This is a genomic window from Vibrio sp. 947 (genome assembly GCF_033339115.1).
Classification (GTDB): Bacteria; Pseudomonadota; Gammaproteobacteria; order Enterobacterales; family Vibrionaceae; genus Vibrio; species Vibrio alginolyticus.
On sequence record NZ_JAWOTX010000009.1, the window covers coordinates 1 to 57,671 of the forward strand.

The following is a 57,671-nucleotide window of genomic DNA, read 5'->3' on the forward strand; positions in this document are numbered from 1 at the left end:
CTTTAAAATACAAAACGCCCGATGAAGTACATCGAGCGTTTTAGTTAAAAAGTGTCAACCCATATCAGGACGGGTCAGAATGATTTTCTAGCAACCGGTGTATGCACTCTAGTTGTTATTTTCATCGTCATCCTCATCTGCTCGCGCTGCGTATTTTACTCCAACCACACACAAGCCAAACATCACAAATGGGATAACGGCAGCAGTGTATTCCGTCCAAACCATATGAGAGAAAGATTTCGCCAATATCAAGTGTGCAAACACCAACAAAAATGCGCTAAAAATAGCAACACCCATCAACCTAAGTTCATGCTTTACCAACTGCTTTTTCATTACGGCTCCTAACCTAAATGGTTGTCTGCCCATGATTGAAACACAGCTTCGGTATCGTCCACTGATACAGTTTGAGCAAAAAACAGGTAAACAGTTGGCTAATGAAGTAATTCTCCGACCGTCTTCACGGCTTGTTCTAATTCATCATTTACAAGTAACGATGTATTAAGCCTCAGGTAGTTCTCATAATTTGGAGCGATAGAAAACAACTGACCAAATGCTACAGTGATGTTCGCTTCCAATAACTTCTGATAAATCGCTTTTCCGCACTTTGTTTTCGGCAGTTCTATCCAAAGAAAATAGCCGCCTTCCGGTTGCGTGTAACGAATCGATTGGGGAAAGTACTTATCAACCAGTTCAATAAACGCCAATTGCCGCTGCTCAAGATTCTTTCGCAGTTTTCTAAGATGGCTATCATAACTATCGTTTTGCAAGTAATGCGCGATACCCTGCTGGATTGGTGCACTGCCTGACAACGTCGAGATAAGTTGCAGCTTTTGAAGTTGCTCATTGAAGCGTTTGTTTACCACCCAGCCCAGCCTATAGCCAGGGCAAAGGCTTTTTGAAAATGATCCACAATGCAACACGCGCTCTTGTGTATCAAAAGCTTTAAGTGAGCTTGGCTTTTTTTCAGAAAAATAAAGCTCTGAATACACATCATCTTCGATCAAGTACACATCGTATTTTTCAGCCAGTTCGACGATACGTTGCTTCTGCCCGTCACTTAATAAGGTTCCTGTTGGATTGTGAAAGTTAGTCATTAACCAACATGCGCGAACATCATTGCCGGCAAAAGTCGCTTCAATTTGATCCACTGAATGTCCAGTTAACGGATCCACCGTTATTTCTATCGCCTTTAGACCTAAACGTTCAATCGCTTGAAGTGCGCCATAAAACGTCGGTGATTCAACTACAACAGTATCTCCAGGCTGGGTCACGGCCTGAAGGCTCAAATTCAATGCTTCTAATGCGCCAGAAGTAACGACAATATCATCATGGGTAAACACCATACCTTGTTGGATGTACCGTTGAGCAATCAAACGGCGTAGAGACTCACAGCCCGGCGGCAAGTTATCCAATAACGTCTCTGCCCCCATCTTCCTGCCTGAGCTGGCTAGGTTGCGGTTTAGCGCTTCTAATGGGAACAATGCTGGGTCTGGAAACGCGGAGCCAAACTTCACCGCATTCGATGAGGCCTGATTTTTGAGGTAGTCGTAAAGTTCATCGTTGATGCTAGAGCGATAAACGGAAGTGGCTGGAGAACTCGGTTCGAAGCGGTCCAACTCCGCAGTCACAAAGTATCCAGACTGAGGTTTCGCTGCGACCCAACCTTGTGCTTCGAGCAGCTGATAAGCTTGTAATACCGTACCTGCGCTGACAGAATGGTTTCGGCTTGTTACACGCACTGATGGCAGCTTTTCCCCTGCTCTCCATGTATTTTGCTGAATCTGCGTTTTGAACAGCTCAGCCAGTTGACGGTATCGGTTCATGTTTCCCTCATTTCACTTACAGCCGCACCATAGCATACTTCGCGCCAGCATTCTGATATGGGAGTATTCAATTTAGCAACGTAATTTATCAAGCTTATCAATAGATATTTCAGCCACGAAGTGAGCGTTTATATCCCATACTTTGACTGTTACACACATATTGCCTCACATCTTTGCAATACCTAAAAGCAAGGTTTTACGTTGGACTGAGTGCGTTAAACTCACTTCGAGCTACGGTCTTTAAATCAGGAGGAAGCGATGAAAGTTTTTACAATGGACGATCTCTCGTATCGCGGAAAACATAAAGGTGTACATAGTTGGGACCATCCTGGCAGTACCACCCCTTATTATTGGCATCCTGATTGGCTGCATATCGCTGAAGATGCTTTGGGTGAACACAAAAAGGCTGACCTTGAAGTCCCTGATGGAGAAACAGCGACAGAAGAGCATGCAAAAGCGGCGATTCTCAAACACTTGAATGACAAGTAGTTTAGGCTCTATCACCGTTCAAGAATAGCATTAGGTAGGCGAATCCATCGTTGTATGCTTTAAACACAAATAAAGCTAAAACCTGCTAAATAGTAAATTCTTCTGAATGAGAAGTACGCACCTTCTATAGCGTTCAAAGGGCAAAATAAGTCGATTGTTATCACATTAATTTTCATTACATCTGTTACATTTAAATAGTAATGGTGATGCACACCTCAACTCATGGATTATGAGAGAAAACAATAATGGCGAAATACAACGAAGAAGATATTAAATACAAAGGTGAATCCAACGGCGTACATTCTTGGAGCTCTCCTTCCGGCCAACCTTATTACTGGCATCCAGATTGGTTACACGTTGCAGAAGATGCGACGGGTACGCATCCGAAGCAAAAACTTGAAGTTGAAAAGACAGAAGTACCAACCGAAAAGCACGCGTTAAAAGCGATCTTAAAGCATATGAATGACTGGGCGACTGAAAAGCTTTCTTCTAACCCTGACATCGAAACCAATGCGGTTGAGTCGGAAATCAATCTGAAGAAATAACCCCAACCGATATCCATACTTCTAACAGTAAACGCTCCACCTTTGGTGGGGCGTTTTTGTCTCAACAAATCCTCACTAGACAACTATAAACGCGTTAACGCAAAGCACTGAATTGAAACGATTGGGATGTGTGCAAAACTTCTCCAACCATGGCATAAATGCCCTTCAAACTCTGTGCCTACCAAACGTTTTCATGGCAAAAACTTTAGTTATGTTAGAATTCTGTTTCAAATCGCAACTTTTTTAGGTTTTCTTTTCAGTAACGGTTGTAACCAATATTGCTGAAAGGTATAAATGTTAGCACACCCCTTCGATTAACATGGATGAAGATTATGTTTGAAAAAGTAGTTGCCGCTCCGGCTGACCCTATTCTTGGCCTTACTGAAGAGTTTAAAAAAGATGCTCGCGCAGACAAAATTAACCTTGGCGTAGGTATTTACAAAAACGAGCAAGGCGAAACTCCCGTTCTTGCGACAGTAAAGAAAGCTGAAGCAGCACTTGTTGAAACTGAAAAAACCAAATCTTACCTAACCATCGAAGGCACAGCAGAGTACGGCATTGCAGTGCAAAAACTGCTTTTCGGCTCTGATGCAGAAATTGTAAACGAAAAACGCGCTAAAACAGCGCAAGCTCCGGGTGGTACTGGTGCACTACGTGTTGCCGGCGAGTTCATTAAACGTCAACTAGGCGATGTAAAGATCTGGATCAGCAACCCAACTTGGGCGAACCACAACGGCGTATTTACTGCTGCTGGTATCGAAACGGCACAATACAGCTACTACAATGCTGAAACAAAAGACAAAGACTTCGATGCGATGCTAAATGATCTGCAATCTGCGTCTGAAGGCGACATCGTGCTTCTACACGGCTGCTGTCACAACCCTACAGGGATCGATCCTACGGCTGAAGAATGGGAAACATTGGCGAAACTTATCGCAGAGAAGAAATTGCTTCCTCTGTTCGACTTCGCCTACCAAGGCTTTGCTAAAGGTGTGGAAGAAGATGCTGCAGGTCTTCGTACTTTTGCTAAATACAACAAAGAAATCCTAGTCGCGAGCTCTTTCTCGAAAAACTTTGGCCTATACAATGAACGCGTAGGTGCCTTCACGTTAGTAGCAGAGTCAGAAGAAGTCGCAACAACCGCATTTTCTCAAGTTAAAGCCATTATTCGCTCTATCTACTCTAACCCACCTGCACACGGCAGCGCTGTCGTGACTCACATTCTTGGCAACGCCGAAATGCGTGCGGAATGGGAAGCTGAAGTAGCAGAAATGCGTGACCGCATTCAAGAAATGCGTGAACTATTTGTAGCGACACTAAAAGCAGAGGGTGTGGACGCAGACTTTAGTTTCATCGAACGTCAAAATGGTATGTTCTCTTTCTCTGGTCTTTCTAAAGAGCAAGTTAACCGCCTTAAAGAAGAGTTCGGTATTTACATTGTCGGTTCTGGCCGAATCAGTGTTGCTGGTATGACGAAGTCAAATATGGGCCCTCTGTGTAAAGGCATTGCAGCGGTTTTATAATCGACTGTCGCATACTTTATTAAAAGGAAAGGTCAGCATAAGCTGACCTTTTTTGTTTTAACTTAACGCCAAAAACGAACCCGTCCGATCTAGTAGACAAACTTCAAACTCAGCCCTACTTCATTGACGTAATCTGAGCTTTCACCGCTGTAATCAGTATCTCTAAACTGATAAAAAAGACCAGTGCCGATGACTTTATGCCATTGGTAGTTAAGACCGATCTTAAAATTGTTCTCATCAACGATATCACTACGGTTCAACTCCACTTCAGCTGTCGCAATAAGCTTTTCACTGAGCAAGTAATTCACCCCAACAGTTACAGCTTGAATCAATTCGCTATCGGAAGACAACGTATTATCCGTTTTGTCGTCCGTCGCTTTCGCTTTGATTGCGCCTATTCCATATAGCCCGTAGATATCGAATTGCTCTGTAACTCCATAACGGTAACCACCACCAAACAAAAGGCGGTCAATGCGAAGAGTAAAATCATCCGGATGGAAAAACTGCGCTGAGTAATCAACATTAAACAACCAGTTCTCAGTAAACAAATAGTTACCACCGAGTCCAACTGTGGTCGCATTAGAGTTATCTAACCATTCTTCGTTTGTCGTTCCGGCACCAACATCCAAATGAATGTGTTCGTACCCAAATTTTTCTGCTTGGTGCATGACCGCTGCGCTTGATATCGCCGGCAAAGCAGCTAAAGAAACAAGCAATAAATTTCTCACCATTCGACTTCCTTTCATGAGAATTATCTAAACACTGTATTCCATCGCCTGAGCTACTTGGCTCAAGAAGAATAGCTTAATCTAAAGACGTGATAACGATCTGAAACAGCCAAAGAGCTAATCAGTCATCACGAAGAAAACATATCGACGACGTCTTTTTCAATTGAGGTGACCATATAGTAGTAAAAATGAAGCTCCCTTATCGTGCGATATGTCAGAATCTTATGACTGAGCACGAAAATCGCGGTTCAGATAAGACTCTGTTTTAAAACTAAGTTAAGATTACTTTATTATTTGCGAACTAAAAGGCGCCTTCGATGGATGCAGAACTTCTCGAGATTTACAACTTTCTCGCCAAGTATCCCCCGTTCAATGAACTCCCTGAAGAAACACTAAACAAGGTGACAGAGAGTGTCGAAATCTCGTACTACCGAGAAGATACCCCCATCATCCATTTTGGAGACTATATCCAAGATTTATACGTGGTGCGAAGCGGTGTTGTTGAAGTTTATCGACGCAAAGGTGAGCTGTATAACCGCCTTGACGAAGGTGACCTATTTGGCCAGATGGGCATGCTCACCAATAACAAAGTCCGCTTTCCGGTAAAAGCCATTGAGGATACCCTGCTCTACTGTATTCCTGGTGACATTTTCCAAGAAATTTACGATAACTTTGATTCCTTTGCGGATTTTGTTGAAGTTGAAAATAGCGCTCGTTTACGCCAAGCCATTTCAGAAAACAAAGACGCCAATGACCTGACGACGTCGAAAGTGAAAACCTTGCTGACTGGCGATGCTCATACGATTGATCGTGGTCAGACAATCCAGCAAGCCGCGCAGCAAATGGCGAATGACAACGTATCGGCTTTACTTATCGTCGACCCAGATTTCGTTCGTGACGAAGACGATCCACAGTCCCCAGTACTTGGTATCATTACTGACCGTGACTTGTGTACCCGTGTGTTAGCTGAAGGTTTGTCCCCACAGGACGATGTGTCCAGTGTGATGACCACGGAGGTCATGTCTCTTGACCACAACGCTTACATCTATGAAGCAATGTTAACGATGCTGCGTTACAACGTACATCACCTACCAGTGGTAAAAAACCAATTACCAATCGGTATTATCGAAACAACCGACATTGTTCGTTATGAATCTCAGAATTCGTTGTTGTTGGTGAGTAGTATTTTCCAACAACAGACTATCGAAGATTTAGCCGTTGTTGCCGAAGAAGTGAAAAGCAGCTTCGTGCGTCTGGTCAATGAAGATGCCAACTCTCACATGGTGGGTAGCGCGATGTCGGTCATTGGCCGAAGCTTCAAACAGCGTCTGCTAGAAATGGCAGAAGAAGAGCTTGGCCCACCGCCAATTCCTTATTGTTTCCTTGCACTTGGCTCAATGGGGCGAGATGAGCAACTGTTGGTGACTGACCAAGATAACGCCATCATTCTAGATGAGACCTATCAAGAAGAGAAACATGGTAAATACTTCGAAGCCCTAGCAAAATACGTCAGCGATGGGTTAGATGCCTGTGGCTACAAATATTGCACAGGTGATATTATGGCAACCAACCCACTATGGCGCATGACTCGTTCAGAGTGGGAAGAGTGTTTTGCTGACTGGATTGATAACCCGAACCCGAAAGCACTACTCAACGCCTCCATCTTTTTCGACTTGGATGGTGTCTATGGCCGCTTAAAATGGGCAGAACAGTTAACTAGCTTTATTGTTCGTCGCGCTCGAAAGAACAACCGCTTCTTAGCGTGTTTGGCTCGTAACGCACTAAACAGAACACCACCTCTAGGCTTCTTTAAAGACTTCGTGATGGAAAAAGATGGCAGACACAACAACTCCATCAACCTCAAACGTCGCGGTACTGCTCCTCTGGTCGACTTAATTCGTGTTCACTCTCTGGCAGTTGGCTCACGTGCACAGAACTCGTTTGAGCGTCTCGACGACATCATTGACGCTGGCATTTTGCCAAAAGGTCGAGCACAAGACTTAAAAGACGCGTTAGAGTTTATTTCCATGGTGCGTATTCGTCACCAAGCGACGGATGTGGAACTAGGCATTGATCCTGATAACAATATCGAACCAGAAAACCTCTCTGAGTTTGAACGTCGCAACCTAAAGGATGCATTCCAGATCCTAAGCAATGGTCAAAATTTCCTTAAGTTCCGCTACCAAGCGAACAAGAGCTTTAAGTGAGGTTTAGCATGATTAAAAAGCTCTTTCAGAAGCCAACCATTCAGTGGCCAACGAAGTTTGAACAAAAGCTGGAGATGGCGAAGGATGAGAATTTAATTGCGTTTTATAGCAACAAGCCGCCTGCTCCAGAAACACCGTTATCTGAGGTGGAGTTCGTGGCGTTAGATTTCGAAACGACGGGTTTGAATCCTGAAAAACATGACATCATTACTATTGGTTTAGTGCCGTTTAACCTGAAGCGAATTTTCCTACGTAACTCGCGTCATTGGAAGGTACGTCCACAGCGTGCACTCGATGAAGACTCAGTCATTATACACGGTATTACTCACAGCGAATTGATCGATGCGCCTGACTTAGGCGATATCTTAAGCGAGCTGCTACCATGCTTAAGCGGGAAAATCATTGTTGTTCATTACCGTCGTATCGAGAGAGAGTTTCTGGATAAAGCGCTCAAAAGCCGTTTAGGGGAAGGTATTGAGTTTCCTGTTTTAGATACGCTGCACCTTGAAGAAACGATTCAACAGAAACGTTCAGGCTCTCTCTGGGAGCGTTTAAAAGGGAAAAAACCAGAATCGGTTCGGCTAGCGCAATCTCGACGCCGTTATGGGCTGCCAGACTATACGCCTCACCATGCATTAACCGATGCAATTGCTACCGCAGAGCTACTGCAAGCGCAAATCGCCCATCATTACAGTGAAGAGCAACCCATCAGTGAGTTCTGGCTGTAATATACTTCACGCTTAATAGCGATCAAAAAAGGAGCCAGATGGCTCCTTTTTTACTTAGGTTGAGACAAGATTACAGCTTAAAGCGTTGAATCTCTTGTTCAAGTTCGTGTGATAGCTCAGACAGGTGAGCAGCTTGTTCTGCTGCTTGATGAGCTTCGACTGACAGCTCGTTAGACACGTCACGAATACCTTCAGTGTTACGAGTGATCTCAGTGGTTACCGATGCTTGCTCTTCTGCTGCTGAAGCAATCTGCGTTGCCATATCACTGATACGCTCAACAGCAGTGTGGATTTGCGTCAAGCTCGCTGCAGCCGCATTGGCATCATCAACACTGGTATCAGCTAGACGACGACTGTCACCCATAATACCGACCGCTTTGGCTGTTGTGCCTTGTAGCATCTCGATAGTTTCTTGAATCTCTTGCGTTGAAGCATGAGTACGTTGGCTCAATACGCGGACTTCATCTGCAACCACAGCAAAACCACGACCTTGCTCACCTGCACGTGCCGCTTCGATCGCCGCGTTCAGTGCAAGTAGGTTCGTTTGCTCTGCAATGCCTTGAATCGTTGATAGAATCGTATTGATGCTATTTCCGTGTGCTTCTAGCTCTTGAATCACATCAGTAGCAACTTGAACTTCTTGCGCTAAGTTCTGAATAGAGCCTTGCGTTTGAGTTACTTGGCTAGAACCATGTGAACAAGCTTGAACCGCTTCTTCTGAGTTACTTGCCGTGCTATCAGCATTACCTGCAATTTCTTGTGTCGCTGCTGCCATTTCGTTCACAGCCGTCGCCACCATGTTGATTTCATCTTGCTGGTAAGAGATACGCTGACTACGCTCCTCAGCTTGCTGTGCTGTCGTGCGTGCTTGCTCTGAAAGCGCAGAAGATACGTGGCTAAGCTTAGTAACCATTGTGTGCATGTTGCCAACAAAACGGTTGAAGTTTTCCGCCAGTTTACCTACTTCATCATCACTGCGTGGTTCTAGGCGTTGCGTTAAGTCACCTTCGCCAGATGCAATTTCTTCCAGTGCATTTGATACGCGGTTCAAGTCACGGAACAAGAAACCAACTAGCCAAGAAACTGCAAGAATAACCACAATCGTGATCGCCACAGCAGTGAACAATAGATCTCGTAGCAATACCGCATGACCTGCTTCTTCTGTTGCGCGATCCATTTCAATCGCAAACATCCAATGCGTACCAGGAACTTTATTGAAGTAGTAAAGCTTCTCTTTTCCTTTGATTACCGTATCTTCGATACGACCTTCATCGGCGGCGCGCTCAATTGCCTCTTCTGAAAAATCTTTTAGAACACTGGTGATAGGCTTAAGCGTCAAGCTTTTATCTGGATGCGCTAAGAAGGTGCCTTCATTCATGTCGATTAGCATCGCATGCGCGTTTTCACCTGCATCTAAGTTAATCACATCGCTGATAAGCTGATCGATCAGTACGTCCGCACCAACAACACCAACAAACTGACCATTTTTCATTACTGGCTCAGCAATGGTCACAAGTAGTGCATTCGTGATTGCGTCTTGATATGCGGCTGTGATGATTTGCTTACCCGCGGCATCAGCATCCTTGTACCAAGGACGTGTGCGAGGGTCATAATCAGCACGGTTACGCTCCGGATGAGAGCGGTACATATCACCGTTTGGTGTACCAAGGAAGATGTCATCGAAGCCACCAGCCTTGCGAGCTTGTTGTAGGAAAGGAACAACGTCTTGCTCGGTCGAGTAGTCGTTGAACGCAGTGGCAATATCTTTACGGATATTGACCCAATCAGAAATTCCCTCTGACGCAGTAGTACTAAGACTTTGCGCACGTGAATAGACACCTGAACGAGTCTGATCAAATAATTGACCAGCCGACAACCAAGTAAGTGCTGTTGCCATCACAACAACAGCAGAAAGGCTTGCGCCTATAAGCTTTTGTTTTAATGATAATTTCATATTTATAGTTTTTTGAGTTGGGAGAACAGTTAAGGTGCATGAATATTACACACTTTTTTACGACTATTCACTAATTTTTAAAAAACAAAATAGCACATTAACTCTTTGTAAAATATGAACTTTCATGTGTCATTTTTTTGTCTCGAGCGTCATAAAAACCGCGCAAAAAAAGCCAGCAAATTGCTGGCCTTTTGATTCATTGTTAGTCAGACGGTTTTATAAAATGCCGAATTACTGACGCTCTGTTCTCATACCCATCAATAAGCTCACACACATTGCAAGCAGAATGAAGGTAAATGGCAGTGCTGTAGAAATGGCACCGGCCTGAAGAGCTTGAACCGCCTCGGAGCCACCAATCCATAGCAGAGCAACCGCAATTGCACCTTCCATGAATGCCCAGAAGACACGTTGAAGTACAGGTGCATCGACTTTACCACCTGCCGTGATACTGTCGATAACAAGTGAACCAGAGTCAGAAGACGTAATGAAGAACACAAGTACCAGCACAACAGCGATGATAGAAAGCATGCTACCAAATGGAAGAACATCAAACATTTGGAACATAGCAAGTGATACGTCAGTCAAGCCATTTGTGCCCAGCTCACCTACTTTATCAACAACTTGCTCGATCGCCAGGCCACCAAATACAGACATCCAAACAACGGTAACCGCCGTTGGAACCAGCAAAACTGCTGTGATGAACTCGCGAACGGTACGGCCACGAGAAACACGCGCGATGAACATGCCTACGAATGGCGACCATGAAATCCACCAAGCCCAGTAGAACACTGTCCAGCCTTGGAACCAAGCTTCGTCCGTACGACCAAACGGGTTACTTAGTGGGATGATATTCTCTACATATGCCATAAGTGTGGTTGGAATCGAGCCTAGGCTCGCCGCCCAACCGATAAGACCAACAAGGAGAAGTAGCAAAAACGCCACAACCATGTTGATGTTACTAATGACTTTAACACCACCATCGATGCCGCGTACGACTGAAACAACAGCAAGTAAAGTCACCACGGTAATAACGACGATTTGCAGACCTAGGCCTGGCTCAACACCAAATACGTGATGAATACCACTTGCTGCTTGCTGCGCACCTAGACCTAGGGATGTAGCAAGACCAAATAAAGTCGCAAGCACAGCCAGAATGTCCACAATGTGGCCAGCCCAACCCCATGCACGATCACCCAGAAGTGGGTAGAAGATCGAACGCATAGATAGCGGTAAACCTTTGTTGTAGGCAAAGAATGCTAAAGAAAGTGCTACAACACCGTAAATTGCCCATGGGTGAAGGCCCCAGTGGAACATCGTTGCACCCAGTGCCAATCTCGCGGCTTCTGGTGTATTTGCCTCAACACCAAGTGGCGTTTCATACCAACCGGTGAAGTAAGCGACAGGTTCTGCAACACTCCAGAACATTAAACCGATACCCATACCAGCTGCAAATAGCATTGCAAGCCATGACATAAACGAGTAATCGGCAACAGCGTCTTTACCACCTAGTCGGATCTTACCCATTGGTGAGACGATAAGCGCCAAACAGAAAATAACGAAAATGTTACCTGCAATAATGAACAACCAATCGAATGAACCAATAATTTTCCACTTCAGCCCATCAAGTGCCGTCTTTGCGGTATGTGCATCTAGAACTAATGCAGCGACAAGAAACAGCGCAATTAAACCTGCACTAATACCAAAAACTGGGTTATGAACATCAAAACCCCATTTTTGAACGTTGTCCTGACCTACCGTATAGTCGGTACTATCGATACTGTACTTATCTATACCCTTTGTCATCGTTCCTCTCTATTTTTGTAGTGTTTTTACGTACCAAACAAAAAAATCTTTCGAACACGATACGTTTTGCATTCCGTGAAGGCGCAAGATCCTATCATTTGACACGTTTTTGTCTATCTTTTTGCTATTAAAAAATCCAATAACTTACTTTTCACTGTGTGATTACGGCCTTTGATAGAACAAATCACTACTACAATAGTTAGACCACAAACATTTATTGCTATAATAATTTTAGCTCTTCTTATTTTGTCGAAAAGGCGCGACAAAATGGTATTGAGGACACGGCGTAAAATTGTAGGGGTAATTTTTGATTTCCCCCCTTTAAATAAGGGCGCATTTAAGTTAGTGTCGCCTCGATAAATGTTCCCTACAGACTGGATGAATAAATTGGAAAAGTACGAAGAAGTATTGGTCTCGATTCGTCAGATCATCCGCGCTATTGATTTACATTCTAAAAAGCTGAGCAAAGAGTCTGGATTGACTGCTCCACAGTTGATTTTGATGCGCGCTATCAATGACTTAGATAACGTGACGATTAAACAGTTGTCTAGCCACACTAACATGAGCCAAGCGACCGCAACGACCATTCTAGATAGACTAGAACGAGGCCAGTTTGTTGAGCGTCAGCGCAGTGTTCAAGACAAGCGTAAAGTGCATGCTGTACTTACGAGCAAGGGCCAAGAAGCTTTAAAACAAGCACCAACGCCGCTGCAAGAGCACTTCATTAATCGATTCCAAAAATTGGAAGAATGGGAGCAATCCCTTCTACTATCTTCCGTTCAACGCATCTCGACGATGATGAATGCAGAGGACATCGATGTTGCTCCAATGCTAGAGCTTGGTAGCATTACCAAAGCCGATTAGTTTCGCTCCCACGTGCTCGCTTTTTGCGGGCACTACTCTCCTACTCAGTCAACCCAGTTTCAAACGCATATTTTGCTAACTCTGCCGTCGAATGTAAGTCCAACTTGTGCTTAATGTTATGGCGATGCGTCTCTACCGTTCGATAACTAATATTGAGTAAAGTGGCGATTTTCTTGCTGCTGTTTCCTTGAGCAACCAATTTAAGTACCGCTTCTTCCCTGCGGCTGAGAGGATTCGTTTTTTGCGTGGCAGGCACCACTTCTTGGGTAAAGAGTGTTTGTGTGACGGACTCACAGAAATACGTCGAGCCTTGGTTCACCGTTTTTATTGCTTGCACCATTTTCTCGGCCGAGATTTCCTTGAGCATATATCCTACGGCACCAGCTTGCATGACCTTCATGATGTACTCGCGATTATCGTGCATGGTCAACATAAGTATTTTGCTCTCTGGACGCGCTTCTTTAATTACACCTGTCGCTTCAATACCGTTCATTATTGGCATGCTGATATCCATCAATATGACGTCCGGTTGCAAGTGCTTTGCGACCTCTATCGCTTCCAAGCCATTACTTGCTGTACCCACCACTTCGATGTCAGGCTCTAACTCCAAACGAGCCATGAAGCCATCCAATACTACTTGATGATCATCGACAATCACTACACTAATCGGTTTATCCATAAACTATTTCATCCAAATTAAGCAGCACAGTAATCTCTGTTCCCAAGCCAAGCTCACTCATTAGCTCAAATTCACCACCGATGAACTCTACACGCTCTTGCATGTTCCTTAACCCAATCCCTTGTTGGTGCACTGCATGGTTAACCACAAATCCAACCCCATCGTCACGTATGAGTAATTGCAGCATATTGCCCATTTTTTGCAAAGTAACCGTTACTTTTTTCGCTCGCGCATGTTTTTCAATGTTATTCAAAGACTCCTGAGCGACGCGATATAGCGTCGTTGCGACTTCCGAAGTCAGTTTGTGCTGCTGAGTATCGAAATTGCTCTCGATATCAATCCCAGAATGGGAATGAAAATCCTGTAGCAAGGTCGTCAGTGCTGCTTCTAAACCGATATCATCGAGGGCGCTTGGACGGAGCTGATGAGAAATATGCCGCACCTCATTTATCGCGGTGACGAGCGATCGTTGTGATTTATCTAAGTGGGATTTGAGTTTTTCGTCTTCAAGTCTATGACTCATTAAGTCTAAATGACATTTACTGGAGACTAACAACTGATTGATTCCATCGTGCAGTTCTCGCGCTAAATGCTTTTTCTCATCTTCTTGGAACATCACGGTTTTATGTGCCAATTCTTTCAGGTTCTTATCAGCGAGGCGATGCTCGTGCAGATTGATCGCCAAAGTGAGAACAATGATTACAGCAACGGTCACCGCTAAGATCACGACGACTGAGAAAAATGTCGTTTCGATATTTTTGTTCACTGCCGCGCGCATATTGGCGACTTCTCGGCTGACATCCTCAATATACAGCCCAGTCCCTATCATCCATTCCCACTTATCGAGCCATGCAGCGTAACTAAGCTTAGGGACAACTTCACCTGTAGATGGCTTTTGCCACAGGTACTGATGAAATCCACCACCTGATTGCGCTTGATACAATAAAGCTTCGATTAAGCGATCGCCATTTTCGTCTTCAAGATAGAGTAAGTTTTCCCCGACAAGCTCCGGAAGAACTGGGTGTACAAGGTTGGTACCATATTTATCATAAGCAAAAAAATAGCCGTCCGACCCATAACTCAAACGATTTAAAATCGCTTTCACACGCGTTTTGGCAACACTCTCTTCTAAAGTCGGATCGTTGTAGATGTAAGAAATGGAGTCAAAAGCGACGTCGACCGTATCTTTCAGCGCCGCTTCTTTTGATTGGATCAAGTTTTGATGAAAGATCTCCACCTCCCTTTTGCCAAGGGTCTTGGTTTGATAGATAGAGATCCAGCTGATACTCGCTGACACCAATACCACGGGTATCAGTGTCAGCAGAATTAACTTTGCTTTGAGAGGCATCCCTTCCCTCCATGAAACGCTGCCTTTACAGCTTACTATCTTAGCAGTACAAACGAATCGATTGTGTCTGCATAGACATAATTAACAGCTTAACAACTTGTCTCAAAAGGTAAAAACTCTCAGTTCACAAAATCTCTTTATTATCGAGTGATTAACTCATACCGTAAAAACCTGGGAAAAACAGCAAAGACGCCAACACAACAATCTGAATCGCGATGAATGGCATCACACCTTTGTAGATATCTCGCGTAGTAACCCCTGCTGGAGCGACACCTTTTAGATAGAACAAACTAAAGCCAAATGGCGGTGTGAGGAACGACGTCTGTAAGTTCATCGCAATAAGAATCGCAAACCACGTCATATTAATGCCCATCAATTCAGCGACTGGCGCAATAATTGGCACGATGATAAAACAGATTTCAACGAAGTCGATAAAGAAACCTAAAATCAGAATCACCACCATGGTAATAATAAGGAATCCCCACTTTTCACCCGGCAGTTCTAACATCCACTCTTCAACTAAATAATCACCACCAGTGTAGGTAAATGCCATTGAAAAGGCGGTCGCACCAAGTAAGATCGCAAAGACCATTGCGGTTACTTTAACTGTCTCTTTTGATGCATCATAAATCATCGACCAACTAAACTGTTTATACAATAGTGATAAAATTATCGCACCTGCACCGCCCAGTGCCGCTGACTCTGTTGGTGTTGCAATCCCTGCAAAGATGGAGCCCAATACCACGATGATCAATGCTAAAGGTGGCAATACAGCTTTCAGTGCGGTGAGCACTTCTTGTTTACGACTGATCGACTCATCGCGCTCTATCGCCTGTGCGGCTTGAGGGTTCAACTTCGCGTAGATGAGAATATAGATCACATAGGCGCCAACAAGTGTAATACCGGGCCAGATCGCAGCTTGAAATAGGTCCCCTACCGGTACGCCAAGTACATCACCCAACAAGATCAACACGATAGAAGGTGGGATAATTTGGCCCAACGTGCCAGACGCACAAATAGTCCCACACGCTAGACCTTTGTCGTAATTGTACTTGAGCATCACAGGAAGAGATATTAAGCCCATCGCAACAACTGATGCGCCTACCACACCCGTTGAAGCTGCAAGCAATGCGCCAACTAACACGGTAGAAATAGCGATACCACCGCGAACGCCACCGAACAAACGCCCCATTGATTCTAGTAGCTGTTCAGCAAGCTTCGTTTTCTGTAGCACTAGCCCCATAAAAACGAACAGCGGTACGGCCATTAGCACCGTATTTTCCATAATGGACTGAATTCGATACGGCATAAAAGCAAACATCTCGATGCCTTCAGCCCAAACACCAAAAATCAGCGCGATACCACCAAAAGTAAAGGCAACGGGAAATCCCAATAGAAGCGCAAAGAGCGCAACAAAAAACATCACTATACCGATCATAATGACTTCCTTTTACGACTTACCGTTATTACCGGCATAGATGAGATGAGGGTTGACAATTTTGTTGATTGAATGAAGTAACAATCCAATACCACTCACCGCCATAAAGAAAAATGACAGCGGAATCATCGCTTTGATAATCCAACGATATGGTAAGCCACCTGGGTCACCAGACGTCTCGCCTAACGCGTAACTCTCCTTGGCGAAATCAATACCAAACCAAGCTACCAGTAGGCAAAAAGGGAATAAGAAAAATAGTGTGCCTATGATGTCGATGATGGATTGTGCTTTGTAAGATAAGCGTTCATAAAAAATGTCGACGCGAACATGGCCACCGGACTTAATTGCGTAAGGCACACCAAGCAAGAACACGGCAGAGAATAGATGCCATTCCATTTCTTGGAATGCGATAGACACATCATTAAACACGTAACGCATGACAACGTCGTACACAACGTTTGCTAACAACAAAATAAACAGGATGCTGGATAACCATCCGAGAAAATCGCTAAAGCGGTTAAATAATCGCTCAATATAAATAAGACTTCTCATTCCGAACTCCGTGGAACGTTTAGATGCGCTCCGCTATAGTGCGGAGCATTCATTATGAAGTTTTCTTGGGCTTCGATAGCAGGCTAAACCTCTTGGCATCGCCTGCTTCATAACGTTATTGTTGAGCTTGACTGTTTAAGTACGCTCGGTGCGAAATATCTGACCATGGTCGAACTTGATTCATATAGTTCGCTTGTGACTCTTGAATCTCTTTCGCCAAAGCATCTTTTTCTGCATGTTCTTTCAACAAACGATCGTTTGCTTCTCGCAACGCAGCTACGACTTCAGGTGGGAAATCTTTTACTTCAACATTTGGGTATTCAGACTTAATAGATGCCCAGTTTTTGCCGCTTTCGTGTTTCGATTGCGTGTACATATCGTAAGCGGCCGTTTTCATGGCTACTTGCAAAATCGCTTTTAGATCATCAGGTAGACGGTTCCAGGTGCGCTTGTTAACGAGGAACTGAAGCTCAGTCGCTGGCTCATGCCAACCTGTGTAGTAGTAAGGCGCGATTTTGTGGAAGCCCATACGTAGATCCAGCGATGGACCAACCCATTCCAAGGCATCAATTGTGCGACGCTCTAGAGAAGTATATAGCTCACCAGGGGCGATATTCGTTGGCTTGGCACCTAACTCAGCCAAAATCTCACCAGCAAACCCTGGGATACGCATTTTCAAACCCTGTAAGTCCTCGACGGACTTGATCTCTTTTTGGAACCACCCGCCCATCTGAGTATCGGTATTACCGCCAGGGAAAGACATCAAGTTATGTGGAGAGTACACTTTTTCCATCAGCTCCATACCACCGCCGTAGTAAAACCATGCATACTGCTCAGTTGGCAACATACCGAAGGGCATAGAAGTGAAGTAAAGTGTGTTTGGAACCTTACCCTTCCAGTAATAAGACGCTGAGTGGCCCATGTCATACTGACCCGACTTAACCATATCAAACACCCCAAAAGGCGCTTTATGCTTGTTTGCGGAATCAATGCGGATTTGCAAACGTCCGTTGGACATCTCTTCCGCCATTTTGGCCATGTTTTTTGTGGTATCACCAAAAATTGGGAAATTAGGCCCCCAAGTTTCAGCAAGCTTTAAACGATAGACTTTTTCAGCAGCGTTTACAGAAGTCGCTGCGAGTGCCATCGCGGCAGCGACAGCGGTTGTTTTGAGCACTCGTTTTAAAGATTTTTGGATTAGACTCATCGTTCACGTCCTTTATCACCAAGGTTATTGTTGTCATCCATTTCATTAGGATTGGCTGTATTCGGTATAAAAGATGTAACAATGTTGTCTAATGCGAAATGGGCATGAACACGGAAGCGAGTAATTCATCAATAAGGCATTAGCCTAAGGTATTACGTACAAGTACGTAGGACAACCGTCATGACAAAAGACTGTTAATAGCAAAATCAATAAATTATATTTTTATCTATGAATAAAAATAAAAGACAATACGTACGTATTTTTCTGCCAAAAAATTTACATAGTATTTAAGAAAATGTGACAAACCACTTATTGGCAGTGTTAAAGTCAGTACTTAATGCATTATTTCCAATACCAAGATAAAAAAATACCTCGGCATCGGCCGAGGTATTCAATCTAGAACGGTAGCGGTAATTAAACTGCTTTGTAGATAACTTTGTTACCTGCTAACTGCTCTTTTTGAACTAGGTTTTCTTCAAGAAGCTTCTTTAGTGCGCCAGTAGCCCATGATGCCGCTTTAGTATCTTCTTGACCTGCAGCTAGACCGATGCCTTTAGGGTTAATACCTTCAGCATTCGCAATAACGATGTCTAATACTTGTTGTTGCTTAGGAGTAAGGGCAACATCAACTGTTTTCACTGCAGCTACTTTTTTATCAGCTACTACTTTCTCCGCAACAGCTTTTTCAGCAACAGAAGGTGCTACTGCTTTTTCCGCAACAGGCTTCACTGCTTTAGGTGCTGCAGCTAAGTTTGCTACTGTCGCTTTAATGCGTTTTTGCAGTTTCATCTGCACTTTACGCTTATGAGCAAGTCTCATTGAATATTTCTCCAGTTCACTGCATCTCAGCAGGGATGAAAATTTGAAGCGCGTTTTATACCAAAATTCACAAGCAATTTGTAGGTTTTAGCGGCGAAACGCGATGAAAAATGCGCTCAAAGCATAGAACGTCTACTATTTAATCAGATATTTTATGAACGGATTTATTGAATACTGGGTATAAAAACAGAGGTTTGTTTTATTTTAAATGCAAGTCAATGCACATAAAGCTGCCCACTCATTTTTGAACAAGTATTCGATGAGGTTATAAGCATGGAAACGCTGCACCTAACAAATTCACATTTCAAACCCAACTCCCCTATCAACAGAATACTTTTGTTGCTTGTTGCACTCATCACTTTGTTTTTGGTTGCCATTTCTCCGGGATGGAAGCAAGCCATGTTGTCGGTCATTTTGATGTCTGCAATCGTTGGTTTCGCCATCTTGATGATTAAGAAAAGCCAAGTCACTTTTACGCTGACAGCTTCTCACTTTCAGCAACACCTTTTTAAAGGAGGTTGGGTCGTCCGATGGCGAAATATTGAGTCAATCGGTATTTGTAGCTACCAACAGGAAGGGTGGCACCAACCGCTACCTTGGATCGGTATTCGTCTAAAACACTACTCACCCTACTTAAATTCAATCTGCCCTCGTATAGCGACAGAAATTCTCCTCAGCCAGCGAGCACTGCTTTACTTAGGCGCGAAACAAAATCAGTGTGAAGATAAGTTTGAGGATATGGTGCTTGACCCTAAACCGTATATAAACAGAGATGGGATTGAGTACAAAGGTTTGTTAGCGATGCTCGCCAACCGGATGAAGTATCAGAGAGGTTTCTACGGCTACGATCTATTTATATCAGCAAGTGATCTAGATCGTGAGGCTGAGGATTTTGTGGGACTGACTCGGCGATACTTAGCTGCCGCCGAGCCAGAATAATGCTTAGTACACGCACTTTTAGTAAAGCGGCATCTCGTCAGCAACGAACGGGTTAGTTTTACGCTCATGACCGAAAGTCGATTGAGGGCCGTGACCAGGGACAAACGTGACATCATTGCCTAAAGGCCACAATTTCTCTTTGATAGAGCTAATCAACGTATTGAAATCACCTTGTGGGAAGTCAGTTCGACCAATGCTACCGTTAAACAAAACGTCACCCACAAACGCTAAACGCGCTTCTTCACTGTAAAGCACAACGTGACCAGGTGTATGACCAGGTGTGTGGAATACGTTCAGCACTTGATTACCGAAAGTGACAGTGTCACCCTCATTTAGCCATTGGTGCGGTTCAAACGCTTCTGTCAGCGGGAAACCAAACATTTGGCTCTGACCTTCCAAACCTTGCAACCAGAAGTTATCTGCCTTGTGAGGACCAACAATCTCTGTACCGCCAAGCAGTGCAGACAGCGGCTCCGTGCCACCTACGTGGTCCAAGTGGCCGTGTGTTAGCACTAGGTTTACCACGTCAACACCCAGCTCTTTGATAAGCATAGCGAGCTGCTTTTCATCGCCGCCTGGGTCAACCACAATACCTTTCATGGTTTCGTCACACCAGACAATAGAACAGTTTTGAGAGAAAGATGTTACTGGAACAACTTGGTATTTCAGAGCCATAGATAACCTATACCGAATAAATTTGCATGAAAACTGCCGCAACTATGACACTAAGGCCTAGCGACTTCAAGCTTTGAACTGTGGGTAATCGACGACGTTCTGAGACTAGAAACCTTGTCTCAACTAGCACTACCAGGAACGAACAGCTCCCGTATCGATATGAACAAAGTTACTACCTGGATAATAACCCACGCCACCGGCTTTTAGGCTTAATGCAGCATCACGAACCGTTGAAAGCTTCACGCCGTCTAAACGAAAATCAATGGCCTTTCCTTCCATGTGCATGCTCTTTTTCGCTACACGAGAAGACCCGTTGCGCAGCGAGGCGTTAGTGGCAGGAGAACGGTAACCTGAAATGACGATCACCTCTGCTTCTGTACCAATTAACTTTTGAATTTGGCTTATTTGATCGAACAAGCGTCGATCCATCGGATGAACCTCATTCCGTCGATGGTCTCGACAAAACTCATTCAGCCTTTGAAGTTCATCATTAATGTATCGTTTTCCATCGAAATAGCATGTTTCGAGGATCTCTCCAGTATTAAGATTGTTCATCGCCAGCGCACGTGGCTCGTCAGGGAGTGAAGCCCAAGAAAATGATGGCAGGGCAGACGCCAACACCACACCACCAGCGGTCATTTTAAGGAAATCTCGGCGGGAAAAGTTACGACTTACCATTTCAAAATACAGTGCTCAACAACTAGACAAGTCGTGGACATTAACCAAACACATTTGTCACGTCAAATGCATAAAATGCTCCATCTTGATTTTCAGATGCAGTAATTATTGATTAATTATTGAACGAAAAGAGAATTCTTCGTTTTGTAAATTTTCCTTAAAGATTTCAACTGCGGTGATCGTACTTATAGATATCATCACGGTAGTAAAGCGTTCCCTCTTCCAACCATGCTGTTTGATAAATGATGTGTACTTGAATGCGCTCTCCCAAAGGAACTGACGTGTTAGACCGACGAGAACTTTCTCGCTTTTTCGCTAAACGTTCTTCCAGCCCCTGAGTTTTGAACAGAAGTTCTGCTAACTGGTCTGCATGTTCTACACGAACACATCCTGAGCTGAATGCGCGTCTGTCCTGTTCAAACAAGTTCTTACTTGGCGTGTCATGCAAATAAATAGCTTGTGGGTTAGGCATATTGAACTTGTACAATCCCAGTGCATTTTGTAAGCCCGACGCCTGTCGCATACGATAAGGAAATGTTCTCGGATTCACCGTTGCCCAATTGATGGTTGTAGGGTCAATAATTTCGTTCGAAGTCCAAGACCGAATGATTTGAATGTTATGGTTAATCAAATACATCGGATTACGTTTTACTTTAGGAATAATGTCTTTAACCATGATAGTCCAAGGCACGTTCCAAGTTGGGTTGAGAATAACTGAATCCAATGCCACCGACATGATGGGTGTTTTTCTTGATGCTCTCCCTACCACAACTTTAGACTCAAACAAGGGTTGACCGTCATGCCAATACGTGACTTCGTATCCAGGCACGTTAACAAAGACAACATTATCCCTTTCTTTCGACCAAATTCTTGAACGCTCAGAATTCAACGCCAGCAGATGCAATCGCTCTTGAGGAGAAAAGTTGATCCATCGAATGGTATTCGGGCCGATAACGCCATCTTCTTTCAAACCATGAATACGCTGGAACTCTTTTATCGCAAGCTCTAATTGTTCGTCATATTCTTCAGTGACTAAATCCAAGTAAGAAACATCTACGCCTACGATCTCCATTCGCTCAATCAATAGGGGTCTGTTTTCTAATATATCGCCAACACGTGCTAGCCCAGTTTGTTGATAGGCAGGATATTGGTACTGAGAATGTTCCGATAGCGAAGAATAGGCGGAGTAGAAAGCATCATCTGTTTGTAATGGAGACCGGAGACTTGCCAAAAACTGACCAAGTTTGCCAACCGTAATCTCATTACTCAAAACCGATAAAGTATCGATGCTAGGAGCGGGTAACGTAACATGAGCTTTGTCTGTAAATAGCCAATTAATCCCTTCTTCGGGGAGTTGCTCAAGATAACTAAGGTACATCAAGAGTGAATCTGTCATCACTAAATCGAAGTCGAGATTATCTCCCTGCCACCTTACTTGGTTTATCCGGTGAAGTTGATTTTCGAATTCGTCGGTGACATCCGCAAGTGCAACCAGGTTTACTTGAAAAAGAAACTGCTCAATATCACTTTCATTTTCCCAGTTCAAACGGTAATTGGTGCTTTGATACAGTTGATCAATCACCTCTGGATAATGGATCATTTTTTCTACAGACAGCTTTTGTACCGCTCCCTCTTGCTCGACTTGCGCTGAAGCTTCGAGAGAAACGACGGTGGAAAAGCTGCAAAACGGCACCAGAAGTGCCGTCATGATTAAAACCCTAGCAAACACTGAAATGATCCTTGCGCTACTTGCCATAATAAAAAGTATGGCAAATATCTCACAGCTTGCAGGTTTAAAATTAAGAATCTGATGCCGAAAACGACAACAAAACTCTCTATAAGTAATTACTCAATGATCTTTCTAGATAATTCTCGACCAATGGTTGTCCCATTGCACTCCGCTTGCGAAGGTACTTTTTGACTCCTCTGGTCTTTGCTCTACCACTTTTCCCGCCCCAGAGCTGACTCGGAACTCATCGCCATAAACCACAACACCAGAGGCGTCTGGTAACGCACTTAGCTCTACCAATTTGCCCGTAGATTTAGACCATATACCATAACAACTGCCCGGAGGCGAAGTGGCTAAGATCCATTCATCGGTTGCTGCAATACTCGCAACATAGTGATTGAAACGCGCCCACTCTTCAGGCTCAGCTTGAAGATCTTGCATTTCACCACCACGCGTGTGCATGGCGATCAAGGCTGGATACTCGTCCGGCTCACCACGATATTGCTGACCACAAAGCACGGTTTCCGCACCATCATGAGCTAAATGGCGAATACTCAACTTATGATCCGGTAAAGACACTTGATCCAATAGCTCCCCTTCCTGTGAAAGGTAACTCAGACTCGGTCTCATGCTATCAAGATTGAGAGGTTCACGGCCGTTGGTGTGTACGCCACCGACGCCAATCGCTAATGCGCCATCAGGCATCATGATCACTTCATGAGGACCAAGACCAAAACCCGTTAACTCATCGATCTTTTGATATTGCTTCTGCACATCATAAACACCAATGATCCCACGGCTTGTCCCCCTCTCCCCTTCTGTGGCAAATAGCAATGTGCCGTCACGGGAGTAAACACCATGTCCATAAAAATGACGATTTGGCGTTGCTAGTTGCAGTTTGATCATCTGCTCTGAGCGATAATCAAACACCATGAAGAAAGTACCAGGTCGACGACCAAAAACTACGGCGTGGCCTTGTTGGTTGGTTGCTACACCATGACCACGCTCAGGAATCGGCAATGAAGATAGCGGCATACCATGCTCATCCGCCACCACCGCTGCGAATTTATCTCGACCAATGATAGAACAGCCGATCAACGCAGGTTCACGTGAGCTTGTTGAAGCACAACCAAATGGCATCATAGGTATAGCCGCCCCGAATAGAGCGGCTTTCAGCAAGGTTCGGCGGGTTTGATCAGTCACCATCGGTTGCATTAAATCCTATAACTACGCCAAGCTCGATCGCCACTTCTTCGTGAATCAGGTACTTCAATTGCTCTAGCTTGTTGTATTGAGCGAGCACCATGCGATAGCCTTCTTTTGTTTGTAGTGCAGCAAACAAGCTCTTATCTTCAGGCCAAGTTTCTAGCGCCATTTCGAACTGATGAACGACACGGTCTGCGAGATCTGCATGGCCTTGCTCTCTAAGTAGCGCATCTAGACCATTTCCGTTAGCAAAGTACAACGCTTCCATCCCTTGAAGGTTGGCTTTTAAGTTTGAAAGCGAGGTCTCGGAACGCCACGATTCTGAGAAATACGGGCGAGGCTTACCAATCTTCGCTAGCGGTCGGCTCAACTTCTTCATGCTGTATTCAAGCTGATTCGATAGCAGTGAAATGTACTCAGATTCCCATTCTGTCATCTCTAGCGATTTCCAAGGGTTTTCTGCCCAAGAATCCGCGATGATCTGCGCTTTGTTATCGAGGTTTTCTGCAATCGAAATGCCTGTCGCACAGGTATTGCTGTTGCTAGATAAGGTCGACGCTTTATCGTAAAGCAGCCATTCCAGAGCCCCTAAACCTTGCACGGTGACACTTTGGGTGGAAATATCTTCTGCACTCCAAGCTTGATCAGATTTCGTCAGTACAGACATTTTACGACCAGTGGTATTCTTTTTATCTGGCCAAAACTGAACATTCCAGCTTTGCTCCAACGCCGTAGCAGGGCCACGTTCTTGACCTTGTAATGCCATCCACGCAAGCATCGTTTGATGCCATTGCTGTTTTACTTGTGCATCATCTTTCGACTCTGATGCGCAGTAATCCGCGAAGCGCTGTTCAAGTTCTGTGGTTTGCGCTAAAAACGTCTGAGCTGATTGAAACTCAACCTCGTACACGCTTTGAGAAATATGACTTGTACTCTCAGGCTTGGCTGAGCTCGAACCGATGGTCGATTGGCAACCAACCAAACTTAACGTTGCGGCAATCGCACTCACTAACAGTGTCTTTTTCATGGTTAGGTCCTTATAGAGAGTTCAGAAACGCAATGAGAGCATCACGTTCTTTTTTGTTCAGAGCTAAAACATTTTGTTTCGCCGTTTCAGCTTCGCCGCCGTGCCACAACACCGCTTCCATCAGGTTACGAGCGCGGCCATCATGTAGAAAGTAAGTGTGTCCGTTTACTTCTTCGGTATAACCAATGCCCCATAGCGGTGCCGTTCGCCATTCACGGCCGTTTGCTAAGTATTCCGGACGGTTATCGGCTAAGCCTTTACCCATGTCATGCAAAAGCATGTCGGTGTATGGGTGGATAAGCTGCTCAGAAAGCGCTGGTAACTCTGGTCGTTTCGCCGTTTTAACACTGGTCTTGTGGCAGCTTTCACAGCCAGACGCAGCAAAGATTTGCTGACCAAGTTTCACGTTAGGATCATTGACATTACGGCGAATAGGTACAGCTAAGTGCTGGCTGTAAAACTCTACGAAGTCGAGAATATTTTCACTCACTTCTGGTTTGCCGCCATTTGGCATGTCGTCACAAATGCTTTGTTTCGAGGTACAGTTTTCATTTGGGAATAAATGGCTCGTAAGACCCACATCACCATTAAATGCTGCTGCATTTTGCTGCATTAGCGTCGGTTGTCCTGCTTTCCAGCCAAAACGACCAATCGAGAAGTCGTCCTTCTCAATATCCCACACCTTATTGACTTTGCCTGAGATACCGTCTTTGTCGGCATCTTGTTCATCAGCCCAAGCAAGTAGCGTTTCGTCGGGAATACTCTCTAACAAACCAAGGCCGATCATTGGCGGTGCCACGCGTGCTGAGAACTCGGTATCAGGGTGCATATCGCCGTAACCCAGATCGGTAATGTTCAAATGAGGTTTTCTTAGCGTCACCGTCGTACCGTCTTTAAATTTCACTGGGACATCGGTGTAAGTGATTTCGATTTTGCCTTCTGGCGTTTGATCTTGCAGGGCGAAATCTTGAAGCTGGCCACCATAAGTCGGCTCAGGTATGCCGCCATCTTTGATGTAAGCTTTCTTTTGTTCTGGCGTCATCGCAGGAATGCTTAAGCGCACTAACATAGACACGGCATGTAAATCATCTTTCTCTGGCGGATGACCACGACCGTCTTTGATGTGACAATTCTGACAACCATTGGTGTTAAAAAGCGGGCCTAAGCCATCACGAGCGTCTGTTGACGCTGGCGCTTGTACCCAAGGGTTGCGGAAAAAGCTGTTACCGACGCTAAAATCGAGGCGTTTGCTCATTGGCAAGTTAGCAGCAGGAAGAGAATAGGCATTCGCGCCGTCTTTTTTAACACTGGTTTTGCCACCAGACTTAACATCATAAGCCATGGCAGAAGAAGAAAAGATCGCGGCTAGCGCAGAAATTAGGTATGGCTTCATATCATTGCTCTACATAGACAACAAGGGTGATAACAACGAGCTCAAACGTCAAAAGGGCTCACAAAGAGCCCTTATTTATTATGGTTTTCTTATTAAAACTCGTGGTCAGCAGTATCAGGGCTTAGGCTGTCGATGCCGACAATGCTTGCCGCGCGCTCAATCGCACCGGTTTGTGCTACCAACGACATGATGGTGTCGTTTACTAGCGCGTTGCCTTGTGCGTTACCCGCTGCAATAAGTTGGTCAAAGTGCTGGTTGTTCTTCTCTGCAGAAGTCACTAGCTCACCAACTTGGCTACGTGTTGTATCAAACTGCTTTTGAATTTCGGTCGCTGCTTTCTTGTCTTTTTGAGCAACAAGGTCAGCGATACTTGGACCAGATAGCGCTTTGCCGTTTACACCTTTGTATGTACCTGTGTAAACGTTGTAGATGCCTTGCTCATTGTAGTAGTGAGAGTTGTGCGTGTTGTCTGAGAAACAATCGTGCTCGTCTTCAGTTGAGTTTGCTTCTAGTGCCACCTTCATGCGCTCACCCGCTAGCTCACCTAGAGAAAGAGAACCCATGCCGAATAGCATCTTACGAAGACCATTGTCAGCAGATTCGTTTAGTAGCTCTTCACGGTAGTTACCTTTCACTTCAGCAGACCACTGCTTTTCCATCCACTCAAGGTCTTGAACCAGTAGATCAGCGGCTGCTTTTAGGTACTCACCACGACGTTCACAATGGCCATTCGTACACTCAGAACCCACAACGAAATCAGTGTAAGCGCGTTGACCTGCGCCTGCGTTAGTACCGTTTAGGTCTTGGCCCCAAAGCAAGAATTCAATCGCGTGGTAACCTGATGCAACGTTTGCCTCAGAACCACCTACTTCGTTTAAATCTGCTAGTAATTCTGGCGTAATTTTTGAAACGTCCAGTTTAGAAGCACCGATCTGTAGGCTAGTGTTCGCGATGATGTTGGCAGCAGCGCCCTCGTTACCCAATTCGTATTGGTAATCAGCCGCTACGTAGTCAATCAAACCTTCATCAAGTGGCCATGCGTTCAGCTGACCTTCCCAATCATCAACAATCGCGTTACCAAAACGGAAAACTTCAGACTGTTGGTAAGGAACGCGAGAATCGAGCCAAGCTTGTTTTACTTCTTCAAGCTTTTTCGCTGATGGTGATTTTAGGAATTCGTCGATTTTTACATCCAGCGCTTTCGCTGTTGTTACTGAATCAGCAAACACAGCATGGGCAACGTCCGCGTAATGTTCGACAACTTGTTGTTTAGTTACTGTAGCAGCAACGGTAGAACCACTGGCAATGAGGAGTGATGCAGCAATAGATTGGACTAAAACTTTTTTTGCATTCATCTGAAGCATCCTTGTTGAGCTTTTCAATTATCGTATTGGTAGTGCTAATTATTCTTATTTGCACTTTAGTCTCGAGATAATACAAATTTACAATTTATTTGCAACTCCAGATACAAAAAAACCTCATAAAAATGAGGTTTTTCACAGGCTTTATTGTCAGTTTTATCTTTAAGATTAAACCTTTAGGTCATGTTTTCCGTGAGAGACTTTTGCCTTCAGATAATTTTCGTTGCCATCTTTGATATGTGCAGAGGTATTGACAACCTCGCCAATTTCAATTCCGTACTCAGATAACTCACGAATTTTCTTAGGGTTGTTCGTCACGAGGCGGATCTTATTCACGCCTAAAGCTTCTAGCATTTGTGCTGCTTCTGTGAAATCACGCAGGTCATCATCAAAGCCCAAATGGTTGTTAGCTTCGTACGTGTTCATGCCCTGGCTTTGTAAGCGGTATGCATCGATCTTATTGTACAAACCAATACCACGACCTTCCTGACGGAGATACAAGATGATACCACCGGACTCGCCCATGCGATTGATCGTCTCTTCTAGTTGCTCACCACAGTCACAGCGTGAAGAGTGGAACACATCGCCTGTCAAACACTCAGAGTGCATACGAACTAAAGGCATGTCCTGAGTTTGGTCCGCTTGTTTAAAGATAATAGCAACATGCTCTTTGTCTGTCTTCAGACCATGGAAAGACAGAATTTCGGCATCAATGTTACTTTTTGCCCCGACTTTAAAATCTACTCTGGCACGTACTTCCGCCATATCTATACTCACTCGATTTATTGCTTGATGCGCTTGATGCGTTTTCGTTATTGCATTCATGGGATTTACTCGTTGCTCTTCAACTATGGGGACTGATACCGCATTTTGCAATATAGAGATCACAATTGAGGGCAGTTATCCACTCAAGACAGCAAAAGAGAAACACTCTCCAACTGAACAATTGTTATATTATAACAATTTAAAAAAACTACAATAAAAAACCCCAGACAAATTTTGTCTGGGGTTTCAAGAAGGTCGTTTGGTCTATCTTTTAATGGGTCTGACTGCGCTTCCAAACGGCGAGCGTTGAAGTAACTTGAGGCAGGTTCGGTGATTGCAATGCACGAATCTGCGAATAGAAGTCTTTTTTAAGTTGTAATATAACTGAATCCACTGCGTGCACCTATTTCGTTCTTTTATTACTTATCCAGCTCAAAATTTTTATTTTCTTTATACTGGAAACTTCATAAATTCGGAAAAATGATAACATTCTGCTTGTTAAGTGCACAATTTATTTTTAATAGTGGAATAACGGTCACATTAATTACGCTTCACCATTCGGATCGAATATAAGACAAAAAAGATCAAAAATAGCACAGGAAAGATCCACAACAGCGCCGTGGAATAATTTAATGGTGGTTGATACAGAACAATATTCCCATAACGAGCAACTAGATAGTCCTTTATTTCTTGATCTGAGCTGCCTTCATTGGCCATCGTATACACTTTCAACCTCAGGTCTTTAGCCGCTTGTGCATTAGACTCGACAAGGTTTTGGTTTTGACACTGCGGGCAGCGTAATGTCTTGGCTAGCGAGTTTGCACGCTGTTGCACTTCAACAGAATGAAACTCAAACAGATCAACATTCTGTTCTAAATCCGCACTTATCGTGAAAGGAGAAAATAGTATAAATAGGATTAAAGTGAGGAGAAGACTATTAAATCGAAACATTCAAGTATCCTGAAAATATATCGTTCCATTTATCTGCCGTTAGCTCTCCACGATATTTGATCAATATACGACCATTTGGATCAATCAAGTAAGTTTCCGGCGTTCCGATAACACCTAGCTCCACAGCGAGCTTTCCATTAGGGTCACTAATTACTTCAATATATGGATTTCGTTTAGAGCTCAAATATTCACGAGCGGCTTGTTTTTGATCTCTATAATTCAGCCCAATAATAGGCACACCGAGTTCTGCTAACTGCAATAACTCTTCATGCTCTCGTTTGCATACTCCGCACCAAGATGCCCAAACATTCAATAATTTATATCCGTCGCTTTTGAACAACTGCTCAGAAACCATGTCATCAGAGATCAGAGAAGTAGAGCGAAAATTAGGTGTCTCTAAATTTCGTTGTGGGGACAATTCAACATGTGGTCGCTCAGACAAAGCCACCGCAGTTACTACAGCAAACACGGCAACAGCCACAACGAGACCTGCGAGTTTAAGCGTATTTCTCGATCGCATTGATAGCCTCTCTCCTTTTCTTTAGGCCGGTTAATAGCGCACCAAACACAGCTAGTAGCCCGCCAGACCATATCCACCAAATACCTGCGCGGTACTGAACTTTAATCGCATAAGCATGAGTATCGACTTTGTCACCCAATGTCACGTAATAATCGCCATGCCATAGTGAACGAATCGCAGGCTCGGTCATATTCATCACTCGCACAGGGTAATGACGCTTTTGCGGGTTGAAATTGAGCATGCGTCCATCTTCCAAGTGCAAGGTGATCTGTCCTTGTTCCGCGGTGTAGTTTGGCCCCACCAGCCATTCGATACCATGATAATCGATAGTGATCCCCGCCCTTTGTTGAGAACTGCCGGGTTCGACACGTAAATTGTGTTCATATGAGTAGTGACTGTTGAATACAGCTCCACTCACCGCCAGCGCAAAACCGATATGTGCCATCACGATTGGCATGAGTTTGCGCTTATTGGAACAACGAAACAGCATAACGAGATGCGCCACAATCACCCAAGTAGCCAACGTTATGGTTAGCAATACTTCGAAATGCAGTGCGTGCACTAAGAAGATAAACCCGATCCCAGAGACAAGAGATAACGCAATACTGATCGCAATATCAGCGCTTACACTCGGCACTGTGCCTTTTGTCCATTTCAGCAGCGGCATGAAAGCTAAGGCAATCAGAGCCAGTATGCTTAATGGCAAGATCAGACTATTAAAATAAGGTGCGCCAACTGAAATGTTTCCTAAACCGAGCAGTTGATAAACCATCGGATAAAAAGTGCCAAGAAAAACGATAGCAGTCGCAATAACCAGCAGCCCTTTGGCGATGTAAGCAGTGTAAGCTCGGCTCGCTAGAGATTGAAGTTTGAAGCGAGGGAGTTGTTCTCCTCGCAAAATCAATACGCCAAAAGTGATGATGACAAGCAAGCTCAATACACCAATCAGCACCAAACCTTTAGTTGGGTCCACCGCAAAAGCGTGCACTGAAGTCAGCACGCCAGAGCGCACCACGAATGTCCCTAAAATGCTTAGGCTGAACGTAGCAAACGCCAGTGCATAGGTGCTCCAAATTGCGCCTCTGTTACGTGTTGCGACAACACCGCTGTGCAACAAAGCAGTACCAGTAAGCCAAGGGAGTAGAGAAGCGTTCTCCACAGGGTCCCAAAACCACCAGCCGCCCCACCCTAGCTCATTGTACGCCCACCATGATCCCACCAAGATACCCAACGTGAGCGTTCCCCATGCAAAAAACGCTGCGCTTCGAGCAACCACATACCAATCGCTCATCGGTTGTTTACCCAATAGCGCTGCTAATGCAAAAGCTAATATTGCTGCGTAACCGACATAACCGAGATAAAGCAATGGTGGATGAATGATAAGCCCAACATCTTGCAACATTGGGTTTAGATCTCGTCCTTCCGACGCCAATACTTGGGCATACTCGAACGGGTTAGAGGTCATTAACGTGAACCAAGCAAATGTCGCAATAAGAACGTTCATGATTCCTAAACAGTCACAAGTATATTGGGCGTTGAGCGGTGACTTAAATGCAATAAACGACGCCCATAAACTCAAGGTGACGACCCAAAACAACATGGAGCCTTGGTGCCCACCCCAAGCGGCAGCAATCTTGAATGCTACGGGAAGTTGACTGTTGGAATGCGTAACAACATATTCCAACGCAAAGTTGTCTTGCACGAAGCAGACGATCAGAAGTGCTAAACAAATGAAGGAAGCTAAGCTAATGATGTGGGACATCGCGACTTGATGCGGCAATGTCGCCTTCTTACTCATAGCACGACGTAGCCAATGCAGCAACGATGCACAAGTCGATGTTACAGCCACCAATATCAGTAAGAAGAACCCTAGCTCAGCTTCCATTTATCCCCCTTACACTACGGTCATTTGACCGGCATAGAGAATGAAAGTACGCAGCATAAGTACGCCAACCAAGCTCAACGTCGTGACCACAAAAACGTAACTGCCTTTGTGGCGCACTTCAGAAGGCGTCAACCAATTGAGAGTCAAAGGCGTAATCATGCCGATGAACACTACCCCAACCCAGAACCATTGAGCCCAGAACCCACTCGAAATTGCATTCCAAGCCGCGACTTCGTTCTGACCACCGCTGAAGATCAATCCAGTAAAGAAGGTCACTAAGACAAACAACTCAAACAACACTACTGGGCGTTCAAATCCGTGCACCCAAGATACACTTGGGCTGCTGGTCGACTCTTTAAACACCAAGATGCCGAACATCAAGCATGCCGCTGCGCCCGAGGACAAACTAGAGAACAGGAACAAGATTGGCAGTACTGGATTGTTTAGCATTGGATAAGTCTTCAACGCAGACAATAGAAAGCCAGTGTACGCTGCAAGTACGATGGCTAAGAAGCCCAAGAACAATTCAATGGCGTTGTTGGCTTTCCCCGCCTTAATCAAAATGCCATCGGCAAAATCCAGCAGTTTGCTTGGTAACTTCCCTTCACAGAAGCTGATGATTTGATGGCGGAAGATAACGCCAATCCAAACAAACAACACGATCATGTACACTTGGAACAAGATCACGCCCATCGACATTACCGACGTTGGGTTGTAGTAGATCATGATCTTCCAAAACTCTAAAGGCTTGGTTAAATGGAAAATCAAAATTACCAACCCAGCAATGATGCCAAATGGTGCGAGCCAAGCCATCGCTTTCATGATGCCGTTGTTTGCGGGATCACCTTCAATCACTTTGCGTTTTAAATAGATAGAAATCATCACCGCACCTGCTGACATCCCAGCAAGGAATAAGTAAATCGCGATGATCCAATCCCAGACTAACGAGTCAAAGTGGAATGCACTTTCGAAGCCGTTCATGATGACACCTCCCCTTTGCTATGCGGAATTTTGTACAGTTTAGGTTGGGTACCTAAGTGCGATTTATCGCGATAGACAACATGGCTTTCGATAGCTTTGCTCACCTCGCTAGTTGGATCATTTAAATCACCAAAGATGAGTGCTTTTGTTGGGCAAGATTCCACGCAAGCTGGCTGCTTACCTTGCGCTAGGTTGGTATCACGGCAGAAGTTACATTTATCCGCAGAGTGATCGACTGGATTAAAGAAGCGCACTTGGTAAGGGCAAGCGGCAAGGCAATAACCACATCCGACACATTTCTCTTTGTGCACATCCACGATGCCGGTCGCTTCATCTTTGTATGCAGCGCCTGTTGGACAAACGTACACACATGGTGGGTTATCACAGTGCTGACAGGATTCGCGAGTAAACTGGTATTCCACATCTGGAAATTCGCCAATCGGTTCACTGCGATGAATTTTAAGTCGCGTTACGCCTTCAGGGACTTTATTTACTTCGCGACAAGCATCGGTACAAGCGGTACAGCCAATGCAGGCATTTTCATCATGAACCATACCCATGCGTTTCGCTTGTTCACGGTTGCTGGCATAAAGAGAGGAGCTAACAACGGAAGTGCCTGCAACGCCTGTAGTTAAAATCAACGCGCCGCTGCCGGCTAAAAAGTTTCTTCTCGAACATTTCATGCTATCTCTCCTCTTCTTTGGCAAGTTCAGGTTCGACGGCAAATTCAGAGTGACAATCCACACACTGCTTGATCAGTTGTTTTCTGTCGTACGACAACGCTTTGGTTTTCGCTGCGTGTACATCGTGGCAATTTGAACAAGTGAGGTTTTTGGCGTGCACATCGTGCGTCCAGTGGCTTTCTCTCAGTTGTGTCGGTGCATGGCAATCCACACATCGGCTGTTGGCTTTAAGAATCATGCTTGGATCAAGGAACACTTTGTCGTGTACCTCTTTCGATTGCGCGGCAGAAAACTTAATCACATCAGGCGCGCCTTCACGGTGATCAGGGCCGATGTTGCTATGGCAGTTAGTGCAATTGAGTTGCTTCCCTTGGCTGAGTAGAGCTTGCGGGTCATGCGAAAGGTTCAGAGTCTCTTTTGCATCCTTATGACATTGCAGACACTTGTAGTCACGGTCACGGATCAACTCGACTTGATGACGCTCAGCTTGAGCACCTTCAATCGGCTCTGAAGAAGTCGCATGGGCGGCGATGGAGAAACCATAGATGGCAAAGACGAAGAGAAGTTTCAGCATTGTCTCTATGGTCAATTTTATATTGCCCATATTGTTCTTTCCTTAGCTCGATAATAATTGATAACTATTCTCAATTATTTATTTGAGCGACAATTAATTTCCTCTGAAGATATTTTTTAGATCTTCAAATGACATCAATTCTTATTTCGGAAAGCCACAACGCTAAACCTATATTTATAATACCTCTATTATTCATAAGGGGTAGAAACACCTGCTCAAAAAGCGAACCAAATCACCCTATTTTTAAAAAGGTTAAAAACCCAAAGCATTGTAGAACAATGACTTAACAACTACCACTTTAGAGGTATATAAATTCAAACATGACTGAGATCACTGGTGTAAATTGATCTAAAACAAGACAAGATTCACTCTCTATTTCATCTATCCAATTAAGCAATATTATTAATCGTAGATCTCCAGTTCTTATTTGGAATAGCTCCTCACAACGCTGCTAATAAAAACGAATATGGAGATAACACTGTGAGCATAAAACACTGGATGAGCGCACCTATTGCGGTTGCGACCTTATTCGCCAGCCAATTATTTTTGGTTGGCGCTCCGTTAGCGGCAGAAGAGAAGGATTTTATCGATCCTCGTAACGATGTCTTTGAACAGAACCACCCTGATCAATACCATTCTTGGAAAGCAACATCCGAAAGTGAGCACATTGAAGATGCTCTAAGTGAAGACCCAAACATGGTTATCCTGTGGGCTGGTTATGGCTTCGCGAAAGACTACAACAAAGCGCGCGGTCACTTTTACGCACTTGATGATGTTCGCCAAACCTTACGTACTGGCGCACCAACCGACGAGAAGTCCGGGCCTATGCCGATGGCGTGCTGGAGCTGTAAAAGCCCAGACGTTGCTCGCGTGATTGATGAACGTGGTGAAGACGGTTATTTCGAAGGTAAATGGGCACGCTTAGGCTCAGAAATCGTCAACCCTATCGGTTGTTCCGATTGCCACAACACGGGCTCTGAAGCCTTCAAGAAAGGCGAACCCGCGCTGGCACTGACTCGCCCATACGTCGAGCGTGCTTTTGATACTATTGGTAAAAACTTTGATGAACAATCTCGCCTAGATAAGCAAGCATCGGTCTGCGCTCAATGTCACGTTGAATACTACTTCACCGGCCCGACTAAAGCGGTTAAGTTCCCATGGGACATGGGCACCACCGTTAATGACATGGAGAAATACTACGACGCGTTGAATTTCAAAGATTGGACGCATGCCGTATCTAAAGCGCCGATGCTAAAAGCACAACACCCAGGTTTCGAAACTTGGAGAGCGGGTATTCATGGTAAAAACAAAGTGGTGTGTGTGGACTGCCACATGCCTAAAGTGACCAAAGAAGACGGTACAGTCTACACAGACCACAAAGTGGGTAACCCATTTGATCGTTTTGAAGACACCTGTGCGCAATGCCATACCCAACCTAAAGAGCAGCTACAAGGCATCGTCTCGACTCGCAAAGCGCAAGTACTGAACATGAAGCTAACCGCCGAGAAGCAAATCGTAGCGGCACACTTTGAAGCAGGCGCAGCGTGGAAAGCAGGTGCAACAGAAGCAGAGATGGAACCTATCCTACAAGATATTCGCCATGCACAATGGCGTTGGGACTACGCGATTGCTTCTCACGGTGTTCACATGCATGCTCCTGAGGTAGCACTTGAAGTACTAGGTACTGCAGTTGACCGCGCTGCTGACGCCCGTACCAAATTAGTTCGTTTACTGGCAACCAAAGGCATTACTGACCCTGTTCAAATTCCAGATATCTCGACCAAAGCGAAAGCACAACAAGCACTGGGCATGGATATGGATAAGATGAACGCAGACAAGAAACACTTCCTAGAAACAGTAGCGCCAGAGTGGGATAAAGCAGCAGCTGAACGCGAAGCCACGTATTAGTCTAACTGGCAACGGTTAACTTATAGATACAACAAGGGGCGTACTAAACGCCCCTTTTTTTGTTTATTTGTTTCTTTGTTATCTTTATTTCTTCATCCCCGATTCTATCGAGAGACAAAATCGAATGTACTAGCGACGAGGAAGCCTAGGTCTAGGTTGAATATTTGGACGTGCTTTAGGCATCTGCACATTTGGGCGAGCAACTGGGCGCTGGATCTTCGTTTCCGGTAATGCTTTTCTTTGTTGAACCTTTTCTTTCACCGCCTTGCCTTGTAAAGTCGCTGGTTCAATATGCTCCGGACGATTCTCCCATTTGGTTCGAATCTCTTGCTTTTGCTCGTCAGGCAGTGATTGCCAATGATCGTCAAGTTGGCGTTTCATGTTATCGATATTGGCGGACATATCGTCGTCTTTCCAATCTTCGACTTTGTCTTTGATGGATTGCTGTTGGTCTTCATCTAAACCATTCCACCACTCTTCCAGTTTCTCTTTGTATTCATCGTCGTTGTCGCAACAGCCCGGATAGTAATAAATCCAGTAGTCGTCATGATCGTACCACCACGGGTCGTAGTAACCCGATGAATAATAAACCGTAGAGGAAGAGCCAGAATGATCGGAAGAGCTACAACCCGCCAATACAGAGCCGCACAGCAAAACCAATATGCTTAGTGCTTTATTTTTCATTCGTTGCCCACCTTTCTCTCTATTGCTTGTTAAATTGTACGCTTACAATAGCTCTTTTGCTTTGTTAATAGAGTTAATGATTTGCACCCTATCTAAATTTGGATCATCAGAATCTAATAATAGTACCCAGGCATCAATCGCTTCCTGAAAGCGGAATGACAGAAAATGGTCATTTGCGATCAAAGACAAAGCCGCTTCATTATGCGGTTCTATCTGTAGAGCTTGTTCCAGAAGCAGGCTGACTTCTTGCGTCATAGATTGTTGGTGGATATAGTATAAAGTGGTCGCCTTTGCAGCAAGTTGCGTGGCACTGACAGGTTCAGTCAGTTGGATCGCGTAGTCAAAACAAATCAACGCACCGTCAAATTCACCCTCTAGCAGGTAGCCCTGCCCGAGTTGGAACCACAATTCAGCGTTGTTTGGATCCTCTCGCAACTGGTCTTGAATCTCTTTCATGATGTCACGAGCAGTCATCATTCGTGACATTTCCGCTTGTATTGGTTTAGGCGGAGTTTGATGCAGCAATAAGAAACTGGCACTCGTCACGACAAGTACTAACAGGCAAAAGCCAAACCATTGAGCAGGTTTAACTTTTGATGCACTCAGTGATAAGAGTACGATAAACAACCCCATTAGAGTGATGGCAGCGAAAAACCAAACAGACATAACACGTCCCATAAACAAAGATAACGTCAGTGTACGCATTTCTTACTTTAAATGCGTTGATACAGATACAAAAAAGCCGAGCAACTAAGGCTCGGCTTTTCATATCAGGATAACGATGTAAGATTACTCTTCGTTACCTTCCTCTGCATCATCAGCAGCTGGAGCTTCTGAAGCGTCTTGCTGCGTATTTTCGCCTGTTGACTCTAACGCTTCTGCATCTTCATCAGCAGGCAGCTCTTCATCATCAACTTCTTCAATACGTTGCAAACCAACAACTGATTCATCTTCCGCAGTACGGATAAGCGTTACACCTTGTGTGTTACGACCAACCTGGCTAACTTCACCCACACGAGTACGTACTAACGTGCCAGCGTCGGTGATCATCATCATTTCATCACCTTCAACAACCTGGATAGCACCAACTACCGGGCCATTTCGCTCAGAAACTTTGATAGAAACTACACCTTGAGTGCCACGACCTTTTGTCGGGTACTCGCTAAGTGCTGTACGTTTACCATAACCGTTTTCTGTAACCGTTAGGATGTCGCCTTCGTGCGAAGGAACAATAAGTGATACAACTTGGTCATTTTCAGCCAGTTTCATACCACGAACACCAGAGGCGGTACGACCCATAGGACGAACACCTTTAAACTTGATCTCTGGCTGACCATTCTCATCAAGAACTGGTTTACCATTTTCATCAAGTACTGGAATCTCCTCTGCTTCTTTAAAGCGAACCACTTTACCCGCTTTAGAGAACAGCATGATTTCGTTTTCGCCGTTAGTGATATCCACACCGATTAACGAATCGTCTTCACGTAGGTTCACAGCGATTAGGCCGTTTGAACGTACGTTTGCAAACTGGTTCAACGGCGTTTTCTTAACCGTACCGTCACCTGTTGCCATGAAGATGAATTTGTCTTCAGAGAATTCATCAACACGCAGAATCGCGGTAATGCGCTCACCTTCTTCGAGTGGAAGGATGTTCACAATTGGCTTACCACGCGCAGTACGGCTCGCTAGAGGCAATTGGTAAACTTTCAGGCGGTATGTTTTACCACGAGTAGAGAAACACAAGATGTTATCGTGGGTATTCGCCACTAGAAGACGCTCGATATGGTCTTCATCTTTCATCTTAGTCGCACTCTTACCTTTACCACCACGGCGCTGTGACTCGTAGTCGCTCAGTACTTGGTACTTAACGTAACCACCGTGAGATAGAGTAACCACAACGTCTTCACGTGCGATCAGCTCTTCCATGTCAATATCATGGCTCGCAGCTGTGATTTCTGTACGACGAGCGTCACCAAAGCCGTCACGAACCGCTTCAAGTTCCTCACGGATAACTTCCATCAAACGCTCAGTGCTCGCAAGGATATGCATGAGTTCAGCGATTTCTTCTAGAAGTGTTTTGTATTCGCCAAGAATCTTCTCGTGTTCTAGACCTGTTAGTTTATGTAAACGTAGATCTAGGATAGCTTGTGCTTGTTGCTCAGTCAGGAAGTACTGACCATCACGAATACCATATTCAGGCTCTAGCCATTCAGGGCGCGCAGCATCTGTACCAGCACGCTCTAGCATTGCTGAAACGTTGCCTAAATCCCAACCACGAGCGATAAGACCCGCTTTTGCTTCAGCCGGTGTAGGTGCCTTACGGATAAGCTCAATGATTTCATCAATGTTAGCAAGCGCTAGAGCTAAACCTTCAAGGATATGAGCACGTTCACGCGCTTTACGCAGTTCGAAGATAGTACGACGTGTCACAACTTCACGACGGTGATCAACGAAGCACTTCAACATATCTTTTAGGTTGAATAGCTGTGGCTGGCCATTATTTAGGGCCACCATGTTGATACCGAAAGTGGTTTGCAGCTGAGTCTGAGCGTAAAGGTTGTTTAGAACTACTTCGCCCACAGCATCGCGCTTACACTCAATAACAATGCGCATACCGTCTTTATCTGACTCGTCGCGCAGTGCACTGATGCCTTCTACTTTCTTATCTTTAACTAGCTCAGCGATCTTTTCGATCAAGCGAGCTTTGTTCACCTGGTAAGGAATTTCAGTGACGATAATGGTCTCTTTACCATTCTTCTCCACTTCGATGTCCGCTTTCGAACGCATGTAGATTTTGCCACGACCTGTTTTGTACGCGTCTACAATGCCTTTACGACCGCTGATAAGCGCCGCCGTTGGGAAATCAGGACCAGGAATGTAATCCATTAGTTCATCAATAGTGATTTCTTCATTATTGATGTATGCAAGACAGCCATCAATCACTTCGCCAAGGTTATGAGGCGGGATGTTGGTTGCCATACCTACTGCGATACCAGAAGCACCGTTAACCAATAGGTTTGGAATTTTAGTTGGAAGAACCGCTGGGATCTGCTCAGTACCGTCGTAGTTTGGTACGTAGTCTACGGTTTCTTTGTCTAGGTCAGCCAATAGTTCATGGGCAATTTTTGCCATTCGAACTTCGGTGTAACGCATTGCCGCAGCAGAGTCGCCATCGATCGAGCCAAAGTTACCTTGACCATCGACCAGCATGTAACGAAGCGAGAACGGCTGAGCCATACGTACGATTGTGTCGTACACAGCACTATCACCATGTGGGTGGTATTTACCGATTACGTCGCCGACAACACGGGCTGATTTTTTATATGGTTTGTTCCAATCGTTGCCTAGTACGTTCATCGCGAATAAAACGCGGCGGTGTACTGGTTTTAGGCCATCACGCACATCTGGAAGAGCACGACCCACGATGACTGACATCGCATAGTCTAGGTATGAACCTCTAAGCTCATCTTCAATGTTTACGGGCGTGATCTCTTTAGCTAAATCGCTCATAGAGCCATTATCCCTCTATTATCTGATCGTAATTACGATACGTGTAAGGTGCAAAAATATAACACACAATTCATCACTTCGGCATCACTTTCCCTCTCCTTTTATCAGGTTGTGAGCTTGGTTATGAATCAAATGTCGAGAATTTGCACACTCATCCCATATCTTTCTGATTAGTGGTTATATTTCGGCCAATATTGAGCAAAATCGGACCCTTTACGCGGAAAAGCGAGGTAAATTCCTTTAACCACACAACGCGAAAATGCAGGTTTTAGAGTTATTGTCACTGGCACCAGTTCAAGGATGAACCAAAAACAATAGCTAGCGCTTTACAAATTACAGGCACCTGTCTCGATTGCCGCGCCAGTGAACTCTGTCATTGTCCCTTAACTAAGCACATCGAGGTTGTTTGGGTGTAAAACGTTGGAGTATACTGGCGCCCTCTAAAGGACTCAGATTGAATGCAATAAAACCAATTATGACTAAAGCACAAAACGTCGACCCAAGTGAAATTAAGAAATTCGAGGACATGGCTTCTCGATGGTGGGATTTAGAAGGCGAGTTTAAGCCGCTTCATCAAATTAACCCACTTCGTTTGAACTATGTACTTGAAAAAGCAAATGGCTTGTTTGGCAAGCGCGCACTTGATGTCGGCTGTGGTGGTGGCATTCTTGCTGAAAGCATGGCAAAAGAAGGCGCTATTGTGACTGGACTTGATATGGGTAAAGAACCATTAGAAGTCGCGCGACTACATGCATTAGAAACCGGTACTCAACTGACCTACATTCAGAGCACAATAGAAGACCACGCTATAGAAAACGCAGGAACTTACGATGTCGTGACTTGTATGGAGATGCTTGAACACGTTCCAGATCCTCTCTCCGTTATCCGCTCTTGTGCTGCGCTAGTCAAACCCGGTGGTCACGTGTTTTTCTCAACTTTGAACCGAAACATTAAGTCGTACTTATTTGCTATTGTCGGTGCTGAGAAGCTTCTTAAGATTGTTCCTGAAGGCACTCATGAGCACGATAAGTTTATCAAGCCAGCCGAAATGATGAAGATGATAGACCAAACTGACCTGACGGAAATGGGCATTACTGGGCTTCATTACAACCCTCTAAATGACAGCTACAAACTCGGTCGTAATGTAGATGTAAACTACATCGTTCATACTAAAAAATACTGAACGCTATTAAGTTAAAAAATGAGTTTTGTGATTGACATTTTTTAAAGAAAATGAATCGGAAGCGGTAGCACAAAGTTGCCGCTTTTTTTGTCTTATTATGGCTAAAATTCGTGCTCTAGATTCCATTTTGACCAAGCCATTTTTCGTAGATAAAAACGGCCAAAGATCAAGGAAAATATTTTTGCATGCGGTTATTTCTAAACCGATCTCGAAACCGTACTTTTAACCATTCAAGTCTGCCCTTTTCTCATCGGTTAGTGTTCACTTACTGATTTTTTTCATTTTGTCAGTTATCCACAAGTCATCCCCGAACTGTACCTTGATAAATCAGTGTAATAGCACTATCTTGTAACCCGCAAACAAATGAACCCCTATATGTTGTGTTTAAGCGACAATATATAGATAGACTTTGATCACAAAGCCGCCGCAAGCTTTACTCATATTGCACATAAACAAACAAAAATACGGCTTTTATCAGTTTTCTTAGGGAAATAAAGCAGAATGAACCAACAACTTACCGTCACCAAGCGTGATGGCCGTAAAGAAAGTATCGATCTGGATAAAATCCACCGCGTTATCACTTGGGCAGCAGAAGGTCTAGATAATGTTTCGGTTTCTCAAGTAGAACTTCGCGCTCACATCCAGTTTTACGACGGCATCACAACGACAGATATTCACGAGACAATCATCAAGTCTGCGGCAGACCTGATCTCTGAAGAGACTCCGGATTACCAATACCTAGCTGCTCGCCTAGCGGTATTCCATCTGCGTAAAAAAGCGTATGGCCAATACGAGCCACCAACGCTTTATGATCACGTGTCTCGCCTCGTCGATATGGGTAAGTACGATCAACATATTCTAGAAGACTACACAAAAGCAGAACTCGACGAACTTGATGCGTACCTCGACCATAAACGCGACCTAAACTTCTCATACGCGGCAGTTAAGCAGCTAGAGGGTAAGTACTTCGTACAGAACCGTGTTACGGGCCAAATTTACGAAAGTGCTCAGTTCTTATACATCCTTGTAGCAGCGTGCTTATTTGCGAAATATCCAAAAGCGACACGTCTTGATTACATCAAACGTTTCTACGATGCGACATCGACATTTAAGATTTCTCTACCTACGCCAATTATGTCTGGCGTGCGTACCCCTACTCGCCAGTTCAGCTCATGTGTTCTGATCGAGTGTGGAGACAGTCTTGATTCTATTAACGCAACAGCAAGCTCAATTGTTCGTTATGTATCTCAGCGCGCTGGTATTGGTATCAACGCAGGTCGTATCCGTGCATTAGGCTCAGAGATTCGCGGTGGTGAAGCATTCCACACTGGTTGTATTCCGTTCTACAAGTACTTCCAAACAGCAGTAAAATGTTGTTCACAAGGTGGTGTACGTGGTGGCGCAGCTACTGTTTTCTACCCAATGTGGCACGGTGAAGCACGCTCACTAATGGTACTTAAGAACAACCGTGGTGTTGAAGAAAACCGTGTTCGTCACATGGACTACGGTGTTCAGTTAAACAAACTGATGTACCAACGTTTAGTTGAAGGCGGCAATATTACGCTATTCTCACCATCTGATGTACCTGGTCTGTACGACGCATTCTTCGAAAACCAAGAAGAGTTTGAGCGTCTATACGTGAAGTACGAGAACGATCCTTCAATCAAGAAAGAAACGGTTAAAGCGATTGAAATGTTCACTCTGCTAATGCAAGAGCGTGCATCAACGGGTCGTATCTACATCCAGAACGTGGACCACTGTAATACTCACAGCCCATTTGATTCTGAAGTCGCTCCAGTTCGTCAGTCGAACCTATGTTTAGAAATCGCACTGCCAACGAAACCATTAACTAACGTTGAAGATGACTCAGGCGAGATCGCACTTTGTACGCTTTCTGCATTCAACTTAGGTGCTATCAAGTCTCTAGATGATTTCGAAGAGCTATCCGATCTTGTTGTTCGTGCGTTAGATGCACTGCTTGATTACCAAGATTACCCTCTACCAGCGGCATACAAATCGACTATGAACCGTCGTACGCTAGGTGTTGGTGTGATTAACTTTGCTTACTACTTAGCGAAGAATGGCGTCAAATACTCTGACGGTAGCGCGAACGGCCTAACTCACCGTACGTTCGAAGCAATGCAGTACTACCTATTGAAAGCATCTGTAGCACTGGCGAAAGAACAAGGTAAGTGTCCTTCATTCGACGAGACGAACTACGCGAAAGGCTTACTGCCGATTGATACGTATAAGAAAGATATCGACCTAATTTGTGACGAAGCGCTGCACTACGACTGGGACAGCCTACGTAAAGAAATTATGGAGCACGGCCTACGTAACTCAACACTGACTGCGCTAATGCCTTCTGAGACTTCTTCTCAGATTTCAAACGCAACTAACGGTATTGAGCCACCACGTGGTTACGTTTCAGTAAAAGCTTCGAAAGACGGTATCCTGAAGCAAGTTGTACCAGAGTTCACAGAACTTAAAGACAGCTATGAACTGCTTTGGAATATCGGTTCGAACGACGGTTATCTACACCTTGTGGGTATTATGCAGAAGTTTGTTGACCAAGCTATCTCTGCTAATACTAACTACGACCCGTCACGTTACGAGACTGGCAAGGTTCCAATGAAGAAACTACTTCAAGACCTGCTAACAGCGTATAAGTTTGGTGTGAAAACGCTTTACTACCACAACACTCGTGATGGCGCGAAAGATGAACAGAAAGACGCTGTTCAACCACAAGATGACGATTGTGCTGGCGGCGGTTGTAAGATTTAATCTTCCCGTACCTAGCGAACCCGTAAAGACAGACTATCGATAACCTCCCCCTTACGGGGAGGTTTAAAAGGAATTGAGGCATTATGGCTTACAGTACTTTTAACCAAAAAAAGAATGACCAATTGAAGGAACCAATGTTCCTAGGTCAATCAGTAAACGTTGCACGTTACGACCAACAAAAGTTTGAGATTTTCGAAAAACTTATCGAGAAACAACTTTCTTTCTTCTGGCGTCCAGAAGAAGTAGACGTATCTAGCGACCGTATCGATTACAACAAACTGCCAGATCACGAGAAGCACATCTTCATCTCTAACTTGAAGTACCAAACGCTTCTTGACTCTATCCAAGGCCGCAGCCCTAACGTGGCACTGCTGCCGCTTGTTTCTCTGCCAGAACTAGAGACTTGGATTGAGACTTGGTCTTTCTCTGAAACGATTCACTCTCGTTCTTACACACACATTATTCGTAACATCGTGAACGACCCTGCTGTGGTGTTTGATGATATCGTTGAGAACGAGCACATTCTGAAGCGTGCAAAAGACATCGCGCACTACTACGACGATTTGATTCAAGCGACGAATGATTACCATCGCTACGGTGAAGGTGAGCATGTCCTTAACGGTGAAACGGTTAAGGTTAGTCTGTACGATCTTAAGAAGAAGCTGTACATCTGTTTGATGTCTGTTAACGCATTAGAAGCTATTCGTTTTTACGTCAGTTTCGCATGTTCTTTCGCTTTCGCAGAACGCGAACTAATGGAAGGTAACGCGAAAATCATCAAGCTGATCGCTCGTGACGAAGCACTTCACTTAAACGGCACGCAGCACATGATCAACCTGCTACGTAACGGTCAAGATGACTTCACTTTCATGCAAATCGCAGAAGAGGCAAAACAGGACTGTTTTGACCTATTCAAAGAAGCGGCTGAGCAAGAAAAAGAGTGGGCAGAGTATCTATTCAAAGATGGCTCTATGATCGGTCTAAACAAAGACATCCTAAGCCAATACGTTGAATACATCACAAATATTCGTATGCAAGCGGTAGGTCTACCAGCAGCGTATCCAGAAGCAACAACTAACCCAATTCCATGGATTAACGCTTGGTTGTCTTCAGATAACGTTCAAGTTGCGCCTCAAGAAGCAGAAATCTCTTCTTACCTTGTGGGTCAAATTGACAATGAAGTTCGCGCAGATGACTTCGAAGGATTCGAGCTGTAATGGCAACACTCAAAATCAACAAACTGATCAGCATTGAATCCAACCCTTCCAATACGATTTTGGAAACAATGGAGCAAGCTGGCCTATTACCAGAATACAACTGCCGTGATGGGCACTGCGGCGCCTGTCGCTGCAAATTGGAGTCTGGTGAAGTGGAGTATGTTGGTTTTGCCATGGCTTACACACAAAGTGATGAAATATTACCTTGTATCTGTAAAGCAAAATCAGATTTGTCACTTAGCGGCGTTAACTACGCGATGAAAGAAAAGCAGCGCGCATAACGTTGACTCGACGGTATAAAATGCAAAAGCCAAGGCAATCACCTTGGCTTTTTTGTCTCTGTGTTTTGTCTCTCAGACTATTGTATAGAGCTTTGGTTATAAAGCACTGCTCGGGAGGTGCATCTCTTTAACTTTCTCTAAAAATGCATAATGCGCAAACATCGGTTTACGTTCTAGGTAGCGACGCAACAAGTCTAGAGCTGCCGTGCTGATCACTTTAACTTGATCACTGCGCTGATACTTTTTCGAGAGTTTATATAACGCTCCCCACTCGCCTGACGGTGTCGATAAAGCGACGGAAAAAACACCCTCTTCAATATGGCCAGTAACGAGTGATAAATCCGTCCCACACTTCTCTCGCGTAGCGCCAGCCAGAGCAAACGTCTCTGCTAATGGATCTCCGCTGTTGGCCATCGCTTGAGTCAGGCTCGGTAGTACCCAACCATGACCTAGTTGCTTTTCAGCGTTTTCATCACTGTTTAGCCAGTACGTTAAGTATCCTCCGCTACTTTTTTCGGAGGTCGACACTGTTAGTCCTTTATCGACCAACAACTGGCCGACATTTTCAACCATAGGTAAGTCAATACTAACGGTATTACTTTCAAGGTGTTTATTAATTATCTGTACTAGTTTCAAACGCTGTTCAAGCTGATCTGAAGGACCAAAAAGTTTCACTTCAATAAAAGGCAAGTAAGAGCGATACCCTAGCTCATAGCCTTGAGGAAGTTTTAGCTGATCTAGCTTATCTGAAATACCGGATTCAGATAGACCAAACGTGTAGATTCGGCTACAACATGAACCTTGCACATCTGGAAACACTCTTCTCAGATCGGGAAGAATTTGCGTCTCTGCCATGAGCTTAAATTCACTTGGTACCCCCGGTGTGAAATAAAAAATGGCATCATTAATCAGCATTTTGAAACCGCAAGCAGTGCCTATCGGGTTGTCCAATATCTCTGCTGTTTCTGGCAGCATCGCTTGCTTTAAATTACTGTCCGGCATAGGGATGCCACGTCGAGCATACAAACTTTCTAGATGCTGCAACCACTCTTTGAATAGCACCAGTTTACAATCGGCGGCTCTCGCGGCGGCGGCAGCACTCATGTCATCCGTTGTAGGGCCTAAACCACCATTAACAATAACCACATCGTTGTTAAAGCTGAGCATTAAAAACTCTTCAACCAAACTCGATAGGCTATCGCCAACCGTTGAGCGCTTTGTTAAGCCAAATCCATGTTGATAAAACAGGCTAGACAACCATGCCGCATTAGTATCAACAATATCACCGTGGAGGACTTCCTCACCAGTACTAAGCATTGCTATTTTCACAACTGACTCCTGAACGTAAGCACAATCCTATTTTCGTTATAGCGCTTATTTTTCTTTTTATTTGGACAAATCTCGCCGAGGTTTGTTGGGACTAAATAAGGGTCAAGTGTTTAAATGATTGATGTTTTGAGGGATAATTACGAGCCCGAACATACACCATTAACTCGGAGACCTTTGTGTCAAAATCATCCATGTTCAAGACGACTCTAACAGGCCTTTGCTTGGCTTCGTCAGCGCTTGCGCACGCAAGTCACTATGACCTAAGCCGTCATACAGAGTTTTCTTACACACCTGATTGCTTGTCAGGTTACTGCGAAACGACGACTCTGTACACCTTCGAGGCTCAAAATCGCGGTGTTATGTATGAACAGAATAATGATGATTCGCTAAACCTTGACGCAGGGCTTCAGCCTAAACATCTCATCATCCCTCAAGATAAAGACTGGGATTATCTGATGGGTCAAACCTACACCATTCTAGGTCTCAGTATCGCGACCGTAGGCATGATGACTTTTCTTCCAGAAAGTATCACCAAATGGGACGAAGAAGACCGGGACATGAGTAAGTTGGGGCAAAAGTGGAAAGATAATGTCTCTGACGGCCCCGTTTGGGATCGTGATGAACATGTCCTCAACTACATCATGCACCCATATTTTGGCGGCGTTTACTACACGGCAGCACGTCACGCTGGCTATAATGAATTTCAGTCGTTTTTGTACTCCGCAACTATGTCGACGTTCTTTTGGGAGTATGGCGTAGAAGCGTTCGCAGAAGTACCGTCTTGGCAGGATATTTTTATCACACCATTCTTTGGTGCTGTTGTCGGTGAAATGATGTTAACGGCTGAGCAAGACATTATTGCCAACGGCGGCGAAGTTATGGGCTCTGAAACCGCAGGTGATGTTTCGCTCTTCTTCTTAAACCCTGTTGGACATATTCATTATTGGGTAACTGATGCATGGGGCGGTAGTGCAGAACTACAATTCAATTCATCACCTTGGTTTGGAAATCAAGATGTTGCAAAATTCGCCATGGACGCAGGCGCAAACTACGACAGTCAATTTTATGGTGTCGAGTTAAAAGTAACGTTCTAATCCTAAGTTGATACTCGGTAAAAAGCAGCCTTACGATGACTGCTTTTTTGTGCTCTGAACATTGTTTTAATTATTTCCATCACGAATTAGTGTTAAAAATTGACTTTCATCAAACATTACCCGCCCTTAGCACCTACACTAAATAAAAGGATTTATTCCAATAACTTAAGTAGCACGTTTATTCGTACTGCGTCCAAACCTTGATTCCAGGAGGGGACATTATGAACACCGTATTTATTGTTAATTTTGTCGGACAAGCGTCACCCGCCACGATTAAAGAGCTCGCTGCAATCACACACGAAAACGGTGGGAAATGGCTGATCAGCAAAGTAAACTTTATCGAAGACCAAGTTGCAGGTGTCATCAAAGTAGAGCTTCCAAGAGAAAATGCCGACATCGTTAAACAAGCGTTCTCTTCTTGTCAGACTCTTGTTGTTAGGTTCGTCGACTCTGAGCCTCACTCATATCGTGAAGACACTATCTTCCAACTTCGTTTAGATGCCAACGATAGAGCGGGTATTGTGAATGAAATTACTCACGTTCTCGATAATCAAGGTATCTCAATTTTAGATATGGATTGTCAGCGTGTATTCATTGCTGGAGGCGGAGGGGTAAGCTCTAGCTTATTCAGCGCTAAAATGGCGATAAAACTACCTAGCGAGCTAGAAATTGAAGACATAGCCAATGAGTTAGAATCTCTGAGTGAAGACACTCGTGTAATTGTAGAAAGCTAACTGCATACCTTTAACGCTTCCCCAATAAAAAGAGCAGCAATTCAGCTGCTCTTTGTCGTTCTAATACTCAATACGTTTTATTTCACTGACCACTGAGACATTGAACGTTTGAAATCAGAGTAGTCAAATTCATTCAGTTTTTGAATGTCACCATTCGAGCGTTCACAGTAGACCGACGGCATACGTAGACCGTTAAACCAGTTTAGTTTCACCATGGTGTAACCGGCACTATCTAGAATATGCAGACGCTGTCCTATCTCTAGAGGCTGTTCGAAGTTCGCCACGCAGAACTGGTCACCAGCCAAACAAGAGCACGAGCCGATCACATACTCATGTTCACCATTTTCAGATGCTTCAAGGATTGACGCTGGCTCATTGTAGATCAACGTATCTAAGCGGTGAGCTTCTGTGGCCGAATCGACAATCGCCGTCTTCTTTACGTTCTCTACAATATCAACCACAGTTACAACGAGATCAGTTGTCTTAGTAATTATCGCTTCACCCGGCTCTAAATACATTTGTACGCCGTGTTTCTCTGAGAACGCTTTAAGTGCTAACCCCAACTTCTCGATATCGTACCCCGGCCATGTGAAGAACACGCCGCCGCCCATGCTTACCCAGTCCAGCTTATCTAGGTACTCGCCAAACTGAGATGAAATAGCATCGAGTAAGCCGATAAACGCATCCACGTCTTTGTTCTCACAGTTCATGTGGAACATTACGCCATCAATACCATCAAAAATTTCCGGTTTGATGTGATCAGCCTGAACACCAAGACGAGAGAATTGACGCGCTGGGTTTGCTAAGTCTTGCCCTGCATAGCTCACACCTGGGTTCAGGCGCAAGCCAATCGATGCTTTACCTTCGACAATATGACGATAAGCCGCTAGCTGTGACTGAGAGTTAAAGATCATCTTGTCACAGATGTCCGCCACATCGCGAACGTCATCTTCGCTGTAACCCACGCTGTATGCGTGTGTCTCACCACCAAACGTTTCGTAGCCAAGCTTCACTTCAAACGGGCCAGAACTTGTTGTTCCGTCTAGGTAAGGCTTGATGATGTCGAATACACCCCATGTTGAGAAGCACTTCAGTGCTAATACAAGCTTCACACCAGAGATGTCTTTTAGCTGTTTTGCTTTCTCTAGATTCTCAATCAGCTTGTCTTCATTGATCATGAAGTATGGCGTTTTTAGTTCGTTTTGTTGCATTTTGATACCTTACGTCCCTTCGCCTTAGCAAAGGCACTATAAAATCGAACAAAGCCGACGCAAGTGCATCGGCTTAAACGTACAAATAAGAGTCGCTAAATTCTTACTTCAATTTATGGATAACAGGTTGTCCTGGCTCCAGTTCTTGAACATGCCAATCTAGACCAATAGATGGCATGGTTTCTAGAAATGGGTCTGGATCTAGCTGCTCCATGTTGAACACGCCTTTGTCTGCCCATTTGCCACGGAAGAACTGCAAAGCCGCAGTGATCGCTGGTACGCCAGTGGTGTATGAGATAGCTTGGTGTTCAACATCTTCGTATGCGACTTCGTGATCAGCGTTGTTGTAAATAAATACACTGCGCTCTTTACCATCTTTCTTACCTTGAACCCAAGTACCGATACACGTTAGGCCAGTGTAGCCTGGCGCGAGTGATGTTGGATCTGGTAGTAGTGCTTTTAGCACGTGCAAAGGTTGAACAACCGTACCGTCATGAAGCGTTAGTGGATCTGGGCTGAGTAGACCGATGTCGCGCATCACATTGAAGTAGTTTAGGTAACGGTCACCAAAGCCCATCCAGAATTCGATGCGTTTCGCAGGGATGAACTCTTGCATAGATCGAACTTCGTCGTGAGCCATTGAGTACACTTTGTGTGAACCACAATTCGGGAATTCAAACTCAAGCATACGTGAGTGACAAGGTACTTGTTTCCACTCGCCGTTTTCCCAGTAGAACGAATCGCCTTGAATCTCAAGCATGTTCGTTTCTGGATCAAAGTTAGTTGCGAACTTCTTACCGTGGTCGCCTGCGTTTACATCCATTACGTCGATAGTATCGATTTCATCGAACAGATGTTTCACTGCGTATGCGGCAAACACCGATACTACGCCCGGATCGAAACCAGCACCAAGAATACCTGTAATGCCCGCTTCTTCAAACTTCTCACGGTAACCCCACTGCCAATCGTAAGCTTGAGGTACTTGTTGGCCTTCAGAGCACAAATCAACCGCAACAGATGTATCAAGGTATGACACTTTAGCTTGGTAACATGCTTCCATAATAGACATGTTCACCCAAGGAGGACCTGCGTTGATCACTAAGTCAGGTTGTACTTCTTTAATTAAAGCAACTAAAGAATCTACGTCGTCCGCGTTTACCGCTCGCGCTTCTAATTTCTTAGTTGAATCTTTCAGATTGTTTTTCTTCTGAATCGATTCGATGATTTTCTCACACTTACCTACGGTACGTGATGCGATTGTGATATCACCCAGAACGTCGTTGTTTTGTGCTGCTTTATGTGCAACTACCCAGCCAACGCCGCCTGCACCAATCTGTAGAATTGCCATAGTTTTCCGTTACCTTTGTTAAACTAGCTCTGCCGCTAGCGTATTGATTTTTGAGAGCAAAGATTCAAAGTCCGCCGTCGTCAGACACGGGTTCAAAATCGTAAATTTCAATGCAGTTTTATCGTCGACAATGGTTTCACCCAATACCGCGATACCGCGTGTTAACGCTTCTAAGCGCAACGTTTTGTTCAGTTCATCAAGATCCGCTGATTCATGTGTCGCGCGGAACAGAACCGTAGATAGTGATGGTTCAGCCAACAACTCAAAGTGTTTGGTATCTCGAATCATGTCCGCCACTTCAAGCGTCTGTTCAAGCAAATGATCATACATATCGCCTAGGGCTTTTGGCCCTACGCTTTGCATCGTCATAAACACTTTGAGCGCATCAAAACGCTTAGTTGTCGCAATAGACTTATCCACCAAGTTCGGTAGTTCGTCGTGTTCGCGGTTCAAATAGTCTGCATGGTGAAGCAGGAATTTAAAGTTAGACTTGTCATTTACCAATAGCGCACCACAACTGATGGTTTGGTAAAACAGCTTATGGAAGTCTACGCTGATGGAATGTGCACGCTCACAACCTTTCAGACGCGCTTTTTGGCTACTTAGAATCAGAGCTCCACCGTATGCACCGTCGACATGCATCCACATGTCATGTTTCGCTGCCATATCGGCGATAAAGTCTAAGTCATCAATAGCACCGTGGTCCGTTGTGCCCGCTGTGCCAACAATGGCAAATGGGATCAAACCTTCTGCTTTGGCCTGATTGAGAACTTCGTCTAATTTAGTGACATCCATCGTTCCATCGGCATTAGCATCGACAGTCATGACCGCTTTTTCACCCAACCCCATCCAAGACGCTGATTTTTGAACCGTGAAGTGGGATTTTTTCGAACATACAATACGTAGCTTGTCTGCGTATTCAGGAAGGCCAAGCTTTTGAATTGAGTGTGCACTGAGTTTGTCAGCAATCCAATCTCGCGCAAGCATCAAACCCATTTGGTTACTTTGCGTGCCGCCGCTCGTGAAGATACCGTCCGCTTTTGCACCTAACTCATATTTATCGCATAACCAGTTCACAACTTTCTGTTCAACATAAGTCGCTGATGAAGCTTGATCCCATGAGTCCATCGACTGGTTCAAAGCCGCAATCATTGCCTCTGCCGCGATCGCTGGCATCAACGGTGGAGTATGTAGGTGAGCAATACAATCTGGATGTTGAGTAAAAATTGCGTTTTTCGCGACCAGCTCAGCAGCATCGTCGATAACGGATTTAAGAGGCGCATTTCCATTATCAAGATCAACGTCGTGAATCGCTGCTTCCAATGCTTTTGGATCCATACCTGAATACGGTGCAGTCACTTGTTCAAACACTGACTTCATTGCCGTAGTAGTGTGATTCATCACCGAAGCAAATTCATTGCTGCCCATCTCTCCAGTGTGGATGAAATGCTTCTTCCATTCATCTTGTGGCTGAGTTTCGATGTGACTACCGCCAGCGGCTAAAATCGCGTCTTCAAATACACGTAAAGCAAAGTCGATTTGCTCAAACGAGATGATAAGAGGAGGAAGGAAACGAATTACTGCGCCTTCGCGTCCACCTTTCTCAACGATCAAGCCACGCTCGAGTGCTGCGCGTTGAATAGAAAGTGTGAGTTCACTATCCGCTTGAGGTTCACCAAATTTATTGAGCTCACCGTCTGGATTTTTAATCTCCACGCCTAGCATCAAACCTTTGCCACGAACCTCTGCGATACAGTTCACACGCTTTTGAATACTTTCAAGGCCGTAGCGCAAGTACTGACCCGCAATATTGGCATGCTCAACAAGATTATCACGCTGGATAATTTCTAATGCTTTCGCACCAGAGACCATAGCTAGCTGGTTACCACGAAATGTACCTGTGTGCTCGCCCGGCTTCCATGTATCATGTTGCTTGTTGATAACCAATAGCGACATTGGTAAGCCACCACCAATTGCTTTTGATAAACACAGAATATCTGGAACAATGCCCGACTCTTCGAACGCGAAATTGTAGCCAGTTTTACCAACACCACACTGGATCTCATCGAAGATCAGTAAGATACCGTGTTCATCACAAATACGACGTAACTCTCGTAGCCAGAATGCTGGCGCAGGAACAACACCACCCTCACCTTGCACTGGCTCCACGATAATCGCGGCAGGCTTCATAATGCCTGACTCATCATCGTTTAAAAGACGATCGATATAGCGAATACTTGCTTTCGCACCTTCATCACCACCAAGCCCAAAAGGACAACGCAGGTTGTATGGGAAAGGCATAAAGTGCACATCCGACATCAAACCAGTTCGACGCGCTTTCGTGCCTAAGTTACCCATCATCCCCATCGTACCATTAGTCATACCATGGTATGCGCCACGGAAGGCAAACATAGTGTTGCGACCGGTAGTCTGTTTCGCGAGCTTGATAGCAGCTTCAACCGCATCAGCTCCAGACGGGCCACAAAATTGGATAACGCTGTTCTCGCTTAACTCTTGAGGAAGAAAAGATTTAACAGATTGAATAAACGTCGTTTTTGCTGATGTTGCAATATCTAGCGTCTGATATGGCAGTCCTGAATCTAATTGCTCTTTCAGAGCTTGGTTTATTTCAGGATGGTTATACCCCAAAGCTAGAGTGCCTGCCCCCGCAAGGCAGTCTAGAAAGATCTGTCCACGCGTATCTTCAACCAAGCACCCAAAGGCTTGTTTAATTGCGATCGGCAAACGACGTGGATAAGAACGTACTTCAGATTCATGCTCAGCCTGATCAATCAATACTTGATCTGGCGTTAAGTCATACGTTCCCTCAACGATAGGAACCTGAGACGAAAAAATGTTTGCGATATTGCTATCGACTTCAAAGGCAGTGCTCATACTACATAATCCCTTGAATTATAATAATTCTGTATCCTGTATTAATAATCATTAGAATGAAATTACAGGAGGTGTGAATACCCCTCCGCATTTGTCAGTGCATAAATGACAAATACAGATCATCCGCCACGATACTCGCGACTTTATATGTAAAAGGGATTAATCAAGGTTCTGTAATGCACCCGTTTTGTAAAACAGGACATTTCGGCAGTATGAAGCTGATTAGTGTGTGTTTATTCAAAGGTTTCAATGTTGGGTTTCCCATTAATATGCCGCGTTTACAGCATTAGTATCCCGTCTATCGACAAAAGGCTTTGCCGATACCTACCCTACGCAGTGTCACAATCAGCTTGAATGGTCACTACGCGTATCCCCCAGAGATCAAACGTTGTTAATTACGCTCCGAGATTGCGCGCGAATTTATCACAAAATAAAATCTTCTGGCAACGATTTTTCATATTAGTAACAGTGATGTAAATCACAACAAAACATACCCCATCGCAACTCGCATGTTCATATTCATGATCTATGCTTTTCTGCTTCTCTCAAACACCTGTTATTTAAACAAATATTCTTGAGATATCATCACCTCATCTAAACAGAGATGTAAGGTTGTGCTGCTTAATCGTAAAACATTCCTTTCTATATCCGGAACATTTAAAAAGATAGCATTCTCGTCACAGCTTTGCCTGGAGCAAGAGTGGTTATTCTCCACAAGTGATGGTTTAAACATAGACTAGTAGGAATGGCTAAGATGTTTTGCAGTGGCAGAATGAACAATCACTTGAGTCAATGAGACAAAGGGTTCGTTACTTAACGAAGTCTGTGACAGAAAAGAAATTTGAGATTTTCAAAAAATACGAAAAAGGCCTAACATTTTCATGTTAGGCCTTAAATCTGGAGCGACACACGAGGTTCGAACTCGTGACCTCAACCTTGGCAAGGTTGCGCTCTACCAACTGAGCTAGTGTCGCATTTAATATGAGATGGTGCCCCGGGCCGGACTTGAACCGGCACAACGCGAACGTCGAGGGATTTTAAATCCCTTGTGTCTACCAATTCCACCACCAGGGCACACAAATATTCTTTGTGATGCCTTTACAGAAAAGTAAAACACCATCTGATATCGCCAATGCCATATCAATAAAATTTGGAGCGACACACGAGGTTCGAACTCGTGACCTCAACCTTGGCAAGGTTGCGCTCTACCAACTGAGCTAGTGTCGCATTTTTCTCGAAAGCCATTCGCTCTCAAAAGAATAATGGAGGCGCCTCCCGGAGTCGAACCGAGGTCCACGGATTTGCAATCCGCTGCATAGCCACTCTGCCAAGGCGCCTCATTTGTGAATAAAGCTAAGCTTTTTCACCACCCTTTCGAGCCTTGCTCTCTTGGGTACGGGATGCATTCTACGGATTCGAGCGATCGAGTCAACACTATTTTTATTTTTTTAAATCGTTTGACTAGAATTTGTGCGAAAGACGATGGATTGCTTAGTTTTAATACTAAAAATCGCTTAAATACACTTGTTTATCATAAAACTTTGGCTACGCCTTACACTGCTGGCCGTGCGTTGCGTGCATTGAAGTATTAATAATCAGAAGACTCGCCTCTCTAAGACTCTCCAAGGACAAAAACAAGACTTAGATCACAAATAGAACTCTATCGAAGCAAAAGCCCCAGATACAAATTGCAAACATGGCCGTTAGCAAGCATTGAAAAGCGAGAGAAGCCAAAAAATGCTGTAGATTGTCTTAGATACAAAAAAGCAGGCTATTAAGCCTGCTTTCTAACATCAGAATTTAATGGTGCTCTTCATTCAACAGATCGTCTTTCGCAGCAGCCAAATATTGAATCATTGACCAATATGTCAAGAAAGTTGCCACATACAAGGCCGCAAAGCCTAGCCAAACCATCCATTCATCGTAACGCCATATCAACACCCATAAGGCGAACATTTGCGAAACAGTTTTTACTTTGCCAACCCAAGATACCGCAACACTTGCTCGCTTACCGATTTCAGCCATCCATTCTCGCAATGCTGAGATAATGATTTCTCGCGCAATCATCGTTACCGCAGGAATGGTCACCCAAATTGAATGATAATGTTCCGTGATTAGAATCAATGCCGTTGCCACTAGCACTTTATCAGCGACAGGATCAATAAACGCGCCAAAACGAGAAGTTTGGCCAAGTTTACGGGCCAACATGCCGTCAAGCCAGTCAGTAAAACCCGCTACCCAAAACACCATTGCTGCTGCAAACGGTGCCCATGAATAAGGTAGATAAAAGACAACCACAAAAACAGGGATTAGGAACAGTCTAAGAAGAGACAGAATGTTCGGGATATTCAAACGCATTTTATTATTCTCTTACACATTGCGGCTTAATGTTGCGCGATTTTCCTTATTGTTTCAATGCTTGGAAAATAATTTCTGCTAAAGAGTGACTTATTCCCGGTACTTTGGCGATTTCTTCGACACTTGCACGTTTAAGTTCTTGTAACCCACCCATGTACTTGAGTAACGCCTGACGTCGTTTAGGGCCGATTCCCTCAATCCCTTCGAGTGCACTCGTACGTCTGGTTTTACCTCGCTTAGCACGGTGCCCCGCTATAGCATGGTTATGGCTTTCATCACGAATATGTTGGATAAGATGCAGCGCAGGAGCATCGCTTGGTAAATGAAACTCGTCCCCATCGACTGTAATCAGCGTTTCTAAACCTGGTTTGCGAGTAACGCCTTTTGCAATACCAATCATGATAGGACGCTTTGGCCAATCCCCCCAGTACTGCGAAATGATGTCATGCGCACGATTTAACTGACCTTTACCGCCATCGATAAAGATGATGTCGGGAATTTTCTCTACGTCCAATTGCTTCGAATAACGGCGCTCCAACGCTTGTCCCATTGCTGCGTAATCATCACCACCGGTAATCCCAGTAATGTTGTAGCGACGATACTCTTGCTTTACGGGGCCTTCGTTGTTGAACACCACACATGACGCAATCGTGCTTTCCCCCATCGTATGGGAGATATCAAAACATTCCATTCGAGCTATAGACTCCAACTTCAATGTTTCGCGAAGCGCATGAAAACGCTGATTAATCGTCATCTTGTGATTGATTTTGGTGGTAATCGCCGTTAGTGCATTCGTGTTCGAAAGCTTGAGATACCTTGCTCGAGAGCCAGTTGGCGACGTATGAAAATGAACCTTACGGCCTGCCACTTCACTTAACGCTTTCTGTATTGGCGCAATATCTTCTGCCAACTCTTGATTCAAAATAATACGAGAAGGAATTGTACGTGCTTCGTTATGGCTCAAATAGTATTGAGTCAGAAAACTATCGAACACTTCCTGCTGGCTTGTATTTTGTGGGATTTTCGGAAAATGGCTACGGCTACCAAGCACTTTGCCTTGG

The 57,671-nt window shown here is 44.6% G+C and carries 48 protein-coding genes and 4 tRNA genes (1 of these 52 running past the window's edge); 14 read left to right on the top strand and 38 right to left on the bottom strand.

The features are described 5' to 3' along the window. Window positions 1–108: 108 nt before the first annotated feature. The gene (locus tag R7Q39_RS13090) at window positions 109–333 is read right to left on the bottom strand and encodes a hypothetical protein (RefSeq protein WP_017636102.1); all 225 of its coding nucleotides are present in this window, start codon (window positions 331–333) and stop codon (window positions 109–111) included. Between the two features lie 98 nt (window positions 334–431). Next, window positions 432–1,823, bottom strand: coding sequence for a PLP-dependent aminotransferase family protein (locus R7Q39_RS13095; RefSeq protein WP_318076365.1), 1,392 nt, complete (start codon window positions 1,821–1,823; stop codon window positions 432–434). 258 nt (window positions 1,824–2,081) lie between these two features. Here R7Q39_RS13095 and R7Q39_RS13100 point away from each other — a divergent pair, with 258 nt between their 5' ends. The 3 genes from R7Q39_RS13100 (at window position 2,082) to R7Q39_RS13110 (ending at window position 4,380) form a co-directional block, all read left to right on the top strand. Then, window positions 2,082–2,312 carry a hypothetical protein gene (locus tag R7Q39_RS13100; RefSeq protein ID WP_033905637.1) on the top strand — a complete coding sequence of 77 codons (231 nt, stop codon included), beginning with the start codon at window positions 2,082–2,084 and terminating at the stop codon, window positions 2,310–2,312. Window positions 2,313–2,557: 245 nt separating this feature from the next. Then, window positions 2,558–2,857 carry a hypothetical protein gene (locus tag R7Q39_RS13105; protein WP_005376885.1) on the top strand — a complete coding sequence of 100 codons (300 nt, stop codon included), beginning with the start codon at window positions 2,558–2,560 and terminating at the stop codon, window positions 2,855–2,857. 332 nt (window positions 2,858–3,189) lie between these two features. Further along, a complete protein-coding gene (locus tag R7Q39_RS13110; protein ID WP_042522780.1) occupies window positions 3,190–4,380 on the top strand; it encodes an amino acid aminotransferase in 1,191 nt (396 codons plus the stop codon). Between the two features lie 89 nt (window positions 4,381–4,469). Here the strand turns inward: R7Q39_RS13110 and R7Q39_RS13115 are convergent, their stop codons facing one another. Continuing rightward, window positions 4,470–5,111 (bottom strand): outer membrane beta-barrel protein, encoded by a 642-nt coding sequence (locus tag R7Q39_RS13115; protein ID WP_042522781.1) that lies wholly within the window; start codon window positions 5,109–5,111, stop codon window positions 4,470–4,472. 314 nt (window positions 5,112–5,425) lie between these two features. On the opposite strand from R7Q39_RS13115, the gene R7Q39_RS13120 reads away from it, so the two are divergent. Further along, a complete protein-coding gene (locus R7Q39_RS13120) occupies window positions 5,426–7,315 on the top strand; it encodes a DUF294 nucleotidyltransferase-like domain-containing protein (protein ID WP_017636107.1) in 1,890 nt (629 codons plus the stop codon). 8 nt (window positions 7,316–7,323) lie between these two features. Beyond that, window positions 7,324–8,043, top strand: coding sequence for a 3'-5' exonuclease (locus tag R7Q39_RS13125; protein WP_005376881.1), 720 nt, complete (start codon window positions 7,324–7,326; stop codon window positions 8,041–8,043). Between the two features lie 70 nt (window positions 8,044–8,113). Here the strand turns inward: R7Q39_RS13125 and R7Q39_RS13130 are convergent, their stop codons facing one another. Together R7Q39_RS13130 and R7Q39_RS13135 are read right to left on the bottom strand one after the other, a co-directional pair. Continuing rightward, a complete protein-coding gene (locus R7Q39_RS13130) occupies window positions 8,114–9,997 on the bottom strand; it encodes a methyl-accepting chemotaxis protein (protein ID WP_005376880.1) in 1,884 nt (627 codons plus the stop codon). Window positions 9,998–10,228: 231 nt separating this feature from the next. Beyond that, window positions 10,229–11,800, bottom strand: coding sequence for a BCCT family transporter (locus tag R7Q39_RS13135; RefSeq protein ID WP_005376879.1), 1,572 nt, complete (start codon window positions 11,798–11,800; stop codon window positions 10,229–10,231). Window positions 11,801–12,187: 387 nt separating this feature from the next. Between R7Q39_RS13135 and R7Q39_RS13140 the strand changes: the two genes are divergently transcribed. Next, on the top strand, window positions 12,188–12,664 hold the full coding sequence (locus R7Q39_RS13140; protein WP_005376877.1) for a MarR family winged helix-turn-helix transcriptional regulator: 477 nt from the start codon (window positions 12,188–12,190) through the stop codon (window positions 12,662–12,664). A gap of 40 nt (window positions 12,665–12,704) precedes the next feature. Here the strand turns inward: R7Q39_RS13140 and R7Q39_RS13145 are convergent, their stop codons facing one another. The 6 genes from R7Q39_RS13145 to R7Q39_RS13170 form a co-directional block, all read right to left on the bottom strand. Next, the gene (locus tag R7Q39_RS13145; RefSeq protein WP_005376875.1) at window positions 12,705–13,343 is read right to left on the bottom strand and encodes a response regulator; all 639 of its coding nucleotides are present in this window, start codon (window positions 13,341–13,343) and stop codon (window positions 12,705–12,707) included. Continuing rightward, entirely contained in the window at window positions 13,336–14,691 is a 1,356-nt protein-coding gene (locus tag R7Q39_RS13150) for a cache domain-containing protein (protein ID WP_005376873.1), read from the bottom strand. The genes R7Q39_RS13145 and R7Q39_RS13150 overlap by 8 nt, the downstream gene beginning before the upstream one ends. Before the next feature lie 151 nt (window positions 14,692–14,842). After that, window positions 14,843–16,129, bottom strand: a complete 1,287-nt coding sequence (locus R7Q39_RS13155) for a TRAP transporter large permease (protein WP_005376871.1) — start codon at window positions 16,127–16,129, stop codon at window positions 14,843–14,845. A 12-nt stretch (window positions 16,130–16,141) separates the two neighbouring features. Further along, window positions 16,142–16,681, bottom strand: coding sequence for a TRAP transporter small permease subunit (locus R7Q39_RS13160; protein WP_005376869.1), 540 nt, complete (start codon window positions 16,679–16,681; stop codon window positions 16,142–16,144). Window positions 16,682–16,796: 115 nt separating this feature from the next. Next, window positions 16,797–17,888, bottom strand: a complete 1,092-nt coding sequence (locus R7Q39_RS13165) for a TRAP transporter substrate-binding protein (RefSeq protein WP_017636112.1) — start codon at window positions 17,886–17,888, stop codon at window positions 16,797–16,799. A gap of 414 nt (window positions 17,889–18,302) precedes the next feature. Continuing rightward, complete coding sequence (locus R7Q39_RS13170; RefSeq protein ID WP_047103233.1) at window positions 18,303–18,707, bottom strand: hypothetical protein; 405 nt, start codon at window positions 18,705–18,707, stop codon at window positions 18,303–18,305. A 273-nt stretch (window positions 18,708–18,980) separates the two neighbouring features. Here R7Q39_RS13170 and R7Q39_RS13175 point away from each other — a divergent pair, with 273 nt between their 5' ends. Next, window positions 18,981–19,646 carry a DUF2982 domain-containing protein gene (locus tag R7Q39_RS13175; protein WP_132936784.1) on the top strand — a complete coding sequence of 222 codons (666 nt, stop codon included), beginning with the start codon at window positions 18,981–18,983 and terminating at the stop codon, window positions 19,644–19,646. Window positions 19,647–19,664: 18 nt separating this feature from the next. Here R7Q39_RS13175 and R7Q39_RS13180 read toward each other — a convergent pair whose 3' ends face one another. The 14 genes from R7Q39_RS13180 to nrfB form a co-directional block, all read right to left on the bottom strand. Then, window positions 19,665–20,321 (bottom strand): MBL fold metallo-hydrolase, encoded by a 657-nt coding sequence (locus R7Q39_RS13180; RefSeq protein ID WP_005376855.1) that lies wholly within the window; start codon window positions 20,319–20,321, stop codon window positions 19,665–19,667. Window positions 20,322–20,450: 129 nt separating this feature from the next. Beyond that, window positions 20,451–20,999, bottom strand: a complete 549-nt coding sequence (locus R7Q39_RS13185) for a DUF882 domain-containing protein (RefSeq protein ID WP_031778936.1) — start codon at window positions 20,997–20,999, stop codon at window positions 20,451–20,453. A gap of 166 nt (window positions 21,000–21,165) precedes the next feature. Then, window positions 21,166–22,707: a L,D-transpeptidase family protein gene (locus R7Q39_RS13190; RefSeq protein WP_005376852.1), complete on the bottom strand. Its 1,542-nt coding sequence runs from the start codon at window positions 22,705–22,707 to the stop codon at window positions 21,166–21,168. Between the two features lie 153 nt (window positions 22,708–22,860). Then, window positions 22,861–23,943 (bottom strand): DUF1513 domain-containing protein, encoded by a 1,083-nt coding sequence (locus R7Q39_RS13195; RefSeq protein WP_137282208.1) that lies wholly within the window; start codon window positions 23,941–23,943, stop codon window positions 22,861–22,863. Beyond that, a complete protein-coding gene (locus R7Q39_RS13200) occupies window positions 23,924–24,961 on the bottom strand; it encodes an imelysin family protein (RefSeq protein ID WP_137282209.1) in 1,038 nt (345 codons plus the stop codon). The genes R7Q39_RS13195 and R7Q39_RS13200 overlap by 20 nt, the downstream gene beginning before the upstream one ends. A 10-nt stretch (window positions 24,962–24,971) precedes the next feature. Continuing rightward, window positions 24,972–26,354, bottom strand: coding sequence for a di-heme oxidoredictase family protein (locus tag R7Q39_RS13205; RefSeq protein ID WP_213966786.1), 1,383 nt, complete (start codon window positions 26,352–26,354; stop codon window positions 24,972–24,974). A gap of 92 nt (window positions 26,355–26,446) precedes the next feature. Then, on the bottom strand, window positions 26,447–27,709 hold the full coding sequence (locus R7Q39_RS13210) for an imelysin family protein (RefSeq protein WP_318076366.1): 1,263 nt from the start codon (window positions 27,707–27,709) through the stop codon (window positions 26,447–26,449). Window positions 27,710–27,883: 174 nt separating this feature from the next. Next, window positions 27,884–28,480, bottom strand: coding sequence for a GTP cyclohydrolase II (locus R7Q39_RS13215; protein ID WP_025767283.1), 597 nt, complete (start codon window positions 28,478–28,480; stop codon window positions 27,884–27,886). 540 nt (window positions 28,481–29,020) lie between these two features. After that, window positions 29,021–29,431: a heme lyase NrfEFG subunit NrfF gene (gene nrfF, locus R7Q39_RS13220; protein WP_167415315.1), complete on the bottom strand. Its 411-nt coding sequence runs from the start codon at window positions 29,429–29,431 to the stop codon at window positions 29,021–29,023. Next, on the bottom strand, window positions 29,418–29,951 hold the full coding sequence (locus R7Q39_RS13225) for a DsbE family thiol:disulfide interchange protein (protein WP_054574739.1): 534 nt from the start codon (window positions 29,949–29,951) through the stop codon (window positions 29,418–29,420). Before R7Q39_RS13225 ends, nrfF begins: the two co-directional genes overlap by 14 nt. Next, complete coding sequence (locus R7Q39_RS13230; protein WP_213894026.1) at window positions 29,929–31,836, bottom strand: heme lyase CcmF/NrfE family subunit; 1,908 nt, start codon at window positions 31,834–31,836, stop codon at window positions 29,929–29,931. The genes R7Q39_RS13225 and R7Q39_RS13230 overlap by 23 nt, the downstream gene beginning before the upstream one ends. Before the next feature lie 9 nt (window positions 31,837–31,845). Beyond that, a complete protein-coding gene (gene nrfD, locus R7Q39_RS13235) occupies window positions 31,846–32,817 on the bottom strand; it encodes a cytochrome c nitrite reductase subunit NrfD (RefSeq protein ID WP_115386150.1) in 972 nt (323 codons plus the stop codon). Then, on the bottom strand, window positions 32,814–33,500 hold the full coding sequence (gene nrfC / locus R7Q39_RS13240) for a cytochrome c nitrite reductase Fe-S protein (protein ID WP_086046905.1): 687 nt from the start codon (window positions 33,498–33,500) through the stop codon (window positions 32,814–32,816). Before nrfC ends, nrfD begins: the two co-directional genes overlap by 4 nt. A gap of 1 nt (window position 33,501) precedes the next feature. Next, window positions 33,502–34,104: a cytochrome c nitrite reductase pentaheme subunit gene (gene nrfB / locus R7Q39_RS13245; RefSeq protein ID WP_262640456.1), complete on the bottom strand. Its 603-nt coding sequence runs from the start codon at window positions 34,102–34,104 to the stop codon at window positions 33,502–33,504. Window positions 34,105–34,554: 450 nt separating this feature from the next. Here nrfB and nrfA point away from each other — a divergent pair, with 450 nt between their 5' ends. After that, window positions 34,555–35,982 (top strand): ammonia-forming nitrite reductase cytochrome c552 subunit, encoded by a 1,428-nt coding sequence (nrfA, locus tag R7Q39_RS13250; protein WP_130545100.1) that lies wholly within the window; start codon window positions 34,555–34,557, stop codon window positions 35,980–35,982. 129 nt (window positions 35,983–36,111) lie between these two features. On the opposite strand, the gene R7Q39_RS13255 is transcribed toward nrfA, so the two are convergent. From R7Q39_RS13255 to gyrA, 3 genes are all read right to left on the bottom strand, one after another. Then, window positions 36,112–36,666, bottom strand: a complete 555-nt coding sequence (locus tag R7Q39_RS13255; protein WP_130545101.1) for a hypothetical protein — start codon at window positions 36,664–36,666, stop codon at window positions 36,112–36,114. Window positions 36,667–36,708: 42 nt separating this feature from the next. Beyond that, window positions 36,709–37,332 carry a tetratricopeptide repeat protein gene (locus R7Q39_RS13260; RefSeq protein WP_165401636.1) on the bottom strand — a complete coding sequence of 208 codons (624 nt, stop codon included), beginning with the start codon at window positions 37,330–37,332 and terminating at the stop codon, window positions 36,709–36,711. Between the two features lie 123 nt (window positions 37,333–37,455). Next, entirely contained in the window at window positions 37,456–40,176 is a 2,721-nt protein-coding gene (gene gyrA / locus R7Q39_RS13265) for a DNA topoisomerase (ATP-hydrolyzing) subunit A (protein ID WP_005376821.1), read from the bottom strand. Window positions 40,177–40,651: 475 nt separating this feature from the next. Here gyrA and ubiG point away from each other — a divergent pair, with 475 nt between their 5' ends. The 4 genes from ubiG to yfaE all read left to right on the top strand — a co-directional run bounded on the left by ubiG (window position 40,652) and on the right by yfaE (window position 45,641). Further along, complete coding sequence (gene ubiG, locus R7Q39_RS13270; protein WP_005376820.1) at window positions 40,652–41,359, top strand: bifunctional 2-polyprenyl-6-hydroxyphenol methylase/3-demethylubiquinol 3-O-methyltransferase UbiG; 708 nt, start codon at window positions 40,652–40,654, stop codon at window positions 41,357–41,359. A 501-nt stretch (window positions 41,360–41,860) separates the two neighbouring features. Continuing rightward, window positions 41,861–44,143 carry a class 1a ribonucleoside-diphosphate reductase subunit alpha gene (gene nrdA, locus R7Q39_RS13275; protein ID WP_005376819.1) on the top strand — a complete coding sequence of 761 codons (2,283 nt, stop codon included), beginning with the start codon at window positions 41,861–41,863 and terminating at the stop codon, window positions 44,141–44,143. An 83-nt stretch (window positions 44,144–44,226) separates the two neighbouring features. Next, window positions 44,227–45,360 carry a class Ia ribonucleoside-diphosphate reductase subunit beta gene (gene nrdB, locus R7Q39_RS13280; RefSeq protein ID WP_005376818.1) on the top strand — a complete coding sequence of 378 codons (1,134 nt, stop codon included), beginning with the start codon at window positions 44,227–44,229 and terminating at the stop codon, window positions 45,358–45,360. Then, window positions 45,360–45,641: a class I ribonucleotide reductase maintenance protein YfaE gene (gene yfaE / locus R7Q39_RS13285; RefSeq protein ID WP_005376817.1), complete on the top strand. Its 282-nt coding sequence runs from the start codon at window positions 45,360–45,362 to the stop codon at window positions 45,639–45,641. The genes nrdB and yfaE overlap by 1 nt, the downstream gene beginning before the upstream one ends. A 96-nt stretch (window positions 45,642–45,737) precedes the next feature. On the opposite strand, the gene R7Q39_RS13290 is transcribed toward yfaE, so the two are convergent. Continuing rightward, complete coding sequence (locus R7Q39_RS13290) at window positions 45,738–46,970, bottom strand: CinA family nicotinamide mononucleotide deamidase-related protein (RefSeq protein ID WP_130545103.1); 1,233 nt, start codon at window positions 46,968–46,970, stop codon at window positions 45,738–45,740. A gap of 191 nt (window positions 46,971–47,161) precedes the next feature. On the opposite strand from R7Q39_RS13290, the gene R7Q39_RS13295 reads away from it, so the two are divergent. Further along, entirely contained in the window at window positions 47,162–48,064 is a 903-nt protein-coding gene (locus R7Q39_RS13295) for a DUF3943 domain-containing protein (RefSeq protein ID WP_005376815.1), read from the top strand. 221 nt (window positions 48,065–48,285) lie between these two features. Then, the gene (locus R7Q39_RS13300) at window positions 48,286–48,798 is read left to right on the top strand and encodes a glycine cleavage system protein R (protein ID WP_005376814.1); all 513 of its coding nucleotides are present in this window, start codon (window positions 48,286–48,288) and stop codon (window positions 48,796–48,798) included. Window positions 48,799–48,875: 77 nt separating this feature from the next. Here the strand turns inward: R7Q39_RS13300 and nspC are convergent, their stop codons facing one another. The 9 genes from nspC to uvrC form a co-directional block, all read right to left on the bottom strand. Beyond that, window positions 48,876–50,009 carry a carboxynorspermidine decarboxylase gene (gene nspC, locus R7Q39_RS13305; RefSeq protein WP_318076367.1) on the bottom strand — a complete coding sequence of 378 codons (1,134 nt, stop codon included), beginning with the start codon at window positions 50,007–50,009 and terminating at the stop codon, window positions 48,876–48,878. A gap of 103 nt (window positions 50,010–50,112) precedes the next feature. Continuing rightward, a complete protein-coding gene (locus R7Q39_RS13310) occupies window positions 50,113–51,357 on the bottom strand; it encodes a carboxynorspermidine synthase (protein WP_012841628.1) in 1,245 nt (414 codons plus the stop codon). 18 nt (window positions 51,358–51,375) lie between these two features. Next, a complete protein-coding gene (locus R7Q39_RS13315) occupies window positions 51,376–54,252 on the bottom strand; it encodes a pyridoxal phosphate-dependent class III aminotransferase (protein WP_222716529.1) in 2,877 nt (958 codons plus the stop codon). Between the two features lie 898 nt (window positions 54,253–55,150). Then, window positions 55,151–55,226 (bottom strand) — tRNA-Gly (locus R7Q39_RS13320). Window positions 55,227–55,239: 13 nt separating this feature from the next. Next, window positions 55,240–55,326: transfer RNA gene (locus tag R7Q39_RS13325), tRNA-Leu, on the bottom strand. 77 nt (window positions 55,327–55,403) lie between these two features. Further along, window positions 55,404–55,479, bottom strand: a tRNA-Gly gene (locus R7Q39_RS13330). Between the two features lie 36 nt (window positions 55,480–55,515). Continuing rightward, a tRNA-Cys gene (locus tag R7Q39_RS13335) sits at window positions 55,516–55,589 on the bottom strand. 463 nt (window positions 55,590–56,052) lie between these two features. Then, window positions 56,053–56,610, bottom strand: coding sequence for a CDP-diacylglycerol--glycerol-3-phosphate 3-phosphatidyltransferase (gene pgsA, locus R7Q39_RS13340; protein ID WP_005394805.1), 558 nt, complete (start codon window positions 56,608–56,610; stop codon window positions 56,053–56,055). 46 nt (window positions 56,611–56,656) lie between these two features. Beyond that, window positions 56,657–57,671 carry the 3' portion of an excinuclease ABC subunit UvrC gene (gene uvrC, locus R7Q39_RS13345; protein ID WP_203345909.1) on the bottom strand. The gene runs 818 nt beyond the window's last position, so the window shows 1,015 of its 1,833 coding nt (coding positions 819–1,833); its start codon lies beyond the right edge, outside the window; it ends in the stop codon at window positions 56,657–56,659.

Excerpts from the sequence above, each read along its gene's own strand:
- R7Q39_RS13165 (WP_017636112.1), bottom strand. The coding sequence starts at position 17,888 with ATGAGTCTAATCCAAAAATCTTTAAAACGAGTGCTCAAAACAACCGCT.
- nrdA (WP_005376819.1), top strand. The coding sequence starts at position 41,861 with ATGAACCAACAACTTACCGTCACCAAGCGTGATGGCCGTAAAGAAAGT.
- nrfB (WP_262640456.1), bottom strand. The coding sequence starts at position 34,104 with ATGGGCAATATAAAATTGACCATAGAGACAATGCTGAAACTTCTCTTC.
- R7Q39_RS13185 (WP_031778936.1), bottom strand. The coding sequence starts at position 20,999 with ATGGTAAGTCGTAACTTTTCCCGCCGAGATTTCCTTAAAATGACCGCT.
- R7Q39_RS13205 (WP_213966786.1), bottom strand. The coding sequence starts at position 26,354 with ATGAAGCCATACCTAATTTCTGCGCTAGCCGCGATCTTTTCTTCTTCT.
- R7Q39_RS13115 (WP_042522781.1), bottom strand. The coding sequence starts at position 5,111 with ATGGTGAGAAATTTATTGCTTGTTTCTTTAGCTGCTTTGCCGGCGATA.
- R7Q39_RS13190 (WP_005376852.1), bottom strand. The coding sequence starts at position 22,707 with ATGACGGCACTTCTGGTGCCGTTTTGCAGCTTTTCCACCGTCGTTTCT.
- R7Q39_RS13295 (WP_005376815.1), top strand. The coding sequence starts at position 47,162 with ATGTTCAAGACGACTCTAACAGGCCTTTGCTTGGCTTCGTCAGCGCTT.
- R7Q39_RS13300 (WP_005376814.1), top strand. The coding sequence starts at position 48,286 with ATGAACACCGTATTTATTGTTAATTTTGTCGGACAAGCGTCACCCGCC.
- nrdB (WP_005376818.1), top strand. The coding sequence starts at position 44,227 with ATGGCTTACAGTACTTTTAACCAAAAAAAGAATGACCAATTGAAGGAA.
- R7Q39_RS13175 (WP_132936784.1), top strand. The coding sequence starts at position 18,981 with ATGGAAACGCTGCACCTAACAAATTCACATTTCAAACCCAACTCCCCT.
- R7Q39_RS13255 (WP_130545101.1), bottom strand. The coding sequence starts at position 36,666 with ATGAAAAATAAAGCACTAAGCATATTGGTTTTGCTGTGCGGCTCTGTA.
- R7Q39_RS13210 (WP_318076366.1), bottom strand. The coding sequence starts at position 27,709 with ATGAATGCAAAAAAAGTTTTAGTCCAATCTATTGCTGCATCACTCCTC.
- R7Q39_RS13130 (WP_005376880.1), bottom strand. The coding sequence starts at position 9,997 with ATGAAATTATCATTAAAACAAAAGCTTATAGGCGCAAGCCTTTCTGCT.
- R7Q39_RS13155 (WP_005376871.1), bottom strand. The coding sequence starts at position 16,129 with ATGATCGGTATAGTGATGTTTTTTGTTGCGCTCTTTGCGCTTCTATTG.
- nrfD (WP_115386150.1), bottom strand. The coding sequence starts at position 32,817 with ATGAACGGCTTCGAAAGTGCATTCCACTTTGACTCGTTAGTCTGGGAT.
- R7Q39_RS13100 (WP_033905637.1), top strand. The coding sequence starts at position 2,082 with ATGAAAGTTTTTACAATGGACGATCTCTCGTATCGCGGAAAACATAAA.
- nspC (WP_318076367.1), bottom strand. The coding sequence starts at position 50,009 with ATGCAACAAAACGAACTAAAAACGCCATACTTCATGATCAATGAAGAC.
- gyrA (WP_005376821.1), bottom strand. The coding sequence starts at position 40,176 with ATGAGCGATTTAGCTAAAGAGATCACGCCCGTAAACATTGAAGATGAG.
- R7Q39_RS13125 (WP_005376881.1), top strand. The coding sequence starts at position 7,324 with ATGATTAAAAAGCTCTTTCAGAAGCCAACCATTCAGTGGCCAACGAAG.
- ubiG (WP_005376820.1), top strand. The coding sequence starts at position 40,652 with ATGACTAAAGCACAAAACGTCGACCCAAGTGAAATTAAGAAATTCGAG.
- R7Q39_RS13135 (WP_005376879.1), bottom strand. The coding sequence starts at position 11,800 with ATGACAAAGGGTATAGATAAGTACAGTATCGATAGTACCGACTATACG.
- R7Q39_RS13110 (WP_042522780.1), top strand. The coding sequence starts at position 3,190 with ATGTTTGAAAAAGTAGTTGCCGCTCCGGCTGACCCTATTCTTGGCCTT.
- pgsA (WP_005394805.1), bottom strand. The coding sequence starts at position 56,610 with ATGCGTTTGAATATCCCGAACATTCTGTCTCTTCTTAGACTGTTCCTA.
- R7Q39_RS13260 (WP_165401636.1), bottom strand. The coding sequence starts at position 37,332 with ATGTCTGTTTGGTTTTTCGCTGCCATCACTCTAATGGGGTTGTTTATC.
- yfaE (WP_005376817.1), top strand. The coding sequence starts at position 45,360 with ATGGCAACACTCAAAATCAACAAACTGATCAGCATTGAATCCAACCCT.
- R7Q39_RS13145 (WP_005376875.1), bottom strand. The coding sequence starts at position 13,343 with ATGGATAAACCGATTAGTGTAGTGATTGTCGATGATCATCAAGTAGTA.
- R7Q39_RS13150 (WP_005376873.1), bottom strand. The coding sequence starts at position 14,691 with ATGCCTCTCAAAGCAAAGTTAATTCTGCTGACACTGATACCCGTGGTA.
- R7Q39_RS13095 (WP_318076365.1), bottom strand. The coding sequence starts at position 1,823 with ATGAACCGATACCGTCAACTGGCTGAGCTGTTCAAAACGCAGATTCAG.
- R7Q39_RS13195 (WP_137282208.1), bottom strand. The coding sequence starts at position 23,943 with ATGCAACCGATGGTGACTGATCAAACCCGCCGAACCTTGCTGAAAGCC.
- R7Q39_RS13160 (WP_005376869.1), bottom strand. The coding sequence starts at position 16,681 with ATGAGAAGTCTTATTTATATTGAGCGATTATTTAACCGCTTTAGCGAT.
- R7Q39_RS13090 (WP_017636102.1), bottom strand. The coding sequence starts at position 333 with ATGAAAAAGCAGTTGGTAAAGCATGAACTTAGGTTGATGGGTGTTGCT.
- R7Q39_RS13180 (WP_005376855.1), bottom strand. The coding sequence starts at position 20,321 with ATGGCTCTGAAATACCAAGTTGTTCCAGTAACATCTTTCTCTCAAAAC.
- nrfF (WP_167415315.1), bottom strand. The coding sequence starts at position 29,431 with ATGTTTCGATTTAATAGTCTTCTCCTCACTTTAATCCTATTTATACTA.
- R7Q39_RS13105 (WP_005376885.1), top strand. The coding sequence starts at position 2,558 with ATGGCGAAATACAACGAAGAAGATATTAAATACAAAGGTGAATCCAAC.
- R7Q39_RS13120 (WP_017636107.1), top strand. The coding sequence starts at position 5,426 with ATGGATGCAGAACTTCTCGAGATTTACAACTTTCTCGCCAAGTATCCC.
- R7Q39_RS13225 (WP_054574739.1), bottom strand. The coding sequence starts at position 29,951 with ATGCGATCGAGAAATACGCTTAAACTCGCAGGTCTCGTTGTGGCTGTT.
- R7Q39_RS13215 (WP_025767283.1), bottom strand. The coding sequence starts at position 28,480 with ATGGCGGAAGTACGTGCCAGAGTAGATTTTAAAGTCGGGGCAAAAAGT.
- R7Q39_RS13200 (WP_137282209.1), bottom strand. The coding sequence starts at position 24,961 with ATGAAAAAGACACTGTTAGTGAGTGCGATTGCCGCAACGTTAAGTTTG.
- R7Q39_RS13310 (WP_012841628.1), bottom strand. The coding sequence starts at position 51,357 with ATGGCAATTCTACAGATTGGTGCAGGCGGCGTTGGCTGGGTAGTTGCA.
- R7Q39_RS13230 (WP_213894026.1), bottom strand. The coding sequence starts at position 31,836 with ATGGAAGCTGAGCTAGGGTTCTTCTTACTGATATTGGTGGCTGTAACA.
- nrfC (WP_086046905.1), bottom strand. The coding sequence starts at position 33,500 with ATGAAATGTTCGAGAAGAAACTTTTTAGCCGGCAGCGGCGCGTTGATT.
- R7Q39_RS13170 (WP_047103233.1), bottom strand. The coding sequence starts at position 18,707 with ATGAGACTTGCTCATAAGCGTAAAGTGCAGATGAAACTGCAAAAACGC.
- R7Q39_RS13315 (WP_222716529.1), bottom strand. The coding sequence starts at position 54,252 with ATGAGCACTGCCTTTGAAGTCGATAGCAATATCGCAAACATTTTTTCG.